Consider the following 57,007-nt stretch of genomic DNA (forward strand, 5'->3'; position numbering starts at 1 on the left):
GTAATTGGGGCGGGGAGTGCCGAATCGAGAATGGCATTCAGAAAATGGATGAGTAGGGCGCGATTGGATTCTGAACCAAGCAGGGCTTTGAATACGCAGTCGATCTTGGGGTCGATAGGATGGTGCATAATGATGATTGAATATGATTGATGAATGCGGTTTTAGTCTTGCTGATTATGCAATTGAACTTTGAGACGTGCGAGTTCGGCTAAGGCCGCCGCTTCACGTTGCTATGCAATACTGATGATCCGGCAGCGGATGCTAATACGCCAACGCTGGATCAAGCACAGGGTTTAGATCAAATCGTGTCTTGAATCAGATGGCGTGTCGTTATAGCGTGCAATAGCAACCGTGACGCTTTTCCCGTCGGCACCGCGATAACGCTGTTTCGGAACAAGTAGCGCACCGCCATTGCTAGCGCAGAGCGCGGCGGCTTCGGCAACACTAGGGGTGCCAATAGCAGCAACGATGCGGGCTGAGGGATGTGGAACGACGATACGGTCAAGGGCGTGAACCGAATAACCGCGCACTGGCCAGCCACGTTGCATGGCGAGTTCGAGCAAGGCAGATTCTGAACTGACTTTGTTGATATGGCTGACGAGACCGCGCACGCGGATGGCTCCGAGTGGATTTAGCGCAGTGTCGATGGCGTGCGCGAGGGTCGCTAACGTCACGCCATGCTGACAGCCGATGCCGATGATGATTTCAGTGGCGCATAACGGTTCGTTTAAATCTATGCTCCACATCAACCCAATCTAGCCAACACCCGCCCCAGCGTCTCCGCATAACGGCGCAGTTCATCTTCAGTCCGCATCTCGGTTGCGCACACCAACAATGCTGGCGCAAGTTCGGGATAATCCGGCCCCAAATCGAAGCCGCCTAAAATATCCTCAGCGGCCAGCAAGCGCAGCACATCCGCTGTCGGTGTCGGCAGCCGCAACGCTAACTCGTGGAATACCGGACGCTCAAACAGCGGTTCAACACCCGGAAGCGCACTCAGCAGTGCGCCGAGTTGTCGTGTGTTGGCATGACAGCTCGCCGCGACCCGCTCCAAACCTTCCGCGCCCAGTAGCGCCAGATGAATCGTCGCCGCCGTGACCATCAGCCCTTGATTGGTGCAAATATTCGAGGTCGCCTTGCCACGCCGAATATGCTGCTCGCGGGCCTGTAGCGTGAGCGTAAACCCGGGTTTACCGTCCAGATCGAGCGTCCGCCCGACGATGCGCCCAGGAAGCTGGCGCACCAGTTCCTGTTTGCAGCAGAGGAAACCGGCATAGGGGCCACCAGAGGACAGCGGCATACCGAGTGGCTGGGCTTCACCACAGGCAATATCAGCACCTCGCGTCCCCCACTCACCGGGCGGGGTCAGCAGCGCCAGCGCGAGCGGATTGACCACCGCAATTGCCAGCGCCTTGTGTGCGTGCGCCCAATCGGTCAGTTCATCGACGGTTTCTAACACCCCGAAGAAATTCGGCTGATTGATGACTACAGCAGCGTATTCCGCGCCAGCAGCAGCGGTTGCTAACTGCTCAAGCGCGGTGTGTCCGCCACGCGGATCGAAATCCACCTCGACCAGTTCCAAACCCTGTGGCGCAACCAGCGTGCGCAGGGTGCGTCGATACGCCGGATGCAGCGCACGCGGCACCAGCACGCGCGGTGATTTGGTCTGACGATTAGCCCGCACCGCCATCAGCACCGCCTCAGCCAGCGCCGATGCACCGTCATAAAGCGACGCATTGGATACAGCTAACCCAGTGAGCGCCGTCATCATCGACTGAAATTCATAGAGCAACTGGAGCGTGCCTTGACTGGCTTCGGCCTGATAGGGCGTGTAGGCGCTATAAAACTCGCCTCGGGTCGCAAGCTGCCAGACGGCAGCCGGAATATGATGCTCATAAGCTCCCGCGCCGATAAAACACAGCGGCTGGCCATCAGCGCGGGCGCGGGCGTGCATCAGGCGCGTGATCTCTAGCTCCGAGAGCGCCTCGGGAATGGCCGCCAGCGCCGAATCAGCGACGCGCAGTTCGGGCGGAATCTCATCGAAGAGCGCGTCGATGGACGCAACGCCGATGGTGGCGAGCATCGCGCTGATGTCATCTGAGGTGTGGGGAATGAACGGCATACAGATTCAATCGCTGGAAGTGAGCGGCGCGGCGGGCGGGTGCGGGCGTGACGCGATGATTAAATTAAGACTCGTCGGCAACAAGCTGCGCGTAAGCCGTCGCGTCGAGCAGGGTCGCCAGTGCTGCCGGATCACTTGGGGAGAGGCGGAAGATCCAGCCGTCAGCATAGGGGCTGGTGTTGATCGCGTCTGGTGTATCAGCCAGCGTCGCATTGCCAGCGATGATCTCGCCAGCGAGCGGCGCGTAGATATCCGAGGCGGCCTTGACCGATTCGACCACAGCGCAGGCGTCCTCGGCGGCGACGCTGCGCCCGCTTTCGGGCACTTCGACGAACACGATGTCACCGAGCGCCGCTTGCGCGTGGTCAGTGATGCCGACGGTAACGGTGCCGTCGCCGTTATCGCGTACCCATTCATGCGTTGCGGTGTATTTTAGATCAGCGGGTAGGGTGCTCATAATCGTTATTCCAAATTCTAATGAAGCTTCAAACAGTTAGCGCAATCGCGTGTGTTATAGAGTGAAACAGGATTAACAGGATGATGCCGGATGAACAGGATTGTTTTTTAAATCATCAATTATTAAAAATCCTGTTAATTTTGAATAATCCTGTTAATCCTGTCTAAAAATCAAACACGGCTTACAGTTCAACCAAAATCCGGCCCTGACGCACAAACGGTGGCTTGACGATCCGTGCCGCGACCGGCTTGCCGCGCATCTCAACCTCGCACGTCTCGCCCAGCCCCGGAGCAACTCGCGCCAGCGCAATCGAGCGTTGCAGCGTCGGGGCAAAGCCGCCGGAGGTGATCTCGCCGACTTCACGCCCATTGCTCAACACGGTCTGATGCGCACGGAGTACGCCGCGTCCGGTCAGCAGCAGCCCGACAAACTCGCGTCGTTCTGGACTGGTGCGCAACTCTTCGAGCGCAGTGCGACCGATAAAATCACGATCAGCCGGTTCCCACGCCACCGTCCAAGCTAAACCCGATTCGAGCGGCCCGACATCTTCGCCCATATCCTGACCATAGAGATTCATCCCCGCTTCCAGCCGCAGCGTATCGCGAGCGCCCAAGCCGCACGGCCGCACGCCAGCATCCAGCAGCACCGACCACAGATCGACCACATGATCGGCGGGCAACAGCATCTCAAAGCCATCCTCGCCGGTATAGCCAGTGCGGGCGATGAACCAGCCGCCGCATTCAACCGCATGAAAGGGCGCAAGTTCGAGCGCCGACTCCGCCATTTCACGCGGCAAACAGGTCGCCGTCAGCTCGCGGGCCTGTGGCCCCTGAATCGCCAACATCGCCAGATCAGTACGGCGACGAATCGTGACATCAAAACTGCCGCGCCACCGCTGCGTTTCCAGCCAAGTGAGATCTTTATCTGCCGTACCCGCATTGACCACGAGGCGATAATGCCCCGACGGGCCGCGCAAATAGACAATCAGATCATCGACCACACCGCCGGAATCATTGAGCAGACACGAATAAAGCGCCTGACCGACTGTTTTGAGCTTGGCGACATCATTCGCAAGCAGACGGCGCAAAAAGGCCTGCGCGTCCGGCCCTTCGACATCGACCGGACACATGTGCGAGACATCGAACACCCCCGCGTGCTCGCGCACCGTGTCATGTTCTTCAAGCTGGGAGCCGTAATGCAACGGCATATCCCAGCCGCCAAAGGGCATGAATCGCGCTCCAAGACGGGCGTGCTCGGCATAGAGTGGAGTTTGAGCAATTCGCATAAAAACGCTTCAAATGTCTATCAAAAAGTCGGAAAGCGCGGTGTGTGTGCGCCGCATGTGCCCGAAAGCTTATCCGTGATCGGCAGTCGGAAACCAGAGCGGATCGAGAATCTGCTCCGCTGACCAGGGACAGGTTTCGGGAAAATCAGCCAAGCCGGTTTCTTGTGCAGCGTGCGCAGTCGCATCATCCCACACCCCTAGCCACCACTGCGGTTCAGTCAGTCGCGGACGTAAGCTTGGCGTTTCTTCCAGACGCCGCAGAATGCCTCGGCGCTGATTGCGAATGGTGATCTCCCAACTTGCCCCGCGCCGCTCGGGTTGCTGCGCCCATTTAATAAGATGCGCCAGCAACAGCGCCATCCGATTGGCCAGCTCGCGCTGCTCGCTTTTGCCCACGTCCTCGATCTCCTCGGCGAGATGTTCAAGATCTAACTGATCGAAGCGCCGCTCGCGTAGCCAGCGTGCCTGCTGATTCGCCCAGGCGATGATGTCCTGCTCATAGTGCGCACCAGATGGCATCGCGCATCAACTCTCGCTATGCTCGCTATCGGCACGCCGCCGAAATCGCGTGCCACCGCAGTCAGCGCAGGGCGGGATGCGTCCAGCTTTCACAAAATGAGTCTCAGCCCCGCATTGATCGCAGACCAGCGTACCCGGGCCGGTGATCTCGCCAGCTTGATAGAGACTCATCTGGCGTGCTGTTTCTGCCCACTGCGCCAGTTGTAAGCTGGTTTGATCGGCGACCAGCTTGAACATATCAAGCATCCGCTTTTCCATCAGCTCCAGATCGAAGCGCCACCAGTCGCGGATATCCTGTCCGGTGTCGGCGATATATTTGGCCGCGTCCTCGATGTCGCGCTTGACATAATCGGACACCTTCTCGGCCTCTTCGCGTGTCAACTCGCCAAGTTCGACCATGCGCTCGCGGGTTGTGTCCACGATCTCGCGGAACAGCGGCGCGGATTCCTGCTGCGCTTTTTCAATCGCCTCATGGGTCTGTTTCAGCATCCGCTCGTAGGCTTCGACCAGTTTGTCGGTCGTGTCGTGCTTGGGGTCTTCACTCATGGCGTGCAGCTCCGTTGGATACAATGGGGACGGAGAAGGTGATGCCGTTGACAGCATCGCGTCGTACTGGGGAATTGTGCCCGATTAGGACGACTGAGCGATAGATGTTGCGTGATCGAAAAGTTGGTGGGGCTGCGTAACATTTCGGCATTTCTTAACTTTCTCTGACGGATATTCAGGTAGCTGCCGATTTATACGTCGGTACGTTCTGTTGCTCGCTTGAGCGCGTGATGCCATACTCTTGATTCCGTTCGATAACCAAGAACGGAACGCTCTTTAATCAGTTCAGGTATGCGGTTGTCAGCACGAGTTGCTGACGTAAAACTTGAAACGCACTCAAGAGTTTTGCGCTCGTGAACGCCTGTTTGCGAGCTTTGGGAGATACCCCCTCGCCTGGAAACAGGCGTGCATGTGTTGCCAATCGTTAACGATTGGTAGCATAAATGTATCGGTTCGATGATCAATGCCCAAGCTCCCCACTAAAACCGTCGCTGGCCGCACCTATCTGCACATCGATGCTCTGCCGCTGCTGGACGCCGCCACCGCCGCTCGCGTGCAACAGGCCGAGCGGCTGGCCGGTATCGAACGCCGGACGCACTTTAATCTGGTGCGCCTTGATGACGCTGGCGCGGCGATTGCGCTGCTCAATTATCCCGACTTCGCTGACGATCCCTTTCCGGCACTGCGTGAAAGCTGGCTCGTCGATCTGGAGGCCGGCACTCTGAGCTATCGTACCTATGCCGATTCGCTCAATCCGCCGATTCTCCATCGCAAAGAGCTGTTTTTAGCGCCTGAGCATCCGCGCCGCGCTGAATATAGCGCCCTGACCAGCGCGTGCGAGGCGGTGGGTCTGTTCGATGACCCGCGCCGCATCGGGTATCGCCGTCAGTGGTTGGCGCTGATCCGCGAGCGCGGCTATCAGCTCGATGGTCACGCACTGCTACCGCTGGGCAATGACGATGCGCCCGATCCTGATACGCCAAGCGCAGTGACCGACGCGCCGTTCCAACCCGGCTGGCAGGCGGCGCGACATCTGACCGCGCTGACCCGCTACGGCTTCTCAGCGCCGATTCAATCGCTCGCCCGTCACGGCTTCTTGGATGGACGCTATCGGCTGTTCGATTATGGCTGTGGGCGCGGCGATGATGTGCGCGGCTTGCTCGAAAATGGACTCGATGCCGCTGGCTGGGATCCCTATCACGCTCCAGATCGACCGATTCAGAGCGCCGATATTGTCAATCTTGGGTTTGTCATCAATGTCATCGAGGATTTTGACGAACGGCTGGAAGCTCTAACTCGCGCTTGGTCGCTCGCGGAACGGCTGTTAGTGGTTTCGGTGATGCTGGCCAATCAGAACGACCCACGCGGCACCCGCTTTCGGGATGGCGTGCTGACCCAGCGCGGCACCTTTCAAAAGTATTTCACGCCGTCGGAAATCAAGGCGTTTCTCAATCAGGCGCTCGACGCCGAGGCGATTCCGGTCGCGCCCGGTGTGCTTTATGTGTTTCGGGATCAGGACGCCGAACAGCGGTTTTTGCTCGACCGCTATCGCCGCCGCCGTGCGCCGTTGCGCAGCCCGACCCCGCGTCCGCGTGTCTCCAGCGCCAGCACCCGCGAGCCGCGCCCAGCACGCGACCGCGCTGCCGAGCGTGAGGCACAGTGGCGCGAACCGCTCGAACAATTATGGGCACTCTGGCTGAGTTTGGGCCGCCCGCCCGAAGCGGCTGAACTCGCCGCCGAACTGCGGCTGGCGCTCACCGAAGGCTTTGGTTCACTGGCCAAAGCGCAGCGTTTTCTGCGCTCGCGCCGCGATCCGGCGGAACTGGAACAGGCCGCGCAAGCGCGGCGTGACGATCTGCTGGTGTATTTGGCGCTGCAACAGTTCGAGCGCCGCCGCCCGTATCGGCATCTGGAACCTGGGCTGCAACAGGACATCAAGCACTTTTTTGGCGACTATGCTACGGCCTGCGCTGAGGCTGCCGCCGGGCTGTTTCGCATCGCCGATAGTGGCGCAATCGAAGCGGCCTGCCGCACGGCGGCTGAACAGGGGCTGGGCTGGCTCGATGCGGGCCGCTCGCTACAGTTGCACGCGAGTCTGGTTGAGCGGCTGCCGCCACTGTTGCGGCTCTATGTCGGTGCCGCTGCCGTGCTCTATGGCGATTGTCAACATGCCGATCTGGTCAAAATTCACATCGCTTCGGGCAAGGTCAGCTTGATGCGCTATGACGATTTTGACGGTCAGGCGCTGCCGCGTCTGCTGGAGCGGGTCAAAATCCGACTGCGCGATCTCGACAGCGATTATTTTGCCTATGGCGCGGACTATGAACCGCCCTTTCTGTATAACAAATCACGCTATCTCAACGAAGAGTTTGCGCACTATCCCGAGCAACTAGCCTTCGATCAGGCGCTTGCCGATCTCCGATTATTTGACCAGAACAGCTATGGCCCGCCGCCAGCGCGGTTGCTGGAACTGCTGGCCGAGCGGCGCTGGATGATCGACGGATTTGAGCTGGTGCGACCGCGCACGCTGCCCGCGCTCGATGCGCCCTGCGGCCGGTTTTTGACGTTCCGGCAGTTGATCGAATGTGGGGAAACGCAAGCGCGGACTGGTTTGGCTAATCTGCCGCGCCAGCCTGAGAGCTATGACGCACTGCTGGAACTGGCGGAACGGGTGCTCGATCCGGTGATCGAGTATTTTGGCGCAATCCGCCTGAGCTATGGTTTTTGCTCGCCGGAGCTGGCGCGGCAGATTCCGGGGCGTATTGATCCGAAACGCGATCAACATGCCGCCCATGAGCGCAATCGGTTGGGGCATTTGCTTTGCGAGCGGCTAGGCGCGGCGGTGGATTTTAGCGTTGAGGATGAGAGCATGTTCGAGGTGGCGCAGTGGATTGTCGCCAATACGCCCTTTGATCGGCTCTATTTTTATGGTGACGATCAGCCGCTGCATGTCAGCTATGGCCCGAACCAAGCGCGACAGATTGTGCTAATGCGCATTGGCGCGAGCGGGCGACTGGTGCCGCGGGTGATGGCGGAAGCGGTGTTTTTGGCGGCGTCTGCTGACAATGTGCTCACTGTCTAATCCCGAAGCTAATCCTGAATATAAAAATGCCGCCAGCCGATCCCACTGACGCGGATCAACTGTTCAAAAAACAGCGGTGTCGGCACCGCTTCGCCCGGAAAGACTTCTTCAATCTGTACAAAGATCCGCCCGAATCCGCCGTGCTGTTTCCAATCCCAGCTCCAGGGCGGGCGCGTTTCGCCACAGGCCGGACAGCGTACCCCAGCGTGCGGATGCGTCGCCCACTGTGCGATACGCTCGCGCCAATCGGCGAGCGGTGCGCGACAGCCGGCACAGCGCGGTGCGCGGGTGTTGCGGCCAATCTGTAACCGTGGATGATCGCTGACTGCTGGCAGACGAATATGCGAAAAGCGTTTGCCTGTGGGCGATTCTTCAAGCTGCACCGCACAACCGGCAAAGGTCAGCAGGCTCAAAAAACCGATGCCGGTACTAAAAGCGCGTTCATCAGGCGCGGTCGGCAGTTGCTCAGGCGCGATGGGATGGCCGAGAAAATCCGAGGTTATCAGCCCTTCGATCAGGACATCTAAATCTGGCACACGATGCGGGTCAACGGGCGTCAAAATCAGCCGTCCGGTATGGAGCGCGGCAGCGGGTGAGTTAGTGGCTTTCATACATCACCGTCTTAAAATCGAAGTTGAGATCGGGGCTGGGCCACTGGAGATAATGTCCTTGAATCCAATCTGGGCGACAGATCCAGACGCGGTGCAGATCGTCCGGCCCATCCACACCAGGCACAATGCTGGCAATCCCCTGCTCGCGTAGCGTCTGAATCGCCTGCCCAAGCACAGATGGATCGCTTGCCTGCCCGAGACGCAGCGTGAGTTTTGCCAGACGAATCCCGAGTGCTGCAAGCTGATGCGCTTCGTCGGCTTGACCGCTGACATTGGCGGCACAGATGCGAAAACCGAGCGTCGTCAACCGCTGCACCAGTGGTCGTGCTTCGGCGTGGTGACGTTGCAGCTCGATGCTTGGCAGTTGCAGTACAGTGCGAGTGGCAAAGGCGCTCACCAGTGCCGCGTGTCTGTTGAGCCACTCAAACCAATCGGGCGCGGTCAGGGTCGCGAGATGCTGATGCACCAGCAAGCGCGGCGCGGCAATCTCAGCGGCTTCCTGTTCCAGCATTGCCTGCCAGGTGCGCTCTAGCATCCAGCGATCTAGCGGCGATATGAGTGCGGCGCGGCTGGCCACGGTGAGAAAATGTGATGGGGAGAGTTCTTCGCCATCAGCGGTGCGCAAGCGAATTTGCGCTTCATAACAGCCTTCGCCCTGCGAATCGACCGGCAAAATCGGCTGAAAGACCGCCCGCAAGCCATCCTGTTGCAGCGCGGTTTGAATCAAGCGTTTGGTGACGGCCTCGCTAATCACCGCCGCTCCCGGCTCAATCAGCGGCGACCAGCTATGCACGCGATCTCCGCCCGCTTTGCTGGCGCTGTGTACGGCTTGTTCGGCCCGCGACAGCAGCGACGGGAGATCCTCCGGCGGTGGATCGCAGCGCGTGACGCCGATACTCAGCGTCACCGAAGCGGCCGGCGCAGTCTGAGCGGTCTGCGGGACGGTGACAATGTGCAGATGCTCATGCAGTTGATTGGCCAGTAGCTGCAATGCTTCGGGATTCGACCGCCGCGCTAACACCGCGTAGCGGGTGTCGCCGAGTCGGGTGGCGGCTTCGTTGATATTGAGATGTTGCCCGATGTTCTGTTCCAGTTCGCGCAGCAGCACCTCTAGCCCGCCATCACCAAGCCGCTCACGATGGGCGGCGCTTGCGTCGAGATCGAGCAGAATCAAGCCCAGTTTGTCGCTCTCGGCTGGCCACTGGAGCAGCAGCCGTTCCAGATAACTGATAAACACGTCGCGAGGCAAAAAGCCATGTGCATTGTCGCGGCGATGAGCGAGATGGAGCCGATCTTGAAACCAGCGCGAGCGACGCAAGCGCGGCTCAATCGCCGCTAACAGTGCCTCACGTCCGGCGGATTTTGGAACAAAGCCATCGCCGCCGGTGCGGAGTGCCCACAACTGTTGCAGTGGCTCGATGGCATCACTGAGAAACAGGATCGGCAGTGCGGCAAATTCTGGATCATCGCGTAAGATCGCCACCAATTCAAAGCCAGAAACCTGCGTAAACTGGGTATCGAGCAACAGCAGATTCGGCTTGAATGCCGTGAGCCGTACCAACAGCTTCATCGGATCATAGACGACGAGAATTTTTAAGCCAACGCTGGCCAACAGGTGCGCCAATTGGCGTCCGGCGCTCGGATCTTCGACCAACACCAGCACGTTGTAGTGCGTGATTTCCAGCACCCCGCACAGCGCCAGTACCCGCTGTGCCAACCGTCGTGCCGAAACCGGCTGCGACAGATAGCTCACCAGCCCGGCGCGTCGCGCCGCTAACCGATTGCTCAACAGCTTCTCGCCGCGTTCCGCGGTGGCGGCCAGTCCAATCAAACTCGGGCGGCGGCGCGTGGTGGTGAGGATCCGTTCACACACGGATTTGAGATGATCCGTCGCGGCGATCAAAGCCAGATCGAGCACGATGACCTCGGGCGCGACTACGGTGGTGCGCTCAATGAGCTGCTCGACCGTCTCGCAGGCATCGAGTTGCAGCGCGTGCGCCGCCAAGAGCGGGCGCAACGCCGTGATAAGCGCCGCTTGCGTGCTCAACAGATAGACAAAACCAGTGGGGGGCGTGTGATTCATTACAGCTCAATGTTGAAAGGCACAGGCGCACCGAGCGCGGCATGTTGAAATTGTAAAGAGATTGGCGCTTCTATTGAAATCGCCACGCCCTTTGGTTAGTTTTCCCCGACACAATTTGCCGCTGGCGGTGTCTGTGGGTGCCAATCATTCACGGACTGAGATCACACCCTTTGAACCTGATCCGGATCATGCCGGCGCAGGAAAGTCGGCGCGAGCGGTGATCGTTTTGATCTGGGCCGCGTGCGTTCGCGCACAGTGCCACGCTCCCCTGCCGGTTCTGCTGCTGCGCTGGTTCTGGCATTTATTTGGTTCGGCCAGCGATCCCAACGCCACCTCTACCCCTGACGCCTGAGCGCGTCGCCCATGCCAGCAGCCGCTGCCGAGGAATTTTGATGAGCGCCATTCCCCACGATTTCGTCCGCAAAACCGCCCAGTTATCTGAGGAGGTAACGCGGCCGTTTCCGAACTCGCGCAAAGTGTATGTCAGCGGCTCGCGGCCCGATCTGCGGGTGCCGATGCGCGAAGTCTCGCTGACGCCGACCCAGACTAATCAGGGCAGCGAAGAGAATCCACCGATTCCGGTCTATGACACCTCGGGGCCGTACACCGATCCGGCGGCGCAGATCGACCTGCTGGCCGGACTGCCCGATATTCGTTCTGGCTGGATTGCCGAGCGTGCCGATACCGACTTGCTCGACGGCCCGACCTCAGCTTTTGGTCGCGCCCGCCAACAGGATCCGGCGCTGGCGCATCTGCGCTTTGAACATCTGCGCATCCCGCGCCGCGCTAAGCCCGGGCGCACCGTGACCCAGATGCACTATGCGCGGCGGGGGATCATTACGCCCGAAATGGAATATGTCGCCATTCGTGAAAATCTGCGGCTTGATGCGCTGCGGGCCGATCCACGCTATCGCAAACTCTTGCGTCAGCATCGCGGGCACAACTTCGGCGCGACCCTGCCCGAATTGATTACGCCGGAATTTGTCCGCGATGAACTTGCACGCGGCCGGGCCATTATTCCCGCCAATATCAATCATCCAGAATTAGAACCGATGATTATTGGGCGCAATTTCCGCGTCAAGATTAACACCAATATCGGCAATTCGGCGCTCACCTCATCGATTGCTGAAGAAGTCGAAAAAATGGTCTGGTCAGCACGCTGGGGCGGCGATACGCTGATGGATTTATCAACCGGCAAACATATTCACGAAACCCGCGAATGGATTTTGCGCAATGCGCCGATGCCGATTGGTACCGTGCCGATTTATCAGGCACTGGAAAAAGTCGATGGCCGCCCGGAAGAACTCACTTGGGAATTGATGCGCGATACGCTGATTGAACAAGCCGAACAGGGCGTCGATTATTTCACCATTCATGCCGGAGTGTTATTGCGCTATGTGCCGCTGACGGCGGAACGGCTCACCGGAATTGTCTCACGCGGCGGCTCGATTTTAGCCAAATGGTGTTTAGCCCATCATCAAGAAAATTTCCTTTATACGCATTTTGAGGAGATTTGCGAGATTATGCAAGCCTATGATGTCGCCTTTAGTCTTGGCGATGGCTTGCGTCCGGGTTCATTAGCCGATGCCAATGATGCAGCGCAATTTGCGGAATTAACAACACTGGGCGAATTAACACAGATTGCTTGGAAGCATGATGTACAAGTCATGATTGAAGGCCCCGGACATGTGCCATTACAATTAGTGCAAGAGAATGTCACCAAAGAACTTACCGATTGTTATGAAGCGCCCTTTTATACCCTCGGCCCGATTGTCACCGATATTGCGCCGGCTTACGATCATATTACGTCCGGCATGGGTGCAGCGAATATCGGCTGGTATGGTACCGCGATGCTGTGCTATGTCACACCGAAAGAACATCTCGGCTTGCCGAATAAAGAAGATGTCCGCGCAGGCATTATTACCTATAAAATCGCCGCTCATGCAGCGGATTTAGCGAAGGGCTTACCGGGCGCACAGCTTCAAGATAATGCGTTATCTAAAGCACGATTTGAATTTCGCTGGGACGATCAATTCAATCTGTCGCTTGATCCCGAACGTGCCCGCGAGTATCACGATGTTACCTTGCCGCATCAATCGCACAAGGTTGCGCATTTTTGTTCGATGTGTGGCCCGCATTTCTGCTCAATGAAAATCACCCAAGATGTCCGCGAAGCAGCGGCAGTCGAGGCTGGATTGCGCGAAAAAGCCCGTGAATTTCGTGACGAGGGCGCCGCGATTTATAAAGCCGTTTAATCAATCCAGCCAATCCAGCGCACAGACGAGCGCCTATTCAGATGAGCATTGCAACGAACGATTTATATCCGATTACCGAACCCTTCGCCGTGCATGAAGTAACGGTCGATCATGGTCATCGGCTCTATGTCGAAGAATGCGGTCAACCGGATGGATTCCCTGCAATCTTTTTGCATGGTGGGCCGGGCGCTGGATGCGAACCAACGCAACGCGGGTTTTTTGATCCCGACCGCTATCGCGCCATCTTTTTCGATCAACGCGGCTGTGGGCGCTCAACACCACATGCGTCGCTGGTAGCAAATACAACCTGGGATTTAATCGCGGATTTAGAAGTGATCCGCCACCAGCTTGGCATTGAACGCTGGCTGGTATTTGGCGGATCGTGGGGATCGACACTGGCGCTGGCCTATGCTGAAACCTATCCCGAACGGGTCACAGCATTAGTCGTGCGCGGAATTTTTCTCTGTCGTCCTGAAGAACTTCACTGGTTTTATCAGGAAGGCACGAATTGGGTTTTTCCCGATCTCTGGACGGAATTTATCACGCCAATTCCCGAATCGGAACGCGGCGATTTACTCACCGCGTATCACAGGCGCTTAATTGGCGAAAATAGCGCCGCGCAATTAGAGGCGGCTCGCGCTTGGTCAATTTGGGAAGGGCGCACCGCAACACTGCTGGCCAATCCGCGTGTGCAAGCACATTTTTCTGATTCGCATGTGGCGCTGAGTTTGGCACGAATTGAGAGCCATTATTTCGTCAATCAAGCTTTTTTAGCGCCAAATCAATTACTCCGTGATGCGTCACGCTTGGCCAATATTCCGGGCGTGATTATTCAGGGACGCTATGATTTGATTTGTCCAATGCGCTCGGCTTGGGATCTACATCAAGCTTGGCCGACAGCGGAATTACAGATTATTCCTGATGCTGGGCATTCGGCATTTGAACCTGGGATTCGGCGGGCATTAGTCGCGGCGACAGATCGCTTTGCGCAGGAGTTCACCCACAAATGATCGGGCTGCTACAACGGGTGAATGCAGCGCAAGTCATGGTTGCGGGCGAGACAATCGGGGCGATTGAGCGGGGTTTACTGGTGCTCATTGGCGTACAGCGTGGCGATAACACCGCTCGCGCTGAGCGATTATTAGAACGGCTGCTGGGTTATCGCGTTTTTCCCGACGCCCAAGATCGAATGAATTTAAGTCTGCGTGATATTGGTGGCGGTCTGCTATTAGTGCCGCAATTCACGCTCGCCGCAAATACAACACAGGGTACCCGCGCCAGCTTTACTTCGGCTGCGCCACCTGATGAAGGACGACGGCTATTCGATCATTTAATTGAGCTGGCGCGGATTGCGCATCCATTTGTTGCAACTGGACAATTTGGCGCGGATATGCAGGTGAGTTTAATCAATGATGGGCCGGTGACATTTTGGTTGGAGACTTAATTTAACATATCCGCTATCAAACACTTGGAGCTGTTCAATTCGCTGCTTGATCTGCTCGTTGTTTAGTAATGATAGCGGCACTGTGCAATGATGATGTGATCGCTTTGATAAGTATAAACCAAGCGATGTTCATCATCAATTCGCCGACTCCAAAAACCTGACCATTCATATTTTAGTGGTTCAGGCTTACCGATTCCATCAAAGGGATTGCGTTCAATATCTTTAATCAACGCATTGATTCGCTTCAAGATCCGTTTATCTTCTTGTTGCCAGTATAGATAATCCTGCCATGCTTGAGGATGCCAGCTAATCATCAATCAAATCCCGCGATTCGAAGATGCCGTCTTTAATATCCTGAATCGCACGGTCGAGACGCGCTTTATTGTGCTCGGATTGCTGAAGATAAGCTGTTTCAAGATAGGCGCTATGATGATCGAGATGCTCTTCGAGCATTTCAAGTGCGAATTGCTCGGGCGTCTGCGCGACTAAGCTGGCCATAACAGCAATTTTTTGCTGTAACGATTCAGGAATTTCTAGGGTAAGCATCGTTGACATCAGCCGGTGACAGTTTGGTTGGAGACTTGACCTACGCCGCAGACAAATAGCGCAAACTTGAACTTTCAGCGTTTTTCAGCGTTTTCAGCGGCCAAAAAAGAGACGCTACCAAACAAGCCGCTGCCTGAGTGCGCATAGCCGACGTTGCGGTATACTCGCACGCTCACATTGACGCTGTACAGATTGAGGTTGGCTATGCGCTGCTGGGCGAACACGCTCTTTACCGTCATCATCGTCGGGTTAGGAACGCTCGCCATGCTGGGCGCGTGCGGTCAAAAAGGCGACCTCTATCTGCCCGAATCGGCACCGACTTCTCGCGCCAGCGATGTTCCGACTGTACCGCCGTCCGCCGCGCCGAATGCTGCGCAACCCTAAAAATTCAACCCTTCACAACGCCCCGACACACGCCGCATGGATCACTTCATCGACCGCTCTGGCCTCCTCCATGCTGAGGACGTGCCGCTGACCGAGATCGCTGCCCGCTTCGGCACGCCCTGTTATGTCTATTCACGCGCCACGCTCGAACGGCATTGGCACGCCTTTGATCGCGCCTTCCGCGATCATCCGCATCTGATTTGCTTCTCGGTCAAATCCAATTCCAATCTAGCAGTGTTGAATGTGCTGGCGCGGCTAGGCTCGGGCTTTGACATCGTGTCGGTCGGCGAGTTAGAGCGCGTGCTGGCCGCTGGCGGCGATCCGACAACAATCGTGTTTTCGGGAGTCGGCAAACGACGTGATGAAATCCGGCGGGCGCTCGAAGTCGGCATTCGCTGTTTTAATGTTGAATCTGAAGCCGAGCTAACCCGCCTTGACCAGCTCGCGGCGGAAGTCGGCGTGATCGCGCCGGTGTCACTGCGCGTCAATCCTGATGTCGATCCGCAGACGCATCACTATATTTCCACCGGGCTGAAAGAAAATAAATTCGGCATTGCGATTCAACAGGCTGAATCCGTATACGCCCTCGCCGCCGCGATGCCGCATCTCAAAGTCGTCGGCATTGATTGTCATATCGGCTCACAATTGACCGATCTTGCACCCTTTATCGACGCCCTCGGGCGCGTGCTTGATCTGGCGGATCGGCTGTGCGCCTCGGGGATTGCCATTGAGCATCTCGATCTCGGCGGCGGACTGGGCATTCGCTATCGTGACGAGCATCCGCCCGAACCGGCGGCCTATGCGGCGGCCCTGAGCCATGCGTTAGCCAATCGCCCCTACACGGTGATCTTGGAACCCGGACGCGCCATCGTCGGCAATGCCGGCGTGCTGCTGACGCAGGTGGAATATCTCAAACACGGGCCGCACAAGCATTTCGCGATTCTCGATGCAGCGATGAATGATTTGCTCCGCCCGGCGCTCTATCAAGCTGGACATGAAATTGTGCGCGTCGTCGCCGACACCGACGCCGATCCGAGCCGCTACGATCTGGTCGGCCCAGTGTGTGAAACCGGCGATTTTCTCGCCAAAGATCGCACGTTGGCGCTCGAAACCGGCGATTTGCTCGCCATTCGCGGCGCGGGAGCCTATGGCTTCACCATGAGTTCCAATTACAACAGCCGCCCGCGTGCCGCTGAAGTCATGGTCGATGGCGACCGCGCCTATCTGGTGCGCGAACGCGAACCGCTCACGGCGCTCTATGCCGGTGAACAGCTACTTCCGCTCGACGAAGCACACCCGACGGCATGAAACGGCGTCCCGAACCAGCGGAATTGATGGACGGCGTTGAACAAGCGCAGGCCTATGCGGCTGCCGATTTCAACGCCTCAAATACGCTGTTTATGGAGCTATTACGGCGACTGGTGCGCGGCCCGCTCACTGGAGCACTGGCGCTCGATCTCGGCTGTGGCCCGGCGGATATTGTCATACGCTTGTTGCGTGCTTATCCGAGCATAACCTGTGATGCGCTCGACGGCTCGCGGCCAATGCTCGATCTAGCCCAACAGGCGCTGAATGCACTGCCCGATCTCGCGGCGCGGGCGCGGCTGCTGCATGACGTGATCCCGTCGGCGCAGTTACCGCGTCAACATTATGATCTAGTGCTGTCAAACAGCCTGCTGCATCATCTGCCCGATCCGGCGGTGCTGTGGCAAACCGTGCGTGAAACGGCCAAACCCGGTGCGCCAGTGCTCATTATGGATCTGATGCGTCCGGCCTCAGCGGGCTGGGTTGAAGCATTGGTTGAGACCTACGCCGGACGCGAATCGGAGATGTTACGCCGCGATTTTCGCCACTCGCTTTATGCCGCCTTTGAACCGGCTGAAGTCAGCGCCCAGCTTGCTGCGGCTGGTCTGGACAGCTTAGAGGTTGCGGTTGTCAGCGACCGACATCTTGCCGTGATGGGGTATCTGCCCGCGTGAAACTGCGCTTCACCAAAATGCAGGGCTTAGGCAACGATTTTGTTGTTTTCGACGGCGTGCGCCAACAGATCGAAGTGGATGCCGCCTTGGTGCAACGGCTCGCCGACCGCCGGTTTGGGATCGGCTGCGATCAAATTTTGCTGGTCGAACCGCCGCGTTCACCTGATACCGATTTTTACTACCGCATTTTTAACGCCGATGGCTCCGAAGTCGAGCAATGCGGCAACGGTGCCCGCTGTTTTGCGCGATTCGTGCGCGATCAAGGCTTAAGCGACCGCACGGTTATTCCGGTCGGCACCGCCGCTGGCGCGATTCGGCTCTATCTGGAAGCCGATGGACAGGTGCGCGTTGACATGGGCGCACCCGTGTTCACCCCGTCGCGGCTGCCGTTCGCCGCCGATGCTGAAACGCCCGACGCAACCTATCCGCTTGATATTGCAGGTAAAATTTATCAAATCGGCGCAGTATCGATGGGCAATCCGCACGCCGTGCTGCTCGTCGATGATGTTAGCACCGCGCCGGTTGCAACCCTCGGCCCGTTGCTCGAACAGCATCCGCGCTTTTCGCGGCGCGTGAATGTCGGTTTTATGCAGATTGTCACGCCCGCAGCCATCCGTTTGCGCGTCTACGAACGCGGCGCGGGCGAAACGCTGGCCTGTGGTACCGGAGCGTGTGCGGCAGTGGTCAGCGGACGCCAACGCGGACTGCTTGCCGAACGGGTGCAGGTCACGCTGCCCGGCGGCACGCTGCGCATCGACTGGGCGGGGCAGGGCCAATCCGTGTGGATGACCGGGCCGGCGGTGCGGGTATTCGACGGCGAAATCGAGCATTAACGGAGGCGCGTGCGATGCGTTATCTCGATGAACTCAGCACGGACGAAGCACTAGAGCAAGAACGCCAGATTGCCGCATATCTCATCGCGCATCCGGATTTTCTCGCGCATCATCCCGAAGTTTTAACCGCGATTGATGTGCCGCATGGTATTCAGGGCGCGGTCTCACTCATTGAATATCAAGTCCGCGTATTACGCCGTCAATTAGCGATTGAGCGCAATCGGTTAACGCATTTAATTGCCCGCGCCCGCGAATACGAAGCCCTCTCCGCACGGCTGCATCGGCTGATTTTGCAACTTATGGTCGTTGATGATCCCGAACATCTCTGCCGCCTGCTGCGCGAAACACTCTTGCGTGAATTTCGCGCTGAAGCCCTCGCCTTCAAATTATTTGCATTAGCGGATATTGAGCGTGTCCCGCATGATCCACTGGTCAATGCCTTTGCTGATTTTATTGACCGACGCAATGCACTCTGCGGCCCACTGAGTCCAGAACGGGCGGCGCGGTTATTTGGCGCTGAAAGTATCGGTTTAATTCACTCTGCCGCGATTCTGCCGCTCAATGCTGACCGTCAATCCGGCATTATTGCCATTGGCAGCGCCGATGCCACCCGTTTTAGTCCTGATATGGGCACCGATTTTCTCAATCGACTCAGCGAACTGATTAGCCAAAAACTGCACGTCATTCATTTTACCGGCTGCTCACAATCATCATCTGCCTGATTCAATCGCTGCCCCCGCACTCAAGCGGTCCGCTTATTATGCTTCTGTCACCAAAATACCGCTTTTTATTCGTGCATATTGCCAAAACCGGCGGCACCAGCGTGCGAGCGGCGCTCGAAGGCTTGCGCTGGCGCGATCCCTGGTATTACCCAATGTTTCTCTGTAGCCGCTTTAGTCATTTAAGTGGCCATCGGCTTGCCACCAAATTACCGCGTCATGCCAAAATTGTCGCCGCAAAAGAATTATTACCTAAAGACTATTTTGATAGCTTGTTCAAATTCGCTTTTGTACGTAATCCCTGGGATTTACAAGTCAGTTCCTTTCATCATATTCGACGCGAACGCCCACAGTATCTCGGCGGCCATGACAATTTTGCCGATTTTCTACGCTGGAAGCTCAACCCCGAACGCCCCTATCAATATCACCTTGACACCTCAATTACACTCCAGACCGAGTATTTAATTGATCTCAGCGGTCAAGTGGTTGTGGATTTTATCGGACGCTATGAACAGCTTCAGGATGATTTTGCCACCATCTGCACGCGCATTGGTATTCAAACTCCGCGCTTACCGCATGCCCGCCAAGCCACTGATCGCCAGCGCGATTATCGTGGCTATTATTCCGACGACACCGCCGAATTAGTCGCGCAGTATTTTGCGCGGGATATTCAGATGTTGGGGTATCGGTTTGAGGGGTGATCGTATAGAAACTATCTATCGCACCGGCTCTTGATTTCGCACTGAATCATCCGCATCTCGTTATTTCATCCGTGCGTCAATCTGAACTCTACGTGGTTTAGACGGCGCATCTTTCGCATTACCGCATGAGGACAGTCATTGTGAGCGATTCGTCCAATACATTTGATATTGATTTAGCAAGCGGCATCGCTGCTTTTGAATCCAAGCAATTCTCACGCGCTGTCGGTTTACTCGGGCCGTTAGCGGAGCGAGGCGTCATTGATGCGCAATATCGCATGGCGATTATGGCGCAAAATGGCCTCGGAATGCTTCCAAATCCGCTACTGGCTTATAGCTATATGAAAAGCGCAGCAAAGGCAGGTTTTGGGCTGGCGCAGCATGGATTAGCTTTTATGTATATGGAAGGCGAGTGTACGGATAAAAATCCAACAAAAGCAGTGGAATGGTTTAAGCGTGCTGCTGAACAAGGGCTAATTGGATCATTAACAACGCTGGCTATGCTGTATGAGCAAGGCCGGGGTGTGACGCAGGATTTAGATGAAGCGAAGCGTCTTTATAAATTGGCGGGATTCGATGAGGTGTCTAGCTCAGGTTGAGAGTGACCTAATCAATAGGATTAGAACGCTATTCTGGTTGCTAAACGCCTAGAATTGAGTTTTTCCTAATCTGACGCATCGGGACATTATCAATATGTCTGCAAAATCTTGGTACTTGAAACAACCGTGTTTTCGGACACTTTCTGTAATACAAACCACACTCATCGCGCTAACAATGAGTGGCTGTGCAACCAATCTCGATCCGAGCGAAGGTGGCTTTATCAATGGCATCGTTGGATTAGCGGGCGGCGGTTATCAGCGCCGCATCGAAGCCAGTGAGCGCGTGTATCGCGATGAAGTACAGCAGCAGGAGCGACTCAGCCGCGAAGCACAAACGCTGGAGCAAGAACGAGCCGCCGTGCGCTCGGAACTCAATCAGGCGACGGATCGCCTGCGGGCACTGGAGCAGCGGATTCAGCAGCAGCGCACACGTATCGCTGCACAACGCGCTGCGAATCGTCGCCAACAGGAGCAGCAGCTCGCACGCGCTCAAACCAAGCTGAGTCAAGCCAAAACCAGCCTCGGCTCGATCAAGGTTGAAAACGCAGATGATCGCTCGCTTGAAACGACCAAAGCGCAGGTGCGTTTGCTGGAGAGTCAGTTAGCTGAAATCGACGAATTGGCAACCATCAGCCGCGCTGGTCTCTGACGGTCGCGTCGTCGTATCAATGGGGCGCTAGAGCGTGGCGAGCGTCTCTTCAATCCACCGCTCAACTTCGGCGTTGATCTCGGTCGCTTTGCGGCCTTGCGTGGCAATGGTCGGGCCGATCACCAGATCAATTGTGCCCGGACGCTTGAGTAGGCGTTGTCGCCCCCAAAACACGCCCGCGTTATGGGTCATCGGCACGATGGGATAGCCGCTGCGCTCGGCGAGTAGCGCCCCGCCGATGTTATAGCTGCCCTGCGTGCCGGGTGCGACGCGGGTGCCCTCGGGAAAAATCACCACCCAATGCCCGCGTTCTAATTGCGCACCGCCTTCGCGCATGAGGCGAGTGATTTCGCGCCGTCCCGCCGCTCGATCAATAGGAATGGGGCTGAGTCGCTGAAGTGCGTGACCAAAAATCGGGATGCGGAGCAATTCCTGTTTGAGTACCCAGGATTGCTCAATCGGTAATAACGCTCGGAGCGCGAGAATTTCCCAAGCTGATTGATGTTTGCAGAGCACAATGGCGTTTTTGCGCTGTAAATGCTCGCGGCCATGAATGCGATACTCTAATCCGCAGAGCAATTTAAGCGCAGTGAGATTAAATTGTGCCCAAGAACGCGCTAAACGCGGGCCGCGTTGTCCACTATCACCTGACCCAAATGCCAAGATCAGCAGTGAATAGCTCACACTTGATCCAATTAGGATCAATTGAAACAGCAATGAACGCAAAACGATCATAACAACATCACGATCCGCTCAATGAATCAAGAAGCGCCGTCGTCGCGGCAGATAAATCGGGATAAATCGGCAGGGTTTCTAAATCAATGCCGATTTCAGGGGCCGTGCGTAATTGCGCTAATGTGCGCTGACCGTTGCCAGACAGCACCAGCCAGGGTTGAGCGCCAGCAGCGAGCGCCGCTTGTAAATCGCGGCGTGAATCGCCAATAACGGGTACGTCGGTTAAATTCATGCCGAAGTGTTCGGCAATTTCCAGCAGCAAGCCCGGGCGCGGTTTACGACAGGCGCAGCCATCATCTGGGCCATGCGGACAGAGCGCAATCCAATCAATCCGTCCGCCTGCCGCTGTGACGCGCTCGCGCAAATGCTGATGAATGGCGTCCAGCGTTGCGCGATTAAATAAACCGCGTGCTAATCCAGATTGATTGGTTGCAATCGCAATTCGATATCCCGCCTGTGACAGTCGTGCGATTGCTTCAAGACTGCCCGCAATCGGTCGCCACTCCTCCGGCGCTTTAATATAGGCGTCGGAGTCGTGGTTAATCACGCCGTCGCGGTCGAGAATAATCAGCCGTTGGGTCATTGCAGCCGCGAAATATCGGCGACCCGCAAAAATAATGCTGATAATGCGCGTAAAAGTTGCAGCCGATTCCGCCGAAGCGCCGCATCATCCGCCATCACCATCACTTCATTAAAAAACGCATCAACATCTTCGCGCAATTCAGCCAATGTTTCTAACATGGCGACATAATCGCGTGATTGGGCTAATGGCGCAATGCGGGCGCTTAATTCCTCAATCCGCTCGGCTAATCGCTGTTCGGCGACCTCGACTAAGACTGCCGGATTGAATGGCGCGTCAGTTAAATCAGCGGCATCAGCTTTGAGCAAAATATTGCGAATGCGTTTATTGGCAGCAGCCAGCGTATCCGCAGCCGGTAAGCGGCGGAATTGAGTCACGGCGGCAATGCGCCGATCCAAATCCCAAGGATTAGTCACGCCGGTGTGAATCACGGCTTCGACCGTATCAACAGCAACCACGCGCTCACTGTAATAGCCGTGCAACCGCTCCAGCATGTAGCTCAATACCGTCTCGACTGTCTCGGCGGCTAATAAACCCGCCGGAAATCCCGCAGCGGCGCGGGTGAGTAGATCGCGCAAATCCAGATCGAGCGGGGTTTCGATCAACAGCCGCAGCACGGCAATCGAAGCGCGGCGCAGGGCGTAGGGATCTTTGGTGCCGGTCGGACGCAGACCGATGCCAAAGATGCCAACCAGGGTGTCGAGTCGGTCAGCGAGCGCCAGCGCCCGACCACAGGGGCTGGTCGGCAGATCATCACCGGCAAAGCGCGGGCGGTATTGATCCTCCATCGCGGCGCTGACACCGGGATCTTCGCCCGCCCGCTCGGCGTAATAGCGCCCCATGATGCCCTGCAATCCGGGAAACTCGAACACCATCGCGGTCATTAGGTCACATTTTGACAGCGCGGCGGCCCGTTCAACCAGCGCCGGAGCGATGCCGAGCAATGGGGCCAGCTCGCGGCCTAAGCGAGCGACGCGGGCACATTTGGCCGCTTGGGTGCCAAGTTTGTCTTGAAACACAACGGTTTCCAGTCGCGGCGCAAACTCAGCCAGCGGCTGCTTGAGATCCTGTGACCAGAAAAATGCCGCATCAGCAAAACGTGGCCGAATCACGCGCTCATTGCCAGCGCGTACCTGATCGGGGTCGTGGCTGGCAATATTCGCCACCACGATAAACCGCGCCTGCAATGCTCCGTTTGCGTCCTCGACGGGAAAATATTTCTGATTGCGCTGCATGGTTTCGATCAGCACTTCGGGCGGGATGTCGAGAAACCGCGCATCGAATGTACACAGCAACGCCTGCGGCCATTCAACCAGTGCCGTGACCTCATCGAGCAATGCCGGATCAATGCGGGCGCGTAGTCCGTTGGCCTGTGCTAAGGCGGTGACCTGTTCGCGGATGCGCTCGCGGCGCTGCTCAAACGACGGCTCGACCTGACCCTGTTCGCGCAAGATGGCGGCATAATCCGCTGCGTGCTGGATCACAATGGGGTCAGGATGATGAAAGCGATGACCACGAGTAGCGGCCCCAGCAGTCACGCCCAGCACGCTGCCGGCAATCGGCTCCGCGCCCAGCAGCAGGCACACCCACTGCACCGGCCGTACAAATTCCTCACTGCGATCTCCCCAGCGCATCCGTTTGGGGATCGGCAGCGCGGCAAGCGCGGCTTCGGTCAGCTCGGGGACTAAGTGCGCCGTTTCACGGCCGGGCGTGACGCTGCGATACACCAGCCAACTGCCTTTATCGGTCTCTTCGCGCCCGAGTGCCGCGACCTCGACGCCACAGGAACGCGCAAAGCCGAGCAGGGCTTTGGTCGGCTGACCTGCGGCATCGAACGCGGCGGACACGGCTGGCCCACGCCGTAGCGTTTCTTGATCGGGCTGGCGCGTCTGGATGCCATGAATCAAGAGGGCCAGACGCCGAGGCGCGGCGAAGCTATCCAGCGTCTCGAATCCGATCCCATTGGTTTTGAGCTGTTCACGTAATCCGTCCGCAAACGCCCGCGCCAGCACTGGCAGCGCCAGCGGTGGGAGTTCTTCGGTGCCAAGTTCGATGAGTAAATCGGTTGTGGACATACTTAACCCTCTGCTCCCGCGCCAGCGTGCAGCAGCGGGAAGCCGAGCGCCTCGCGCTTGTCGTAATACGCCTGCGCGACCGCCCGCGATAGGGTACGCACGCGCAAGATAAACCGCTGGCGCTCGGTGACTGAAATCGCGCCGCGTGCGTCGAGTAAATTAAAGGTATGCGAGGCTTTGAGCACCTGTTCATAAGCGGGCAGCGGCAGACCGCGCTCGATCAGCTCCGCGCTAATGCGCTCATGCGTGTCGAATTGGGCAAAGAGCGCAGCAGGATCGGCCAGCTCGAAGTTATAGGCCGATTGCTCGACTTCGTTCTGATGGTAAACATCGCCATAGGTAACGACGCCCGCCGGTGAGCGGCTCCACACCAGATCGTAGACGCTCTCGACCTCTTGGAGATACATCGCAATGCGCTCCAGACCATAGGTGATTTCGCCGGTCACCGGGCGGCAATCGAGGCCACCGACCTGCTGGAAATAGGTAAACTGGGTGACTTCCATGCCGTTGAGCCACACTTCCCAGCCCAGTCCCCAGGCACCGAGCGTCGGCGATTCCCAGTTATCTTCAACGAAACGAATATCATGCACCAGCGGATCGAGACCCAACCGCCGCAGTGAGTTCAGATACAGCTCTTGAATATTGAGCGGCGAAGGCTTGAGCATGACTTGAAATTGATAGTAATGCTGGAGCCGATTGGGATTTTCGCCATAGCGGCCATCGGTCGGACGACGCGACGGTTGAACATAGGCGCTGCGCCAGGGTTCGGGGCCAATCGAGCGCAAAAAGGTTGACGGATGGAAGGTACCCGCGCCCACTTCCATATCAAACGGCTGGACGACGACGCACCCGAGATCGGCCCAATAACGCTCAAGCGTAAAGATAAGACCCTGGAAGGTCGAGAGATCCTCGGATTCGCGGCTCAAAATGGACTCCTCATGCGGGCGGTGTTCGGCAAAGTCGCACAGTATATATCGGGCGGTCGGTTGCGTGATGGCTGCGATGCGCGTACCGACAGCCTCTAACCACACCGACCAAATCTCAAGAACCAACGCCGTCTTCCGATTATTATTCACCCTCCGGTTTTCCTACCAACACAGCAGTAGCGCCCCAATCCTCGCACGGGGCTGCGGAGGACTTTTATGCACATCCAGAACGACCGTATCATCGCCTTCGTCATGGCCGGTGGCCAAGGCTCACGGCTCCAGCCACTGACAACCGGGCGCTCAAAACCCTCGGTGCCATTTGGCTCGCGCTATCGGATCGTCGATTTCGTGCTCAGTAATCTAGTCAACTCGCAGATCCAGACGATCTATCTGCTGGTGCAATACAAGTCACAGTCGCTCATTGAGCATGTGCGCAAGGCTTGGACGATCTCGCCGCTGCTGCAAAATCAGTTCGTCACCGTTGTGCCGCCGCAAATGATGTCGGGGGAAAACTGGTTTCAGGGCACCGCCGATGCGGTCAATCAAAACATCAATCTGATCGAAGAGCATCGCCCGAACTTGGTCGCCGTGTTCGGGGCCGATCATATCTATCGTATGGATATCCGGCAGATGGTGGAGTTTCATCACCGGCGACAGGCTGATGTCACCATTGCCGCACTGCCCGTGCCCTTAGCGGAAGCCTCCAGCTTTGGCGTGATCGTGGCGGATGAAAGCGGACGGATTCAGGCATTTGAGGAAAAGCCAACCCATCCGACCTCAATGCCCAAGCAGCCGGATATGGCCTTTGCGTCAATGGGCAACTACATTTTTAGCGCCGATGTGTTGTTGCAGGCGCTGCATGAGACGCAGCAGGCCGGTGAAACCGATTTCGGGCAGCATGTGCTCCCGCGTCTGCTCCGCACCCATAACCTCTACGCTTACGATTTTGCCACCAACGTCATCCCCGGCGTTCAGCCCTACGAGACGCCGGTTTATTGGCGCGATGTGGGCAATCTCGATGCCTATTTTGATGCCCATTGCGATGTACTAGGCGCAGAACCGGCGTTTGATGTCTTTAATCCCGAATGGCCGATTTATTCCAGCAGCTATCAGGGGCCAGTGGCGCGGGTGCTCGGCGGGCAGATCGAAAATACCCTGCTCGGTGCGGCGACGATGGTTCACACGGGCGCACGGATTCAAAATTCGATCATCCGGCGCGAGGCGGTGATCGAAGAAGATGTGGTGTTGGAAGATTGCATCATCATGGACTATGTGCGCGTCAGTCGTGGCGCACGGCTCCGGCGCGTGATTGTGGATCGGCACAATATCATCGAGCCAGGCGATGAAATCGGCTTTGACCGGGCGCGAGATGCCGAACGCTTCCATGTCAGTCCGGGCGGAATCACGGTCGTGCATCAAGGACAGGTCGGCTATTTTGCCCGCGATATTCGCGGCTCGGGACGGCGCGGCTATTCTGAATAACTCAGCCGCTTCACACGGCGACACGTTCCGCTGCGCGATTCGCTTCAGGACAGCCGACGCGACGCTGCGGGACGGATCATCTTGGCGTGATCGACGAGCAGCAATTGACAGGAATGACAGCGCCAGCTCATGTTGCTGGCTGGTCGCCAGTCGAGACTGATGGTGTTAGGCAGCGCCTGACCGAGATGGGCAAAGGTGCTGGGTGGGCGTTGGTTGCGTTCTGTCCAGATTGCGCCTTTGCCCAAAAGCAGCCAGCCCGGCTGCATCGGCTGACCGCACGCCGGACAACAGTAATCCCGATCTGTCCAAAGATCGGGAGTCGCCGCGACGCACTGCGTCTGGCGTTGCAGATGGCGCACCAGCCACCACAACGCCAGTAAGGCACTGAGCGCCAGCCCAGCGGCGATGATAAATCCGCTCTGCGTGCTCACTGTGCTTCAGCCTCCATAAATCTCAACCGCTGTTCCATTCGGCGTCTGCTCAAACAGATCGAGCAGCGCCCGGCTGTGCAAACGAATGCAGCCATGCGAGCGCGGCAAGCCGAGCGGCTCCGAATCGGGACAGCCATGAATGTAAATAAAGCGGCGCAGCGTATCGACCGCGCCGCCGCGATTACGCCCCGGCTCACAGCCGGTGAGCCATAAAATCCGCGTCAAAATCCAATCGCGTTCGGGATACGCAGCGGCCAGCGCCGCCGAATAAATTTCACCGGTCGGGCGGCGTCCGCGAAACACGGTGCCGATAGGACAGCCGTCCCCGATGCGCAGGCGCACGCGATGGTGTCCGCGTGGTGTGCAGCCGCTGCCGATGTGTTCACCAGCCCCGTTTGCGCCGGTCGAAACCGGATAGCGACCGAGCACGACTGCGCCGTTGACGAGCGTCAACGCTTGGGTGTCGAGATCAATCAGCAGGCGCCGCTCGGTCAGGGTAGCCATTTGAGCAGCGTTTGATAGAGGTCATGCGGATCGATAGGCTTGGCCACGCGGTCATTCATGCCAGCGTCATAACAGGCTTGAATATCCTCGCCCAGATCGCTCGCGGTCATCGACAGAATCGGCACAGTGGCATAGCCGGGCAGTTGGCGAATCGCCGTCGCGGCTTCCAGTCCGTCCATTTCGGGCATCCGGCTATCCATCAAAATCAGGTCATAGCGTTGAGCGCGGCTCTGAGCAAGCGCGAGCGCCTCACGTCCGGTGTCAGCGACATCGACGCGCAAGCCCGCACCCTCCACCAGCAGCGCCAGCGCGACTTCTTGATTGATCGGCTCATCTTCCACCAACAGCACGTAGCGCCCCGGATGGCGGTCACGCAACTGCTGCTCTAACGCCGTGAGCGCATCAGACGGCGGCGCGACCGCGAGCGCGGCCGTCTCGGCAGCGGCGGTCAGCCGGATCACTTGCAGCACGCGCTCGACTAATTGCTCATGGTCGATGGGTTTGGTCAACGTCTCGATCATGCCGGCCTGCCGACATTTCTCCAGTTCCTCATGCAGCGCGTGTGCGGTCTGGCCGATAATCGGCAGGGTTGGAGCCAGCACCTGCAAGCGGCGCGTGGCTTCCAGCCCATCCATTTCGGGCATCTGCACATCCATTAGCACCAGATCAAAGGGCACAACGGCTTGCGTAACAGCGGCCACCGCCTCGCGTCCAGTGCTCACCAGCGTCAGTTGTACGCCTTCACGGTTGAGCATGTCGCTGATGACTAACTGATTGATTTCGTTATCTTCCGCAACCAAGATGCGCAGACCGGCGAGCCGCTGCTGAGGTGAGGTGGGCGGGATGTCGGCGATTTCAGTGGTGCGCAAGGCGGTGGCCGCAACCGGCTGACATGGCAGCCACAACTTAAAACAGGTGCCCTGACCAAGCGCACTGGTGACCTGAATCTCCCCGCCCATCAACCGCGCCAGCCCGTAACTGATCGACAGCCCTAAGCCGGTGCCGCCGTATTTGCGCGTGGTGCTGGCATCAGCCTGCTCAAAAGGCGTAAACAATCGCCCAAGCTGTTCCGGCGTCATGCCGATGCCGGTATCTGTGACGCGATAACAGAGGCGACTGGTGTCGGGATTGGGCGCGACATCGAGCGTAATCGTGCCCTGTTCGGTGAATTTGACGGCATTGAACAGCAAATTGAGCAAAATTTGCGTCAAGCGTGTCGGATCGCCGAGACAGGCAGCCGGCAACGCGGGAGCAAGCTGCGCGGTCAAATGCACGCCTTTTTCGGCGGCGCGTTCGGCCATCAGTGCCAGACAATCAAGCGCCAACTGACGCGGCGCAAAGGGCACGGATTCGATGGTGAGTTTGCCGGCCTCGATCTTGGAAAAATCCAAAATATCGTTAATCACGCCCAGCAGTAGCCGCCCAGAATGGAGAATGCGGGCAAAATACGCCTGCGCTTTGCCGCTGCTATCACGATAGCCGATCTGCGCCAGCCCCAGCACGCCATTGAGTGGCGTGCGGATTTCGTGGCTCATATTGGCCAAAAACAGACTTTTGGCATGATTGGCGGCATCGGCTTCATCTTTGGCGGCGGCCAGTTCAGCGGTGCGCTGGGTGACCAATTCTTCGAGATGATGTTGATGTTGCGCCAGCTCATCGGCCAGACGACGCTGTTCGGTACTGTCACGATCCGCGCCGCGATAGCCGATCAACTCGCCGTATTCGGAAAAAATCGGCGTGCCGCTGCTGATAATCACCCGCCGACCGCCATCGCGGTGCAGGCAAATATTTTCCAAATCGCGGAACTGTGCCGCGTGCGTCACGATGTCGCGGAAGACATCGCTAATCCGCGCCGCTTCCTCGGGCGGCATAAACTCAAACACGGTGCGCCCCAGCATCGCGGCTGGTGGATAGCCGAGAATCCGTTCAGCTTGCTCGGAAACATAGGTGTAGCGTCCGGTGATATCGACTTCCCAGACCCAATCACTGAGCATCATCGCCAGATCGCGGAACCGCTGTTCACTGTGGCGCAACACGCGCTCACTTTGGCGCAACCGATAAAAAAACAGCGCGATAAAACCCAGTCCTACGAGGGTTAAGGCGATGGAGACCAGCGCACTGGTACGCCAAAACCGAAACTGTTCGGTAATCGAACGCCCAACCAGCACGTAAAACGGAAAGTCGCTGATGGTGTGATAGGCAAAAACCCGCCCGACCCCATCGCTCAGCCCGATATAGCGCACCACGCCGCGTTCGGCACCGCTGAGAATCTGTTGATAGGGCGGTGTGTCGAGCGCCGGTGAGTTGAGCTTGTCAGCGATCACCGGCCAGCGCACCACTAGGGTGCTGTCGTCGCGGCGACGCACGCTAATCATGCCCTGTTTGCCGACGCGAATATGCGCAAAGCTTTGTTCCAGATATTCCAGATTGATGACCGCAACAATCAGCGCCTGTAGTTGATTGGCGTCATCGACAACGGCGCGATAGCCAACAAGCACCCGTTGCGCGGTGAGTTTACTAATGAGTGTCGGCGAAAAACGCAGTGCTGTACTCGGCGCGGCGAGACTGGTGCGAAAATAGTCGCGATCAGTGATGCGCGTGCCGACAACTGTTCGATCATTGGCCAGCCGCAGTACGCCCTGCCGATCAAACACAAAATATCCGGCACCTTCGGGAAAGTTACGCGCCAGCGCGGTCAATTCCGCTTCAATGCGCCGCGTGCGCGGATGGTTCGGGGCATATAAGTCAGCGGAGGTGAGGTCGAGCAACTGGTCGTGAAAGCGTTCGGCAATCAGCGCCGTCGAGGTATCGATGCGCCGCCACATCGAATCGAGCTGATTGGCGATCACCTGCGCTTCATTGATGCAAGCGTCCTGAATCGAGCGTTCGGTCTGACGATGGGTGTAAATCAAAAAATACAGCAGCAGACTGCTGACCAGCACGCTCATCAGCAAAAAATAGAGCGCGTAGATCCAGCCGCGCCCGGTCGCATCCGCTGCGGGGGGAGTTGTGGTCATCTGGGCAGGGCTGGTTGGCGGCGATAGCATCAGGATGCGAAGAGCGGCGGTGATGCGTTTAGATCGCGTAACGTGTTCAGACGTTTGATTGAAACCGAATCAGCTCGCGAATCCGTCCAGGATCGGGCAGACCGCGCACCACCAGTTCGGGCGCATCGCCGGTTGTATACAGGCTGACATCACCGGCATTGAGCAGCCGCTGTAACAGCGTTTGTTGCACGCGCACCGTGCGCACGGAGTTGATGTTAATTTCCGTGTATTGTTTATTGAGCAGGCCATGCGTCCAGAGGATTTCATCGCCGCTGATGCGTAAATGATCGGTCAAACCCGCAATCCACCAACCGAGCAGTTGCAGCAGCGCCAGCCCACTGACGCCGAGGCTAATCCAGTGTAGAAGCTGCATATCAATGCGTGTCCAAATAAACGGCGGCAGCAGCACCGTCATCTGTTCGCCAACTTGTTCGCCAAATGCCGCAACCAGCCCACCGCCGAGTATCAGCAACAGGTTAAATAGGGTTCCGAACGGGTGCGAGCGCAGCAGCGAGGGGTGCGCGTCATAGCGGATGTCAGGCATGGGGCGTCCTCAAGTCGGAAGGCGGTGTGTGTGCGATGGCATAATCTGCTGGCACAATTCACATTATTTACGAAATTACCCTAATTTAGCCACTGTCACGCATCCAATCACGGATATTTACGCTGTCGGAGCAGCACCCGCATCGTATACAGTCGGCGCGAGCGGTCGCCAATTGCGTGTTTGTGGATTTATGATGCTGGATTCAAGCAATGACGTTGCACTCACCGCCGCACGCATACACTAAACCGAGGATGGAACAATGCCTGACAGTTTGAATTTGATCCAAAAACGCCGTTTACACCTACAGGCAGCGGTGGGCGAGCTGGGAGCGCGGGTGGTTGCGGCGCTGCATCAGTCGGTTACGTGTCTCAAAACCCAAGAACGCGAACTGGCCGAACGCATCATCGACGGCGATCTGCTGATTAACCAACAGCGCCGCTCGCTGGAGCAAGAATGTCTGGTCACGTTGGCGGCCTATAAGCCAGCGGGCGAGGATTTACGCGCCGTCGGTGCCTGCATGGAATTGGCTTCAGAGCTGGAGCGCATCGGCGATTATGCTGCCGATGTTGCCCGCATTCTGGTGCGCGATGTCGAGGGGACGTTGCCCGCCGAGCCGGTCGCGGCCATTGTCGAGCTGGCGCTTGAAGCCATCGGAATGCTCGAACAGACGCTGGCGGCTTTTATGGCTAACAGCAATGAGGCAACCTTACGCGCCGCCGTTGCTAATGAATCCGCAGTTGACCGCGAAGAAGATGCCTTTATCGCGCAGGTGCTCGAACGGATGCGCGCCGATGCGGCCTTTGCTGCCACTGGCACCTATTTACTGTGGATTGTGCATAACTATGAGCGCGTCGCCGACCGCGCCACCAATGTCGCCGAGCGCGCGATCTATGTCGTTTCTGGACATACGCCGGATTTGGATTAAGCCGATTCAGCCGAGTTAAGCTGTTCCCGCATTCATTTTCTAGGCCGCCACTATGAAATATGTTGAGGTCATGATTGGCGCGGGGAGCGCCGAAACGGTACGCACGGCAGCCGAGCGTGTTAAGGCACTCGATGTCCGGTTCGGGCCAGTCGGGCCGGATGGTCTCATCGTCATTCGCTTACTGGTACGCGATAACCAAGTGCAACGCTTGCTCGATCTGCTTCAGGGCTTGCTCGGTGCGCAACCGTCGGCGCGGATTGTCGTCCTCGCGGTTGAAGCCAGCATTCCGCCGCCCGATGAAGCGGCGCGTCAACATGAGGACTCCGCGCCAGCGGCCCGCGAGGCGCTCTACGAAAATATGGATAAAAACTCGCGGCTGGGCGTGAATTATCTGATTTTGGTCATGCTCTCAACCGTGGTCGCGGCCATCGGTTTGATTGAGGACAATGTTGCTGTCGTCATCGGCGCGATGGTGATTGCGCCATTGCTGGGGCCGAATTTGGCGCTCAGTTTGGGCACGGCGCTCGGTGATGTGCCACTGATGCGGCGTTCGGTCAAAACCGTCTTGATCGGCATTGCGTTGGCGATTGTGCTCACGGTTGTGCTCGGCTGGTTGTGGCCGACGGAATTAACCAGCCGCGAAGTGCTTTCACGCACCGATGCGGGCTTAGATTCGGTGGTGCTGGCGCTGGCCTCGGGTGCAGCGGCGGCATTGTCGGTGACGACCGGACTGTCAAGCGTGCTGGTTGGCGTGATGGTGGCGGTGGCGTTGCTGCCGCCAGCGGCGACGGTGGGCTTGATGCTCGGTCAAGGTCATCCCGAATTGGCGCTTGGGGCGCTGCTGCTGTTGGCGATCAATGTGGTCAGCGTCAATCTGGCCAGCAAGATCGTGTTTTTTTTCAAAGGCATCCGCCCGCGCAAGTGGCTAGAGAAAGAAACAGCGAAACGTGCGATGGTGATTTATGTGTTGGTGTGGATTTTGACGCTGGCGGTGCTGACGCTGATTGTGCTGGAGCGCCGCTATCGGCTACTGCCGATTTAATTCATCATCAAAAGCGGCGAGCAGACCGCGCAACAGTGCTAGTGGTGTGGGCGGACAGCCGCTGATCTTCACATCGACCGGAATCACCTGTTCCACCGCACCACAGCTGGCATAAGAGACGCCGAACTCACCGCCCGAACAGGCGCAGTCACCGACGGCGATGACGAATTTCAGCGCCGGCGTTGCCCGCCAAGTGCGCCGCAGGGCGGTTTCCATGTGACGCGAAACCACCCCCGTAACCAGCAGCGCGTCCGCATGACGCGGCGAGGCAACAAACTGCACGCCGAACCGCTCAAGATCGTAATACGGATTGTTAAGTGCGTGGATTTCCAGTTCACAGGCATTGCAGGAACCAGCATCGACCTGCCGGATCGCGAGACTGCGCCCAAAACGGGCGTCGATGCGGCGGCGCAGTTGCAGGCCGAGTTGTTCTAGTTCGGCGTCCGATTCCGTGTCCGGCGGCTGGGGCGCGGCTTCGGTTATGACGCCGATGCGCAGGGCTTGGCGAAGGATGCGAAACATGCTGGATGATCTCGGTGCGGGTGAGGCTGCGTAACAGCAGCGTTTCGTCTGGAACGTCGAGAATCAGTTGACTCATGCTTTTAGTTCCCACGCTTAAGCGGCGGCTGCGCCCAAAACGCCTCAAGTGCCCCCACAGTCGCGGCCAGCTTCTCCCAATGTTGACTCATGCTTTTAGTTCCCACGCTTAAGCGGCGGCTGCGCCCAAAACGCCTCAAGTGCCCCCACAGTCGCGGCCAGCTTCTCCCAATGTGGCAGCCCTCGGTGTGGCGCCAGCGTTTCGCGGTGCCAGGTATCGTGACGGGCGATAAAGCTCGGCAGCCGTTCAAAACGGATGTACGGGTCTTGATCGGCGATGACCAGCACCGGATGCGCTGTCAGCCGGTCGTAGAGCAGATCAATCGCATCAGGTGTAAACAACCGCATCGCCAAAAAATGCAGTGGCGCATACTGTGCGCCGGGCTGATGCGCAGTCTGCCACGCATAATCGATCAAGGCTTCCGGCACCGGCCCGACAAATGAGCGCGTGAGAAAATGGCGGATACTGCGCCGCGAGGCCACCAGACTATAGAGCCAGCGCCCGATCTTCGGCCAGTCGAGCAACGCGGCGACCGGGCTGGAACTGGGCAGCGGCTCGGCCCCAAAACCAGTCGGCGAGATCAGCGTCAGCGAGGCCAGATACTCGGGCACCGAGAGCGCAGCTTGCGCGGCAAACTCGGCGCTCAAAGACAACGCGATCACATCCGCCGCTGCGCCAACAATCTGAGTGAGAAAATCAGCAATCGCCTGTGCATAGAGTGCGGGCGTGTAACCGGTAGCGCGGCGTTCCGAGTGCCCAAAGCCGGGTAGATCCAGACTGTAGACCGGACGTGACAGACGATAATGCTCAAACAGCGGGCGCATCTCGAAACTGCTCGACGCGGCGTTAATGCTGTGAATGAGCACCAGCGGACGGCCTAATTGCGCTAATTCAGCATAATAGGCTAGTTGCCAACCATCGCGGCTGGTGAACACGGAATGCGGTGCGGCGATGGCGTCAGGGAGTTGGGGTGAGCGAGCGGCGTGCGGATTCATGGCGTTGAATACCTAATCAGTTGCGGGCTGGCGGCTGACAGCTCGGACAATAAAAACTCGACCGCTGCCCGATGCGCTGGGATTGGATCGACTGACCGCAGCGGGGACAGGGTTCAGCGGTGCGCCCATACACTTGAAGCTGTTGCGCGAAATAACCGGGCTGGCCAGCTTCGTTGACGAAATCACGGAGTGTTGTGCCGCCCTGCGCAATCGCGGCGGCGAGTAACGCGCGGATCGTAGCGGCCAGCGTCTCGCATTCGGTGACTGTGAGCGATGCACAGGTACGCGCCGGATGCAGCCCGACCTGAAACAGGGCTTCATTGGCGTAAATATTGCCCACGCCGACGACAACCCGTTGATCCATGATGAATGCTTTGATGGCTACGCGACGGGTACGACTGCGGCGGTAGAGTAACTCGCCGCTGAAGTCTGGGCCGAGCGGTTCGGGGCCGAGATCCTTGAGCAGCGGATGCGTCCTGAGTGCCTGTTCAGGCGTGTGTGTAATCCAGATAAAGGTTCCGAAACGGCGCGGATCGTGAAAGCGTAGGCAGCCGCCATCGTCGAGCAGTAGATCGAGATGATCGTGCGGGCGCGGTGGACTGGCCGCCGTGACCATGCGCAGACTGCCCGACATCCCCAGATGCACTAGCAGACTGCCGCGTTCTAGTCCGATGAGCAGATATTTGCTCCGCCGTTGCAGCGAACAAATCAACTGTCCGGCGACCTGTTCCGGCATGTCGGGCGTTATCACCTGACGTAAACGCGGCTGGCGCACGATCCAGCGCCGGATGCGCCGACCGTCAAGATGCGGCTGGATACCGCGTAAGGTGGTTTCAACTTCGGGTAGTTCGGGCATGGCTATTGTGTTTTCTGGTCACGAAGCTCCAGTTTTTCGCTTTTTTGCCGCTGAAAGCGCGGAAATACGCAGAAAATTTTTGGTTTTCAGACATGGCTACTGCGTCGGATCAGGCGCGAACGGATCTTGCCCAAAACCACTCGGCGCGAGCTTGTCAGGTTCGCCAGGCAGTTGGATTGGCGATGGTGCGGCGTCTTGCTCGGCATCCATGTCGGCATCGGTTACTGGAATTTCGCGCCCATCCGGTGTCAAGCGCACTACCGGCGGGTCATCGGTCATGCGCACATCAGTCGGCGATCCCGGTGCCGTAAACGGATCGGCTGCATCACCGGAAGCCGCCGGCAGCGGTTCAGTCGGTGCATCCAGTGGCGCAGTTGGCTCCGGCGGCGTCGGGTCGCTTAAATTTGGATCGAGTGTCAGTTCAGGCGGCTCCGTCAACACATAGAGCAGCCGCTGATCGAGCCGCGCCCAGCGTCGCCGATCTTCCGAGACTAAAAAGCGCAGTGTGACCCCATCGTTGGCTTTGAGCGCGACCGGCGCACCGCTCGGCGTGGTCATCAGCACTTCGACGCGCTCGGCATGTAGTCGCGCTAAATCGTTCAGCGTTTCCGGCGTGAGCGGAATGCCGCCTAGTCGTCCAAATGCCGGGCTGAAATCGCGTGGCAGCAGTTGCCGCGAAACAAAATCAATCGGCGGCGCAATTAGCCGATGTTGAAATCGATCTTGAATCAGATGCACTAGCCCATCGCTGGCAACATAGCGCCCGTGACCGATGGGGTCAGTATTGCCGAAGTGGAGTTCGTGCGCATCTAAGCGCAGTCGAACTTTGGGCGGCGAGAGACCGAGTTCGCGCAGATCGACTGTTTGCGCCGGAAAACTGCGCTCGACCGGCGCGTCGAGCAGCCCAAGTAATTGACTGACATGATGATTATCGGCATCGACTTGCAGCGGCGTTTCTAGTCGCCAGCCAATCGCTGTTTGCGTCAGGGTGATCGTCGGCTCACCATCGCGCAGAATCTCGACGCGATACAAGTCCGCTGCCGTCATGTCCGTGAGGGTCGGAATCACCTGTGCTTGCTGTAATTCGGCGCGAATCAGTAGCCCCAAGCTAAGTAACAGGGTGAGTAGTGCCCCATTGATCAGCCAACGTCCCATCATTCCGCTACCCTCCAACGCCACCAGCGTATCCCCAGCCCGAGTAAGAGGAATGCCCCCGGCAGCAGTACCAGCGTACCCGCGCTGAGTAAGGGGCGTTGGGTGTCATTCAGCTCCAGCGGTGCGGCGGCGGTCAGCAATGGGGGCAGAGTCGGCAAGTCTTCGCCGCTGCTTAACCAGCGCACCAGCGCCAGCCCCAGCGCCCGATTGCCCGCCAGATCGAGCTGGGCATTGGTGAGAAAATCGCCATCACCGACCACGATGACCCGCTGTTCGGGTGCGGCATTCGGCAGGGTGCGCGTGAGCGCCAACACCACCGGCAGCGGCCCGCTGCGCTCGCCGATGACTTCATCTTGGGTGAGCGGTGCAGCAAGCGCGCCGGTTTCGTTCCAGCTTGTCGCACTGCTGTTGAGATAGGTGGCCAGCATCCAGCCGGGCGCAACCTCAGTGGCAAATGCCAGTGCGCCCGGCAACACGGCGGTGGCGCTGAGATCGGCGGTCAGGGGATGCACCGGATAGCTGTCAAGCAGCGCCACCGCTGCGGTCTCCAATCCGCGTTCCAGTGCGGTCGGTTCGGCGACCTGACCGGGCAGCGGCGTTAAGCCGAGATACGCCGACAGCGGTTCTAAGCCCACCGGCGGCCCGGGATCGAGCAGCCATAACAGATGCCCGCCGCGATCCAGAAACGCGATCAATGCCTCGCTTTCACCCGGAAATAGCGGCAAACGCGGTTGACTGAGGATGACTAAGCGCGTGTTTTCAGGCACGGCGTTGACGGTCGCTAAATCCAGCGGGCGGGCGATCAAGCCAAGTTCGCGCAGTTCCGCGCCCAGTCGCCCGAAATCATCGGGGCGGTCGCCGTCAATCGCCCGCTCGCCGTGTCCTTCCAGCACCGCAACCCAGGCTTGACGCGGCCGCGCCAGCCGCGCAATCGCCGCTGAAATCGCCCGTTCACTGACCTCGGCAAGCGTTTCGCGGCGGCCACGATATTCGAGCAAAATCTGCCCCTGCAACGACACCTCAGCCTCACGCGCCTGTTCGGGAAAGCGGCGCGGATCCCGATAGCGAATGTCTAAATCGGCTAGTGCTTGGCTATAGCGTTCCAGCAGTTGCCCGATCATCCGCGCCAGCGGTGAGGCGGGATCGGCAAACACGGTTAGACGCAATGGCGCATCGAGTCGCTGCACAATGGCGCGACTTTCAGGCGTGAGTTGATGACTAGCCGTGTGCGTCCAATCCCAATGCACATCATGGCGAGCGATCAGCCAGCCAGCGGCGATAACGCAGCCGAGTAGCAAGAACACAAATAGCGCATCGGTCAGAACGCGCCCGATGCGACGCACAACAGCCGGAACAGTCTGATTCACAGGCATTAATCCAACTGACGATTGGCAAGATGACGATGGGTGAGTGCTAAAAACAGGCCGATAAATCCGAGGAAATAGCCGAGATCACTCAGGCGCACCATGCCAAGCAAAAAGCGAAACAGGTGTTCATTCCACGCCAACCAGCCAAACAGCGAGAGATCCTGCGCCGTCAGCGTCTCGGCCTGCCCGATGATCGAAAACAGCAGCAGCACGCCGAATGCCAGCAACACCGCCGCGCCCGGCTGCTCAGTGAGGCTAGAGGCTTGCAGTCCAATCGCGCCAAAAAACAGCGCCGCTAACCACAGTCCCAGCGTTGCCGCTGCAATCTGCCCCAGATCAAGCGGCGTGATGCCGGTTAATAGGGCCAAATTCGCCGCTGGCAGTAAACAGACCGGCGTCAACAGCACCGCTAACCCGATGAGCTTTCCGAGTACGATTTCGCCGACGCGCACCGGCGCACCGGCCAGCCGTTCATAGCTGCCGTCGCGCAGTTCGGCACTAAGCATCCGCATCGCCAACAGCGGCGCGGCCAGCATGGTCAGCACCGCCGCCAGCCCGAAGAGATTGACGCACAGTTCTTGCGTCAGTGAGACCAGTCTCTCACTGGCTTCGAGTCCGCTGAAGCGTTCGATGACGTGCAGAAAAATCCAAGCTAAAACAATTTGCCCCGATCCCAGCAACACCCACAGCAGCGGCGTGACCAGTCCGGTGCGGATTTCGCGGGCCGCGATGGTGCCGATCATCCGTGTTGCTCCTCCGCGCCGATCAGATCAAAAAAGGTGCGCTCTAAATCACTGCGCTCAGGGGCTAATTCACACAAATCCAGTTCCGCCAACAACAGCGCCCGCGCCAAATCCGCCGAGTTCGTGCCCTCGCACAGTTCAATTTGAAAGCGATTTGACCCCAATGCCTGCGCCTCCGCCACCGGAGCCAGTAGCTTGAGCGCCTCCACCGCAAGCGGTTCGCCCAACTGCACGCGCCAGCGATTGGTCGGGCGGCTGGTCTGGATCGCCGCATCGAGCCGCACGCGACCTTGATGCAGAATCATCACCCGATCACACACGGCTTGCACTTCGGGGAGCAGATGACTGGACAAAATAATGCCGGCATCCTGCGCCAGCTCGCGGATCAAGCCGCGTAACTCGCGCATCTGCACCGGATCGAGACCTTCGGTCGGCTCATCGAGAATCAGCACCGCCGGGCGATGCAGGATCGCTTGCGCCAAGCCGAGCCGCTGCCGATAACCCCGCGAGAGGGTGGCAATCAATCGCCGCCCATGCTCGTCCAAACCGCAGCGTTGTTTGGCGGTGGCCACCGCTTCCGCAATAGCGCGACGCGGCAGCCGCTGCAAGCGGGCGCAGTAGGTGAGATATTCATCAACACGCAATTCGGGATACAGCGGCGGGCGTTCGGGGAGATAACCGAGGTGACGCTTGGCGGCAAGCGGCTGGCGCACGAGATCAATGCCGAGGATTTCAATGCGCCCGGCAGTCGGGGCCAGCAGTCCACTTAACAGCCGGAGACAGGTGGTTTTGCCCGCACCATTTGCGCCCAGCAATCCCAGCACCTGTCCGCGCTCCAAACACAGTTCGACATCGGAGAGCGCCGAATGCTGGCCAAACTGACGACTGAGCGCGGTGGCGCGAACGAGTGTGTCCATTGTGGCGGGAAGCGTGGCAATCCGGGTTGATTGTTAATCGGGCGTAATTGAAAGACGCGCTTAACCAAACTGCTGGAAGCTGAACGCTGGAGGCTGGAAGCGCTCGCGATGGTAACGAACATCCAGTCCTTAACACAATGCTGGCCGCGCTGTTGAACGGCTTGAGCCGATTGCATCAACGCATCAGCAGCGCGTGCAGCAGTAATCCCAGTCCCAGCGCCAACCCACAGGCGACCAAGATCAGCCACAAGCCGCGCTCCAAATCGGCGGCGCTGAGATCGGCGGGCCACTCGGGATCGCCCATATAGGTTGCGGTCACAAGCTGACCATGCCGCCACACTGGGCCGATCAAGCGCACCCGTAGTGCCCCAGCGCAGGCCGCCTCGCTCCACCCCGAATTTGGACTCGGCAAGAGCGCGTGATACCGCCAAGCCGCCCGCACCGCGAGCCACGGATGCTCACCGCGTAGCGTCGCGGCCAGCGCCAGCAGCGGTACGGATAATCGCGCTGGAAGCCAGTGAATCAGATCATCACTGCGTGCGCCCGCCCAGCCAAATTGCGCATAGCGTGAATTGTTATAGCCGACCATCGAATCGAGCGTCGAAATCGCCTTGACGATAATCAGCCCAGGCAATCCGAACAGACAGAGCGCCCACAGCGGCGTCAGCACGCCATCGGTCAGATTTTCGGAGAGACTTTCGAGCGTCGCCCGCACTAGCCCATCGCGTTGCAGCGGCTCCGTATCGCGCCCGACCAACAGTGACAACCGCCGCCGCGCCGCCGGTAGATCATCCAGCTCGCGGCATAGACGCCAGCCCTGTTCTAGCAGTTCACGGGTACAGAGCAGGCTGTAGGCGATGAACAGATCCCAAATGAACGCCAGCGCCGGATGCAGCGCCATCAGTACCAATCGCACCGCGAACCAGCCGCCCACAGCTGCGCCGACGATCAGCAACCAATGCACTACCCCGCCCCAGCGTCCGTTCAGGCCGCGAGCGAATAGCAGCCGCTCACACAACAGACTCCAATGACCGATGAGCCGGATCGGATGCAGCCGATACACCGGATCGCCGAAGAGCGCATCGAGCAGACAAGCGCCGAGAATTAACACCAACGGGTCGTTCATGTGAAATCAGATCCTGAAAATTGTTTTTTATAAACCGCAAAGGACGCAAAGAGCTATCAAATAGTGGTAAATTTGTTAACAAAATCTATTAAATTATACCGTTTTATTAACATGAAAAGCACTTGACAGACTTAAGTAACTGGTACATGTTTCCACATGCTCGATAACCAAGAGCATCGGTCTTTAACACGTTTGAGTATCGGGTTTCCAGCACGACTGGCTGCTGGTGTAAAACTCAAAGCATCCATTAGATCGTTTTGCGTCTGTGCATGGTACAGACTTTGCCGGATGGGGCCATGTGTGACCAAACACGTGCGCGTTAACAGGTGTTAACGAAAATCCATCAGTGCCACCCCATTCAGCCCGCTGCCGTGCTCGCGTTGTTGCTGTGGCTGGATCGGATCACGTTTGCGCCGGATAGAAGCTCCATGCCATTGATTCCCGTTGTCCTCTGGACGGATGCCCTGGTTTTCTTGCTGCTGGCCGTAATCGCGCTGTTTGCGGTGTGGGCTGCCCGTCATGCGCATCTCCGCGCACCCTGGCTGCGTGTGCTGCACTCGCGGGTCGGGATCGCAACGCTAATTGTATTATTAGCCTACGGGAGCATCGGGCTGTTAGATAGCGTCCATCTGCGCTTAAAACTCGATCAACCCGACGCTGCCGGCGACATCCGCTACGCGCCCGAAGTGCTCAGTCTCCTCGATCTCATCCTGAGCGACCTGCGCACCCAGCAGGAAAAAACCTACTCCGCGCCCTTTGCGACCCATCTCCACACCAAAGACGCACTTAATCAACCTGACGGCACAGTGCTGCGCACGTATCCACGTCTGCAATACGGCGGGGCGCATCTGGTCGATCCTGAGCGCGACCGCTGGGACGACATCACCCATCGCGCACTCACAGGTCTGACCAAGGGCGCGATCCTGTGGGCGCTGCTGGTGGTCGCGCTCATACTGTGGCAAGCGGTGCGCCAGCAACAATCCGTCAGCGCCGTGCTCGGCTGTATCCTGCGCGGACGCACGCGCTTACCTTGGCGCACCGCGTTGAGCACCCTGTTGCTGCTGTTGCTGCTGGTCGGCGGCATCAGTGAATTGGCGCTCACATACCATGTGCTCGGCACGGATAAGGTTGGCGAAAATGTGCTCTATCAGGCGCTCAAAAGCATCCGCACCGGGCTGCTGATCGGCACGCTAACCACGCTCATCATGCTTCCGGCGGCGATTTTGCTCGGCATCATGGCTGGTTATTTTCGCGGCTGGGTCGATGATGTTATTCAATATCTCTATACCACGCTCAATTCCATCCCCGGCGTGCTGCTGATTGCCGCAACCATTCTGATGCTTCAGGTGTACATGAGCAATCATGCCGATGCCTTCGCCAGTCTGGTCGAACGCGCCGATCTGCGACTGCTGTGTTTGTGTTTGATTTTGGGTGTGACTAGTTGGACGGGGCTGTGTCGGCTGCTACGCGGCGAGGCCTTAAAACTGCGCGAGATCGATTATGTGCAAGCCGCGCACGCGCTCGGCGTCGGACATTTCACCATCATCACCCGCCATATTCTGCCCAATGTGATGCACATTGTGCTGATTACGCTGGCGCTCGATTTTAGCGGGCTGGTGTTGGCGGAAGCTGTGCTGTCTTACGTCAATATCGGCGTCGATCCGACCATGCACTCTTGGGGCAACATGATTAACAGTGCGCGGCTCGAACTGGCCCGTGATCCGGTCGTCTGGTGGTCGCTGGCAGCGGCCTTTGTGTTTATGTTTACGCTGGTACTGGCGGCGAATCTGTTTGCCGATGTGGTGCGGGATGCGTTTGATCCGAGGCTAAACCGTGTCTGAGTCATTGCCCGAACCGCTGCCAGAATCGCAGGCCGAACCGCTGTTACAGATCACCGAGCTGACGACCATTTTGGGCAATCCCGCCCAGCCGCTGCGCGTGGTCGATGGGCTGACGCTAACGCTTGACCGTGGCGAAACGGTCGCGCTCTTGGGTGAATCCGGTTGTGGCAAATCGTTGACGGCGTTGTCATTGATGCGGCTGCTGCCCGATTCGGGGCGGATTGTCGCCGGATCGGTGCGACTCGCTGGCACCGAACTGCTGACCCTGACTGAGGCCGAGATGCGTCAGGTGCGCGGCGGTCAACTGGCGATGATTTTTCAAGAGCCGCAGACGGCGCTCAATCCGGTGCTGACCGTCGGCACCCAGATCGGCGAGGCGGTGCGGCTGTATCAGGGCGCTGCATCGGAGGCGGTACGGTCGCGGGTGCTCACGCTGTTGCGGGCGGTCGGCATCCCCGCGCCGGTACAGCGGCTAACCGAATATCCGCATCAGCTTTCCGGCGGCATGAAACAGCGCATCATGATGGCGATGGCGCTGGCCGGTGATCCGCAGGTGCTGATTGCTGATGAGCCAACCACGGCGCTCGATGTGACGATTCAGGCGCAGGTGTTGCGCTTGCTCAAAAGCGTGCAGGCTAAATCGGGATTGGCCATGCTGCTGATTACCCATGATTTGGGCGTGGTCGCTGAGACCGCCGAGCGGCTGGCGGTGATGTATGCCGGGCAGTTGGTCGAAACCGCGCCAGTGGCCGCGTTTTTTGCCCAGCCATTGCATCCGTACAGCCGCAGTCTGCTGGCCAGTCTCCCTGATGCCAACCAGCGCAGCGGACGCTTACTGGTGATTCCTGGGCGCGTGCCACCGCTCGATGCGCAGTTGAGCGGCTGTCGTTTTGTCGAACGCTGCCCGAATGCCGAGCCGCGCTGTCATCAAGAGCATCCCGCATGGCGCACGCTGGCTGATGGGCGCGGCGTGCGCTGTCATCGCGTAGACGAACTAAGCATTCACCCTGCGCCGCCGCTTGTCGTAGCGTCAGCAAACACGACAGTCGATTCCGCCCCCACGCCCGCGCCTGCTGCGATCACGCCCGAAACGCCCACACCCGCCGCCGAGGTGCAGGTACCGCTGCTGACCATGCGCGGCTTACAAGTGCATTTCCCGATTTATCGCGGCCTGTTGCGGCGTATTGTCGGCCACGTTCGCGCTGTTGATGGCATCTCGCTCGATCTCTACGCCGGACGCACGTTGGCGCTGGTCGGTGAATCGGGGTGCGGCAAAACCACAGTCGGCAAAGGCTTGCTGCAACTCGTGCCCCCGACCGGCGGCTCGGTACGCTATCGCGGGCAAGAACTCATCGGCCTGAGTCATCGCCGCCTGCGTGCGTTTCGCAAAGATTTGCAGATTGTGTTTCAAGATCCCTTCGCCTCGATGAATCCGCGCATGGTTGTCGGCGACATCATCGGCGAAGGCTTGCACGCCCTGCGTATTCTCCCGAAACGTGCCGACCGTCTGCGCCGCGTGGCGGAATTGCTGGAACTGGTCGGACTCGATCCCGAAGCGATCAACCGTTATCCACACGAATTTTCTGGCGGTCAGCGGCAACGGCTGTGCATTGCGCGGGCGCTGGCGCTCGATCCACGTATCATCGTTTGCGATGAACCGACCAGTGCGCTGGATGTGTCGGTTCAAGCGCAAATTCTCAATTTACTCAAGGATTTACAAGAACAGCTTGGATTAGCGTATCTGTTTATCACCCACGATCTGTCGGTTGTGCCCTATCTGGCGCACAAGGTCGCGGTGATGTATCTGGGGCGGGTAGTCGAGCATGGGCCGGTGGATGAAGTGCTGGATGATCCGCGTCATCCTTACACGAAGGCGCTACTCTCAGCGGTGCCGGTGATTGATCCGACGCGACGGCGGCAGGTCATTCAGCTCGATGGCGATATGCCCTCGCCGCGTCAGCCGCCGTCGGGGTGTCATTTTCATCCGCGCTGCCCCGAGGTCATGGCGATCTGTCGCCATCATTATCCGGTCGAAACACGACTGGGCACTAAGCGGCGTGTGTGCTGTCATGCGGTGGCGGCGGGATTGACGGATTGAATGCTTGCAGATGTCGGGTGTCAAGTCCTTGAAGATTGTAAACGCTCGTTTCAAGAATCAAAATGTGATAAAACCCGTTGCGTTTTATCGTTAGCCCGTTAGCCGTTGTCCAGTGCGTCGCTTTTTCAACATCTACGAACGAATTGGAGTTATAAACTATGCGTGATACAACACGGCGCTCATTACTTCGCTCTAGGTTATTTGCTGCAACTGTGCCCGTTCTGTTTCTAACAACGCCAGCGGTTTTTGCTGCGTCCGAATGCAAAGGACTCGATCAGGCGACCTGTGCGGCGCGTGAAGAGTGCCGCTGGATGGACGGTTACACGCGCAAGGATGGTATTCAGGTTTCCAGTCATTGCCGCATGGGTAAGCCACGCAGTAAAGATGCAGCCGCGACACCGACAGCCGCTCAAGCATCTGCACCGACGACCTCAGCGCCTGCCGCCAAATCTGCTCCGGCAGCGACGACTCCAGCCGCGAAAGCGCCAGCCAGCACGACCCCAGCCACCCCTAAAGCGCCTTAAGCTTGCCCGTTCACGGTACCTGATTAAGCTGTCCAGGTACCACATATCCGCACGTACTCACCCGCCCGCTGCCCGCATTCGCCGCCAAACGGCTGAAAAAACCGCTCCCGTCGGCGCGATCCGCCCTACAATAGTCCGTTTCATCCCTTTTCACGGCGTTCGTCTCACCATGTCCGAGTCCGCAAGCTTCGAAGATTTACTCAACGAGTTCGACCAGACCCACCCGCAAGCCCAAAAAGGCGAACCTGCCGTCGGTGATCCGGTCAGCGGCACCCTGATTGCTATTGGCGAGGAATTTGCCTTCGTTGACTTGGGGGCGAAGTCGGAAGGGCGCTTGGATCTGGCCGCGCTCCGCGACGCGGAAGGCCAGCTTCAATACGCCATCGGCGATACGGTCACGACCCATGTCACCGGCAAAGACGACGAGAGCGGGATGCTCTTACTCGGCAGTCAGCACGGCCACAAATATCACGGTCTCGACGAACTCGAACGCGCTTACCGTCAAGGGCTGCCAGTACAGGGGCAGGTTACGGGCGCAGTCAAGGGCGGATGCGAAGTGCAGGTTGCGGGCGTGCGTGCCTTCTGTCCGGCGTCGCAAATCGACATCCGTTTTATCGAAGATCTGTCCGAATTTGTCGGCCAGCGGCTCGATTTCCGCATCACCAAGTTTGAGGGCGGACGGCGGCCTAATCTAGTTGTTTCACGTCGCGCACTGCTGGAAGAAGAACAGCGCATCAAGGCCGATGCCCTGCGTGCGGAACTGAAAGAGGGCGCGGTGTTGACGGGAACCGTTACCTCACTCAAAGAGTATGGCGCGTTCGTCGATCTTGGTGGCTTAGAAGGCATGATTCATATCAGCCAACTGGCGTTCGGTCATATCAAGCACCCAAAAGAAGTCTTACAGGTCGGGCAACAGGTCGAAGTCAGCGTGTTGCGTCTGGAACCGGCGACCGAGGCCAAAAAACGCGACAAGATCGCGCTCTCGATCCGCGCCCTGAGCCGCGATCCCTGGCTTGATGCGATTGAGCAATTTCCAGCCGGAACCCGCGTTCAAGGGCGGGTGGTGCGCTTGCAGCCGTTCGGCGCCTTTGTCGAGCTGGCACAGGGCGTCGATGGGCTGGTACACATCAGCGAACTGGGAGCCGGTCGGCGCATCCAGCATCCCAGCGAAGTGCTCAAAGACGGCGATGAGGTGACGGCGACTGTGCTCGGCGTTGATCTGGAACGGCGGCGGATCAGTCTGTCACTGGTCGAAAACCGCGAAGTCGATCCAGCCGCTCCGGTCGTTGTCGCGGCCAAAAAACCCGCGCCTAACAAACCGGCAGAAAAGAGCATCGGCAGTTTTGGCGCACTGCTGCAAGCAAGCCTCAATAAAGGGCGCTGAGGCGCGGTCGGCGCAGTTCGGCATGGCGTCCGTCGCACCGCCGCTGGCGCTCTATATCCATTTGCCCTGGTGTGTACGCAAATGTCCGTATTGTGATTTCAACTCGCATCCGGTCGGCGGCGGGCGCACTGTCCCGCCATTTGCGGCCTATGTCGAGCGGCTGCTGGGCGATCTGGACTGCGAACAGCGCGAACTGGCGGCGCAGCGGCCCATCAGTTCAATTTTTATCGGTGGCGGCACGCCGAGTCTCTTTCCCGGCGCGACCATCCGCCGCCTGCTCGATGGCATCCGCGCCCGCGTCCCGCTCAGTCCTGATGCGGAAATCACCCTCGAAGCTAACCCGGGCACAATCGCTGCGGCGCATTGTGCGGACTATCGAGCGGCGGGCGTCAATCGGCTCTCCATTGGTGTGCAAAGTCTCGCTGCTGACGCCCTGCGTCGGCTCGGACGTATCCACACGCCGGATGATGCGCGAACAGCGGTACAGATCGCCCGCGCTCAGGGATTCGAGAATCTCAATCTGGATCTGATGTTTGGCCTGCCCGAACAGACGCCGCAACAGGCGCAGACCGATCTTGACGCGGTGCTGGCGCTCGAACCGGAACATCTTTCTTACTATCAACTCACGCTCGAACCCGACACCGCCTTTGGTGCGCGACCGCCGGCACTGCCGGACGCGGATACGGTCGCCGAGATCGGTTGGATGGGAGCGGACGCACTGGAACGCGCTGGCTATGGGCGCTATGAAGTTTCAGCCTATGCGCAAGCGGGCCGTGAATGTCGGCACAATCTCAATTATTGGCAATTCGGCGATTATTTCGGCATTGGCGCGGGCGCACACGGCAAGCTGCGTGCCGCAGATGGGCGCACTTGGCGCACCGTCAAACCGACTGATCCAAATACCTATTTACACAGCGCCGCGCACCAAGCAAGCGGTCAGCGTACCGTGCTCAATGACGGGGATTTAATTCTTGAATTTGCGCTCAACGCACTGCGACTGACGGCTGGATTTAATCCAGCATTATTCACGGCTACGACCGGATTGCCCATATCGCGCATTGCCCCGCAACTCCAAGCAGCGGCAGCCGATGGCTTATTGGAAATTGGCGAAGGATGGATTCAACCGACACTACGCGGACGCGATTTTCTGGATGATCTAGTAGCGCGATTTATAGCCGAATAACTGAAAGCTGAAAGCATCCCAGTCAACGATGCAATTGATTCATCGCCTGCTGAAACTGCCCGGCGATTAAATCCGGCAAGCGTAATTCAGCCGCTGCCAGTGCATCACGAATCCGGCTTTCATCATCACGCGCCGGACGCCCCAATACATAATTGGTCACCAGTGCGCGATCTCCCGGGTGCGCAATGCCGATGCGCAATCGCCAAAAATCGCGGGATCCCAATGCTGCAATACTATCGCGCAAGCCATTATGTCCGGCATGGCCGCCGCCTTGCTTGATTCGGGTCACACCGACTGGCAAATCTAGTTCATCATGCGCAATTAAAATCCGTTCGGGCGGAATCGAAAAATAACGCGCCACCGCAACGACCGCTTGACCACTGCGATTCATATAGGTAGCAGGTTTTAATAAGCGCACCTCTTGACCGGCTAGGCGCACCCGCGCTAATTCCCCGAAAAATTTTGCTTCAGCACGAAAAGACACTTGCTGGGCGTGTGCAATTGCGTCAACCCACCAAAAACCGACATTATGGCGCGTCGCTTCATATTGCGTACCGGGATTGCCCAGCCCGACAATTAATTCAATCCCAGTCGCTGACATGGTTATTAAATGATCGAATAAGCACGATGCCGACTCTCAACAATTATCTAGCGTCAATGAATAACAGCGCGAGAGTCGGCGGCAAAACCAGCGATTAAGCGGCAGCCTCTTCGCCCTCATCAGCGCCGGTGCGAGCGCCGTGAATCACCACCACCGGCTCATCTGGATCGGGCGCATGAGCTAGTGCAACGCCTGCTGGCAGCGCGAGTTCGGAGAGATGCACCACTGAACCAATTTCCATCTCGATCATATCGACCGCGATAAATTCGGGTAAATCTTGCGGCAAACAGACAATTTCGATTTCGGTAATCGAATGCGACACCAAGCCGCCAAGCTTAACGCCCTTGCTCTTCTCTTCATTGACGAAGTGCAGCGGCACAATCATCTTGATCTTTTCATCTTTTGACACGCGCATAAAATCAACGTGCAAAATAAACGGTTTGGCCGGATGACGCTGCATATCTTTCAGCACCACCGTTGTCGTGGTCTCGCCGATTTTCAGATCGAGCACATGCGAATAAAACGCTTCATACTCCAAATGCTTCAGCAATTCATTATGCGACACCGAGATCATTTCCGGATCTTGATGTGCGCCATAGACGATAGCCGGAACCAATCCCGTGCGGCGCAGGCGGCGGCTCGCACCCTTCCCAGACGCCGTGCGGGGCTGTGCAATGACTTCAAAACTCACGCTCATGGGCGTTCTCCAGTTGATTTGGATCGTAAAAACACATGCGCCGGAATCCCGCGACCAGGATCCCGGCGCTCTTGATGACCAACTGTTCTAAAAAAAACAGTTGATAATTTCTGGCAGTGCGCTTTAGGCGTTGAGAGAGGAATTAGACAGGATGAACAGGATGATTCAAAATTAACAGGATACGAATAATCGTTTTTTATAAATTCTGTTAATCCTGAATCATCCTGTTAATCCTGTCTATAATCATGGCACTCAAACGCACTGCATTTGGAATCAGCACCTAATCGACAAACAGCGAACTCACCGACTCTTCATTTGACACGCGGCGCATGGTTTCGGCTAATAATTCACCGATGCTTAACTGCCGAATTTTGCCGCACGCACGAGCGGCGGTGCTCAATGGAATCGTATTGGTGACCACTAATTCATCAAGCACGGAATTGCTGATATTTTCAACTGCCGGGCCAGACAGTACCGGATGCGTGCAATAAGCCAGTACTTTATTTGCGCCATGATTTTTTAGCGCCTCAGCCGCCCGACAGAGCGTGCCGGCGGTATCGACTAAATCATCAACCAGCACACAAGAACGGCCTTCCACGTCGCCGATAATATTCATCACCTGCGCTTCATTGGCACGCGGGCGGCGCTTGTCGATGATCGCTAAATCGGCATCATCGAGCCGCTTGGCCAGCGCCCGCGCCCGCACCACGCCGCCGACATCGGGCGAGACGACCATCAGATCATCATGCTTTTGCCGCCAGATGTCGCCGAGCAGAATCGGCGAGGCGTAGACGTTATCGACCGGAATATCAAAAAAGCCCTGAATCTGATCGGCGTGCAGATCGACGGTCAGCACCCGATCTGCGCCCGATTTGCTAATCATCTTAGCGACGAGACGCGCTGTGATCGGCACTCGCGCCGAACGCGGGCGGCGATCCTGACGCGCATAGCCAAAATAGGGCACGACCGCCGTGATGCGCTTGGCCGATGCCCAGCGCAGCGCGTCGATCATGACCAGCAGTTCCATCAGGTTATCGTTGGTCGGGGCGCAGGTTGGCTGGACAACAAACACATCCCGACCGCGCACATTTTCCTGAATCTCGGCCATCACTTCGCCGTCGCTGAACTGGCCGACGACTGCTTTGCCGAGTGGGAGACTGAGATGAGCGACGATTTCAGCCGACAGCGCCGGATTGGCGTTCCCAGAGAAAACCATGAGTTGGCTTGCAGGCACGGGTGAATTCCTGTCTGCGCGAAGGTGAGAGAAAAAACGGAAAGTGGCTGGGGTGCCAGGATTCGAACCTGGGAATGCCGGGATCAAAACCCGGTGCCTTACCGCTTGGCGACACCCCAATGTTGGGTACAGACGCGAACAGATGGGTGATGCGGTGCGTTTAATGCTGGCTGAGATGCTGCTCCATTTAACTTGAGCGAACTTGCTCAATGGATTTATCTGCACTTGGTTGACGCGGCGAACCGCCCAACTCAAGCCCTTGACGCTCAGTGGCGCCGGATTCCCTCAATCGATCAAGCTCTCCAGAGGTTTCATCCCCGTGCGGTAAAGCGCCAAACCGAAGCCTGGCCACTTGCAATGTCCTCTATCAGCTCGTCGTTAAACCGCTGTTAGCGGTCTCAAGCAATGCTCATCCTGAGCATCTATCAACACGTTTGAGCAAAAATCAGCGATCAGCTAGCGGCTCCAGCAGCGGCGAACGGTTGCGACCTTTGGCAACAAAACCGTGCAGCGCAGCGGGTAGGTTGCCTAACGCTTCATGGGCGCGGGCTGCATCATCAAACACAGCGAATACACACGCTCCAGTACCGGTTAACCGACCACCACCCCAAGCAGAGAGCCAATCGAGTGCCGATGTGACTTCGGGATACTCGCGTCGGACGACCGGTAAACAGTCGTTCGTGACATCCCCGCTTAGAAAGTCCGCTAGTGTGATGGGTGGTGAGTCGCGTGTCAAGTCTGGATGCTGAAAAATCGTGCGCGTGGCGACCGAGCAGGGCGGAATCAGCACCAGATACCAGGGTTCAGGCAGCGTGACCGGTTCGAGACGCTCACCGACGCCTTCGCCCCAAGCCGCATGACCGTGTACGAACACCGGCACATCGGCACCGAGCGGCAGCGCGAGTGCAGCGAGCGCGTCAGTGTCCAGTCCAGTGCCCCAGAGTTGATTAAGCGCCACCAGCGTGGTTGCGGCATCGGAACTGCCGCCGCCTAAGCCGCCGCCCATCGGCAGATGCTTTTCACAGTGAATATCGACGCCGAGCGGACAGCCAGTGGCGCGTTGCAGCGCCCGTGCTGCACGGACGGTGAGATCGTCGTCCTCGGGCACACCGTCGAGCGCGGCACAGCGGCGCACGATTCCATCTGGGCGCACGTCGAACCAGAGCCAATCACCGTGATCGATGAATTGAAACACCGTCTGCAATTCGTGATAGCCATCAGGACGCCGCCCGACAACGCGCAGCATCAGGTTAAGCTTGGCCGGAGCGGGCCAAGCGTCAGCACGCGGGCGGGTGATCGCAGAGTGTGGAGCTGTGGTATCGGTCATGGGCCGTCAATCGATTGAATGGACAGGATTAACAGGATGATGCAGGATTGACAGGATTTTATGAACAGAATGTCATTTTTAATCAATCCTGTTCATCTTGAATTATCCTGTTAATCCTGTCTAATTTTATGCTGTCTATTTAAAGCCTAATTCGCCGTCGCACCTGCGCCGCTCGAAAGCTGATGCCGCCCGACGATCTCGCGCAGATAGGCATGTTCTGGATCAGCCGCCAGTGCTTTATCCCACACCACCCAGGCTTCCGTCCGCCGTCCCAGCGCCCAGAGCACTTCGCCCAGATGCGCGGCGATTTCGCCATCTTCGAGCAGCGCATTGGCCTGCTGGAGATAGTCCAGCGCCTGTTCTAAATGGCCGAGACGGTAATGCACCCAACCGAGACTGTCGAGAATCGCCGGTTCCTCGGGCTTGAGCGCATGAGCGCGTTCAATCAGCGCCAGCGCCTCAGTCAGACGAGTGGTTTGATCGGCAAGCGTGTAGCCGAGGGCATTGAGCGCATCGGCGTGTTCGGGATCGACGGCGATAATCTGGCGCAGATCGCGTTCGCCTTGTTCTAACTGACCGTGCTTCATCGCGTGCAAACCGCGTGCATAGAGCAGCGAATCATCATCAGGAAAGGCGCTCAGGGCTTCATCATAGATGGCGCGGGCGACAGTAAACTGCCCGACATCATCGAGAATTTCCGCTTCGACCAAAAACAGCGACAGCGCATTGTCCGGCGACTGATCGCGCATCCGCTGCAAAATCTCGCGGGCTTGCGCCACCTCGCCGCGTCGCGCTTGCAGCACGGCCATACGAATCCGCGCATCATCATGACGATCGTCTGTAACTTTGGTGTACCAATCGAGTGCCGTGCTGACATCCTCAGCGCGTTCGGCGGTCTGTCCAAGATAAAACGCCGCTTCATCTTGCCGCTGTCCGGTCGCGTACAGCCGCCCAAAATGCAGCCGTGCTCCAGCTAAATCCTCCAGTTGCAGCGCGAGAATCCCGACGGCAAATAACACATCCGGTTCCTGTGGATGCTCGCGCAACACGCGCTCAAACACCTCGCGAGCGGTCGAAAATTCACGTTCATCGACCAAAAGTTGACCGTAGAGCATCTGCAACAGGCGGTCGCTCGGATTGGCCGCAATGAAAGATTCCAACAGCGCCCGCGCTTCGCGGCGCTTGTCATCGGTTAATAGCAAGCGCACCAAAAAGATTTGCGGTTCATTCCAGTGCGGTCGCAATTCCAGCGCCCGCCGTGCCGCCTGCTCGGCGACGGCTGACTGTGAGGTACTTGCGGCCAGTAGCGCCAGCGTCTGTTGTGCGTCGGCGCTCTCAGGAAAACGTGCGACCAGCGCCTGCATCAGCGTCAGCCGGGTTTCGGCATCGGGCAAGCGGGCTAAGATCGCGCTGACTTTGGCAAAGGCCAGCTCACCGCCCGCGCCCGATAGCTCGATCAGGCGCTGTAAATGAATCAGCGCCCCTTCTTGATCGTCCGCTTTAAAACGCAGAAATGCGGCGATTTGATGCACGTCCGGCACATTCGGCGCAAGCGTCAGCCAGAGCGCAATCGCTTCCCCAGCCGCCGCGTCATCCTCGGCGCTCACCGCTGCCCGCACCGCTAATTCCGCCAGTTCTGGTGCGCGGGTCAGTTCAGCAGCTTGCAGATAATGGGTAACAGCCTCGCGCATTGCCCCACGCCGCCCAGCGACCTCAGCGACCAGAATGTGATACATCTGGTCAGCCGTCAGGCCAGCGACCGGCGCAGTTGCCGGCGCTGGCGCGACCACCGGCGGATGAGCCGTCGGGGTCGGCGTCTCGGTCAGCGCCAAAACGCCGCTGACAGGACAGCACAGCAGCCAACCCAGCAGAACGGGAGCAGACGACAAGCGCGGAGCGGGCATCTTTAAATAGTCCCAAAAAGTGAGGGGAGCACCAGCAGGCCGATGAACGGTCGCCAATTTCTGACTCAAGTATAGCGAAGTGCGTGGCACAGATTGAAGCCAGCGGTCTAAGAACATTTAGACCAAAAAATTGGTAACATGACGCCGCATTCGGCATAACCGGCGTGTTGGTTCGATCACGCCCCGTCATGCCTACGGCAGGCACTGTCTGGCGGACGCCATCGGCGCTCATGTCGCCACACCTCCCCAACCTCAGACCGATACGAACCCAACTCTATATGAAGCTGCTTGTCCTCGGACTCAATCACAAGACCGCTCCGGTCGATATCCGTGAGCGACTGGCCTTTGGTCCGGACATCATCGCCGGCGCATTGCGCGACCTGATTGGCTGCGATGGCGTCCTCGAAGGGGTGATCCTCTCGACCTGTAACCGCACCGAACTCTATTGCGCCGTCAAAGATGGCGCAGAGGAGACATTGCGCCGCTGGTTGAGCGGCTTTCACGGCATCGAGCATGAACGGGTTGATCCCTTTCTCTACGCACATGCTGACCGCCATGCCGTCGTGCATTTGTTGCGCGTAGCCAGTGGCTTAGATTCGCTGGTGCTCGGCGAGCCGCAGATTCTCGGCCAAGTTAAAACCGCTTATCAGACCGCCAGCGATTGCACCGCCACCGGCAAGCTATTGGGACGGCTGTTCCAACATGCTTTTTCGGTGGCCAAAACGGTGCGCACCGAAACCGCGATTGGTTCTAGTCCGGTATCGGTCGCCTTTGCTGCCGTCAATCTGGCGCGGCAGATTTTCTCCGATCTGTCTAAGCAAACCGCGCTCTTGATCGGTGCCGGTGAGACCATCGAACTGGCTGCGCGGCATCTGCATCACAACGGCGTCGGACGCATCATCGTCGCCAATCGTACTGTTGAGCGGGCGCACGATCTGGCCGCGCAGTTTGAAGGCTTTGCGATTTCGCTCACCGAAATCGCCAACCATCTGCCCGAAGCCGACATCGTGATTGCCTCCACCGCCAGCCCACTGCCAGTGCTCGGCAAGGGGACGGTGGAACGGGCGCTCAAAAAGCGCAAGCATCGCCCGATTTTCATGGTCGATATTGCGGTGCCGCGTGACATTGAGCCGGAAGTCGGTGAACTCAGTGACGTGTATCTTTACACGGTTGACGATCTGCAAGGCGTGATCGACGAAAGTCTGCGCTCACGTCAGGCCGCTGCGGTACAAGCCGAAGAGATCATCGACTTTCATTCCGGCGAGTTCATGGCGTGGCTGCGCTCGCTCGATGCGGCTGGGCTGATTCAGGATTATCGCCAACGCTCCGAAGAACTGCGCGATGAAGTGCTGGCCCGCGCTCTGCGTCAGCTTGAAGCCGGCAAAGCACCAGCCGAGGTGCTCAATTTCCTCGCGCATACCCTTACCAATAAGCTGCTGCACGCGCCCAGTTCGCGCCTGCGCCAAGCGGCCCGCGATGGTGATGCGGTGATTCTGGAAGCGGCTAACGAGTTGTTCCAGCTCGCGCCGGAGCGGTCGCAGTCGAGCGCCGAATGACCCCATCGATTCGCGCCAAGCTGGAACGGATCGCCGAGCGATTCAGTGAAGTGATGGCGTTACTGGCCGAGCCGGACACCCAGTCGAATCAGACGCGGTTCCGCGATCTCAGCCGCGAATACGCCCAGCTTCAGCCGCTGATGGCCTGTTACGAGCGTTATCAGGACGCCGAACGCGATCTGGCGACCGCTGAAGAGCTGTTGACCGATCCCGAGATGGCGGCGCTGGCGCGGGATGAACTCGCCGCCACGCGCCGCCGTCTCGATGCGCTCGAACCGGAATTGCAGACGCTGCTCATCCCGCCCGATCCCAACGATCAATGCAATGTGTTTCTGGAAGTCCGCGCTGGCACCGGCGGCGCCGAAGCGGCGCTCTTTGCCGCTGATTTGATGCGCATGTATATGCGCTATGCCGAATTACTCGGCTGGCGCACCGAGCAAGTGTCGGCAAGCGAGGGCGAATTAGGCGGTTATAAAGAAGTCGTGATTCGCATTAACGGGCAGGGTGTGTATTCGCGGCTGAAATTCGAGCCGGGCGCACATCGCGTCCAGCGCGTGCCAGAGACTGAATCTCAGGGCCGTATTCACACCTCGGCCTGTACTGTTGCCGTGCTGCCGGAAGTGGAATCGATTAACGCCATTGACATCAATCCGAATGATTTACGGATTGACACCTATCGCTCATCCGGTGCCGGTGGTCAGCATGTCAATAAAACTGATTCGGCGATTCGGATTACCCATTTACCGAGCGGCATTGTCGTTGAATGTCAGGAAGAGCGTTCACAGCACAAAAACCGTGCGAAAGCAATGGCCTTGCTTCATGCCAAGTTATTAGCCGGTGCGCGTGAAAGTCAAGCCAGCGAGCAATCGGAATCGCGCAAATTGCAAGTTGGCAGTGGGGATCGCTCTGAGCGGATTCGCACCTATAACTTTCCGCAAAATCGCCTCACTGATCATCGCATCAATTTGACGCTCTATAAGCTCGATGAAGTGATGACCGGCCAGCTCGATCAAGTTATTGAACCGCTGTTGAGCGAATATCGCGCCGAGCAGTTGGCGGCGATGATGGAGAGTTAAGGCCATCATCAATTAGACAGGATTAACAAGATTTTTCAAAATTAACAGGATACAAACAATAATTAAATCCTGTCTATCCTGTGAAATCCTGTTAATCCTGTCTAATTAAATCGTTGCCTAAACTATCAAGCAGCAGGAAAATAAGTTTTATCGAGCAAGTGTTCGATTGAATATGGACAATCCGGCGGAAAAGTCGAGCGCGGCAAACCGGTTTCATCGCTGGCCAATTCCAGCGCATCGCTATACGCTTGGGCAACAGCTTCATTCAGAATAGATTTTAGCCCCGGTGATTTGCGCAACAAAATTGCTAAACGCTGGCGCTGCTCCATGATCGTTGAGCGCCAGCTCCGCCCTTCAAATTCGCGCCACCGCTCCGCCAAGTTGTGATAGTGATACTCCCACTTCAGTAAATGTGCGAGCAAAATGAGCAAGCGGCTTTCTAATTCGCGGCGGTCGCTTTTGCCCATATCGCTTAACTCTTCTAATAAATGCTCAATATCCAATTCTTCAAAACGCCGCGCACGCAACAATTCAGCGTTGCGTTGCGCCCAAGTGCTGTAATCCGTGTCATACAGCGTGGCGAGATTTGTCATCGGAAACCTCTCGATGGCTGGGTGAGTGATTCAAAAATTCGGGCCGTTTATCTATTACGTGCCCGTTTGCTGACGATAGGCGCGTAAACGGATGCGCACCGATGCGCTATTACAGCGTGCGGTCATGGCA

The 57,007-nt window shown here is 58.0% G+C and carries 56 protein-coding genes, 1 tRNA gene and 1 riboswitch (1 of these 58 cut by a window edge); of the genes, 23 read left to right on the top strand and 34 right to left on the bottom strand.

Features of this window, described 5'->3' with window-relative positions; genetic code table 11:
- The 7 genes from BLW10_RS13720 to BLW10_RS05950 all read right to left on the bottom strand — a co-directional run.
- Positions 1-128 (bottom strand): PD-(D/E)XK nuclease family transposase (locus BLW10_RS13720; protein WP_177168998.1); only part of this gene is annotated, 128 nt, incomplete at its 3' end.
- Between the two features lie 165 nt (positions 129-293).
- Positions 294-746, bottom strand: coding sequence for a cobalamin biosynthesis protein (locus tag BLW10_RS05925; protein ID WP_091333038.1), 453 nt, complete (start codon positions 744-746; stop codon positions 294-296).
- The gene (gene gcvPA, locus BLW10_RS05930; protein WP_091333040.1) at positions 746-2,122 is read right to left on the bottom strand and encodes an aminomethyl-transferring glycine dehydrogenase subunit GcvPA; all 1,377 of its coding nucleotides are present in this window, start codon (positions 2,120-2,122) and stop codon (positions 746-748) included. Before gcvPA ends, BLW10_RS05925 begins: the two co-directional genes overlap by 1 nt.
- A 64-nt stretch (positions 2,123-2,186) precedes the next feature.
- Positions 2,187-2,579 (bottom strand): glycine cleavage system protein GcvH, encoded by a 393-nt coding sequence (gene gcvH / locus BLW10_RS05935; RefSeq protein ID WP_091333042.1) that lies wholly within the window; start codon positions 2,577-2,579, stop codon positions 2,187-2,189.
- Positions 2,580-2,760: 181 nt separating this feature from the next.
- A complete protein-coding gene (gene gcvT, locus BLW10_RS05940; RefSeq protein ID WP_091333045.1) occupies positions 2,761-3,864 on the bottom strand; it encodes a glycine cleavage system aminomethyltransferase GcvT in 1,104 nt (367 codons plus the stop codon).
- Positions 3,865-3,933: 69 nt separating this feature from the next.
- Complete coding sequence (locus BLW10_RS05945; RefSeq protein WP_091333047.1) at positions 3,934-4,383, bottom strand: DUF29 domain-containing protein; 450 nt, start codon at positions 4,381-4,383, stop codon at positions 3,934-3,936.
- A gap of 6 nt (positions 4,384-4,389) precedes the next feature.
- Positions 4,390-4,929: a zinc ribbon-containing protein gene (locus BLW10_RS05950; protein ID WP_091333049.1), complete on the bottom strand. Its 540-nt coding sequence runs from the start codon at positions 4,927-4,929 to the stop codon at positions 4,390-4,392.
- A 463-nt stretch (positions 4,930-5,392) separates the two neighbouring features.
- On the opposite strand from BLW10_RS05950, the gene BLW10_RS05955 reads away from it, so the two are divergent.
- Positions 5,393-8,011: a DNA phosphorothioation-associated putative methyltransferase gene (locus BLW10_RS05955; protein WP_091333051.1), complete on the top strand. Its 2,619-nt coding sequence runs from the start codon at positions 5,393-5,395 to the stop codon at positions 8,009-8,011.
- 8 nt (positions 8,012-8,019) lie between these two features.
- On the opposite strand, the gene BLW10_RS05960 is transcribed toward BLW10_RS05955, so the two are convergent.
- Both BLW10_RS05960 and BLW10_RS05965 read right to left on the bottom strand, forming a co-directional pair.
- Positions 8,020-8,622, bottom strand: coding sequence for a hypothetical protein (locus BLW10_RS05960; protein ID WP_091333052.1), 603 nt, complete (start codon positions 8,620-8,622; stop codon positions 8,020-8,022).
- The gene (locus tag BLW10_RS05965; protein ID WP_091333054.1) at positions 8,609-10,705 is read right to left on the bottom strand and encodes a GGDEF/EAL domain-containing response regulator; all 2,097 of its coding nucleotides are present in this window, start codon (positions 10,703-10,705) and stop codon (positions 8,609-8,611) included. Before BLW10_RS05965 ends, BLW10_RS05960 begins: the two co-directional genes overlap by 14 nt.
- Before the next feature lie 113 nt (positions 10,706-10,818).
- Positions 10,819-10,925: riboswitch (TPP riboswitch) on the top strand.
- A 172-nt stretch (positions 10,926-11,097) separates the two neighbouring features.
- Here BLW10_RS05965 and thiC point away from each other — a divergent pair.
- From thiC to dtd, 3 genes are read left to right on the top strand one after another with little or no spacing between them, the layout of a single operon-like run.
- Positions 11,098-12,960 (top strand): phosphomethylpyrimidine synthase ThiC, encoded by a 1,863-nt coding sequence (gene thiC / locus BLW10_RS05970; protein WP_091333056.1) that lies wholly within the window; start codon positions 11,098-11,100, stop codon positions 12,958-12,960.
- A 41-nt stretch (positions 12,961-13,001) separates the two neighbouring features.
- A complete protein-coding gene (pip, locus tag BLW10_RS05975) occupies positions 13,002-13,970 on the top strand; it encodes a prolyl aminopeptidase (protein ID WP_091333057.1) in 969 nt (322 codons plus the stop codon).
- Positions 13,967-14,404 (top strand): D-aminoacyl-tRNA deacylase, encoded by a 438-nt coding sequence (dtd, locus tag BLW10_RS05980; protein ID WP_091333059.1) that lies wholly within the window; start codon positions 13,967-13,969, stop codon positions 14,402-14,404. The genes pip and dtd overlap by 4 nt, the downstream gene beginning before the upstream one ends.
- Before the next feature lie 62 nt (positions 14,405-14,466).
- Here the strand turns inward: dtd and BLW10_RS05985 are convergent, their stop codons facing one another.
- The gene (locus tag BLW10_RS05985) at positions 14,467-14,718 is read right to left on the bottom strand and encodes a Txe/YoeB family addiction module toxin (RefSeq protein WP_091333060.1); all 252 of its coding nucleotides are present in this window, start codon (positions 14,716-14,718) and stop codon (positions 14,467-14,469) included.
- A complete protein-coding gene (locus BLW10_RS05990; RefSeq protein ID WP_245709124.1) occupies positions 14,711-14,959 on the bottom strand; it encodes a hypothetical protein in 249 nt (82 codons plus the stop codon). The genes BLW10_RS05985 and BLW10_RS05990 overlap by 8 nt, the downstream gene beginning before the upstream one ends.
- 195 nt (positions 14,960-15,154) lie before the next feature.
- On the opposite strand from BLW10_RS05990, the gene lptM reads away from it, so the two are divergent.
- The 8 genes from lptM (at position 15,155) to BLW10_RS06030 (ending at position 20,811) form a co-directional block, all read left to right on the top strand.
- Positions 15,155-15,334, top strand: a complete 180-nt coding sequence (lptM, locus tag BLW10_RS05995) for an LPS translocon maturation chaperone LptM (RefSeq protein WP_091333063.1) — start codon at positions 15,155-15,157, stop codon at positions 15,332-15,334.
- 36 nt (positions 15,335-15,370) lie between these two features.
- Complete coding sequence (gene lysA, locus BLW10_RS06000) at positions 15,371-16,642, top strand: diaminopimelate decarboxylase (RefSeq protein ID WP_091333065.1); 1,272 nt, start codon at positions 15,371-15,373, stop codon at positions 16,640-16,642.
- Complete coding sequence (locus tag BLW10_RS06005) at positions 16,639-17,313, top strand: class I SAM-dependent methyltransferase (protein WP_091333066.1); 675 nt, start codon at positions 16,639-16,641, stop codon at positions 17,311-17,313. The genes lysA and BLW10_RS06005 overlap by 4 nt, the downstream gene beginning before the upstream one ends.
- Complete coding sequence (gene dapF / locus BLW10_RS06010) at positions 17,310-18,146, top strand: diaminopimelate epimerase (protein ID WP_091333067.1); 837 nt, start codon at positions 17,310-17,312, stop codon at positions 18,144-18,146. Before BLW10_RS06005 ends, dapF begins: the two co-directional genes overlap by 4 nt.
- Positions 18,147-18,160: 14 nt before the next feature.
- A complete protein-coding gene (locus BLW10_RS06015) occupies positions 18,161-18,868 on the top strand; it encodes a DUF484 family protein (protein WP_091333069.1) in 708 nt (235 codons plus the stop codon).
- Positions 18,869-18,906: 38 nt separating this feature from the next.
- On the top strand, positions 18,907-19,566 hold the full coding sequence (locus BLW10_RS06020) for a sulfotransferase family 2 domain-containing protein (protein WP_091333070.1): 660 nt from the start codon (positions 18,907-18,909) through the stop codon (positions 19,564-19,566).
- Between the two features lie 140 nt (positions 19,567-19,706).
- Entirely contained in the window at positions 19,707-20,162 is a 456-nt protein-coding gene (locus BLW10_RS06025; RefSeq protein WP_091333165.1) for a tetratricopeptide repeat protein, read from the top strand.
- Positions 20,163-20,337: 175 nt separating this feature from the next.
- Positions 20,338-20,811, top strand: coding sequence for a hypothetical protein (locus tag BLW10_RS06030; protein WP_091333072.1), 474 nt, complete (start codon positions 20,338-20,340; stop codon positions 20,809-20,811).
- A gap of 27 nt (positions 20,812-20,838) precedes the next feature.
- Here the strand turns inward: BLW10_RS06030 and BLW10_RS06035 are convergent, their stop codons facing one another.
- Genes BLW10_RS06035 through glyQ form a run of 4 tightly spaced genes read right to left on the bottom strand, consistent with a single transcriptional unit; the run spans position 20,839 to position 25,127 of the window.
- Positions 20,839-21,495, bottom strand: coding sequence for a lysophospholipid acyltransferase family protein (locus BLW10_RS06035; RefSeq protein ID WP_342707511.1), 657 nt, complete (start codon positions 21,493-21,495; stop codon positions 20,839-20,841).
- A 58-nt stretch (positions 21,496-21,553) separates the two neighbouring features.
- Entirely contained in the window at positions 21,554-22,129 is a 576-nt protein-coding gene (gmhB, locus tag BLW10_RS06040; protein ID WP_091333096.1) for a D-glycero-beta-D-manno-heptose 1,7-bisphosphate 7-phosphatase, read from the bottom strand.
- Positions 22,126-24,201, bottom strand: coding sequence for a glycine--tRNA ligase subunit beta (gene glyS / locus BLW10_RS06045; RefSeq protein ID WP_091333098.1), 2,076 nt, complete (start codon positions 24,199-24,201; stop codon positions 22,126-22,128). The genes gmhB and glyS overlap by 4 nt, the downstream gene beginning before the upstream one ends.
- 2 nt (positions 24,202-24,203) lie before the next feature.
- Positions 24,204-25,127, bottom strand: coding sequence for a glycine--tRNA ligase subunit alpha (gene glyQ, locus BLW10_RS06050; RefSeq protein WP_091333167.1), 924 nt, complete (start codon positions 25,125-25,127; stop codon positions 24,204-24,206).
- Positions 25,128-25,349: 222 nt separating this feature from the next.
- Here glyQ and BLW10_RS06055 point away from each other — a divergent pair, with 222 nt between their 5' ends.
- The gene (locus BLW10_RS06055) at positions 25,350-26,609 is read left to right on the top strand and encodes a glucose-1-phosphate adenylyltransferase (RefSeq protein WP_091333168.1); all 1,260 of its coding nucleotides are present in this window, start codon (positions 25,350-25,352) and stop codon (positions 26,607-26,609) included.
- A 44-nt stretch (positions 26,610-26,653) separates the two neighbouring features.
- On the opposite strand, the gene BLW10_RS06060 is transcribed toward BLW10_RS06055, so the two are convergent.
- The 4 genes from BLW10_RS06060 to BLW10_RS06075 form a co-directional block, all read right to left on the bottom strand.
- Entirely contained in the window at positions 26,654-27,040 is a 387-nt protein-coding gene (locus BLW10_RS06060; protein ID WP_091333100.1) for a PF20097 family protein, read from the bottom strand.
- A 6-nt stretch (positions 27,041-27,046) separates the two neighbouring features.
- On the bottom strand, positions 27,047-27,544 hold the full coding sequence (locus tag BLW10_RS06065) for a L,D-transpeptidase (protein WP_177168999.1): 498 nt from the start codon (positions 27,542-27,544) through the stop codon (positions 27,047-27,049).
- Entirely contained in the window at positions 27,532-30,561 is a 3,030-nt protein-coding gene (locus BLW10_RS06070; RefSeq protein ID WP_177169000.1) for a response regulator, read from the bottom strand. Before BLW10_RS06070 ends, BLW10_RS06065 begins: the two co-directional genes overlap by 13 nt.
- Before the next feature lie 76 nt (positions 30,562-30,637).
- The gene (locus tag BLW10_RS06075; RefSeq protein ID WP_091333104.1) at positions 30,638-31,135 is read right to left on the bottom strand and encodes a PH domain-containing protein; all 498 of its coding nucleotides are present in this window, start codon (positions 31,133-31,135) and stop codon (positions 30,638-30,640) included.
- Positions 31,136-31,394: 259 nt separating this feature from the next.
- Between BLW10_RS06075 and phoU the strand changes: the two genes are divergently transcribed.
- Together phoU and BLW10_RS06085 are read left to right on the top strand one after the other, a co-directional pair.
- Complete coding sequence (gene phoU / locus BLW10_RS06080) at positions 31,395-32,060, top strand: phosphate signaling complex protein PhoU (protein ID WP_091333105.1); 666 nt, start codon at positions 31,395-31,397, stop codon at positions 32,058-32,060.
- A 52-nt stretch (positions 32,061-32,112) separates the two neighbouring features.
- Positions 32,113-33,102, top strand: a complete 990-nt coding sequence (locus tag BLW10_RS06085; RefSeq protein WP_091333107.1) for a TIGR00341 family protein — start codon at positions 32,113-32,115, stop codon at positions 33,100-33,102.
- Here BLW10_RS06085 and BLW10_RS06090 read toward each other — a convergent pair.
- The 8 genes from BLW10_RS06090 to cbiB form a co-directional block, all read right to left on the bottom strand.
- Positions 33,088-33,624: an NADH-quinone oxidoreductase subunit B family protein gene (locus BLW10_RS06090; RefSeq protein WP_091333109.1), complete on the bottom strand. Its 537-nt coding sequence runs from the start codon at positions 33,622-33,624 to the stop codon at positions 33,088-33,090. The genes BLW10_RS06085 and BLW10_RS06090 overlap by 15 nt on opposite strands.
- Positions 33,625-33,795: 171 nt before the next feature.
- Positions 33,796-34,695, bottom strand: coding sequence for an alpha/beta fold hydrolase (locus BLW10_RS06095; RefSeq protein ID WP_091333111.1), 900 nt, complete (start codon positions 34,693-34,695; stop codon positions 33,796-33,798).
- 16 nt (positions 34,696-34,711) lie between these two features.
- Positions 34,712-35,551 (bottom strand): bifunctional DNA-formamidopyrimidine glycosylase/DNA-(apurinic or apyrimidinic site) lyase, encoded by an 840-nt coding sequence (mutM, locus tag BLW10_RS06100; RefSeq protein WP_091333112.1) that lies wholly within the window; start codon positions 35,549-35,551, stop codon positions 34,712-34,714.
- 96 nt (positions 35,552-35,647) lie between these two features.
- The gene (locus tag BLW10_RS06105) at positions 35,648-36,706 is read right to left on the bottom strand and encodes a DUF4340 domain-containing protein (protein WP_091333114.1); all 1,059 of its coding nucleotides are present in this window, start codon (positions 36,704-36,706) and stop codon (positions 35,648-35,650) included.
- Positions 36,706-38,073: a GldG family protein gene (locus tag BLW10_RS06110; RefSeq protein WP_425425885.1), complete on the bottom strand. Its 1,368-nt coding sequence runs from the start codon at positions 38,071-38,073 to the stop codon at positions 36,706-36,708. The genes BLW10_RS06105 and BLW10_RS06110 overlap by 1 nt, the downstream gene beginning before the upstream one ends.
- Positions 38,074-38,078: 5 nt before the next feature.
- Entirely contained in the window at positions 38,079-38,816 is a 738-nt protein-coding gene (locus BLW10_RS06115; protein ID WP_091333118.1) for an ABC transporter permease, read from the bottom strand.
- Positions 38,813-39,733, bottom strand: a complete 921-nt coding sequence (locus tag BLW10_RS06120) for an ABC transporter ATP-binding protein (RefSeq protein WP_091333120.1) — start codon at positions 39,731-39,733, stop codon at positions 38,813-38,815. Before BLW10_RS06120 ends, BLW10_RS06115 begins: the two co-directional genes overlap by 4 nt.
- Before the next feature lie 175 nt (positions 39,734-39,908).
- Positions 39,909-40,859 (bottom strand): adenosylcobinamide-phosphate synthase CbiB, encoded by a 951-nt coding sequence (gene cbiB / locus BLW10_RS06125; RefSeq protein WP_091333122.1) that lies wholly within the window; start codon positions 40,857-40,859, stop codon positions 39,909-39,911.
- A 428-nt stretch (positions 40,860-41,287) separates the two neighbouring features.
- Between cbiB and BLW10_RS06130 the strand changes: the two genes are divergently transcribed.
- The 5 genes from BLW10_RS06130 (at position 41,288) to hemW (ending at position 47,889) form a co-directional block, all read left to right on the top strand.
- Positions 41,288-42,700 carry an ABC transporter permease gene (locus BLW10_RS06130; RefSeq protein WP_091333124.1) on the top strand — a complete coding sequence of 471 codons (1,413 nt, stop codon included), beginning with the start codon at positions 41,288-41,290 and terminating at the stop codon, positions 42,698-42,700.
- Positions 42,693-44,798 carry an ABC transporter ATP-binding protein gene (locus BLW10_RS06135; RefSeq protein WP_245709126.1) on the top strand — a complete coding sequence of 702 codons (2,106 nt, stop codon included), beginning with the start codon at positions 42,693-42,695 and terminating at the stop codon, positions 44,796-44,798. The genes BLW10_RS06130 and BLW10_RS06135 overlap by 8 nt, the downstream gene beginning before the upstream one ends.
- A gap of 158 nt (positions 44,799-44,956) precedes the next feature.
- A complete protein-coding gene (locus tag BLW10_RS06140) occupies positions 44,957-45,322 on the top strand; it encodes a hypothetical protein (protein ID WP_143117026.1) in 366 nt (121 codons plus the stop codon).
- A 169-nt stretch (positions 45,323-45,491) separates the two neighbouring features.
- Positions 45,492-46,706 (top strand): 30S ribosomal protein S1, encoded by a 1,215-nt coding sequence (locus tag BLW10_RS06145; protein WP_091333127.1) that lies wholly within the window; start codon positions 45,492-45,494, stop codon positions 46,704-46,706.
- A gap of 22 nt (positions 46,707-46,728) precedes the next feature.
- Positions 46,729-47,889: a radical SAM family heme chaperone HemW gene (gene hemW / locus BLW10_RS06150; protein ID WP_091333129.1), complete on the top strand. Its 1,161-nt coding sequence runs from the start codon at positions 46,729-46,731 to the stop codon at positions 47,887-47,889.
- Positions 47,890-47,911: 22 nt separating this feature from the next.
- Here the strand turns inward: hemW and pth are convergent, their stop codons facing one another.
- The 6 genes from pth to BLW10_RS06180 all read right to left on the bottom strand — a co-directional run bounded on the left by pth (position 47,912) and on the right by BLW10_RS06180 (position 53,652).
- Positions 47,912-48,490 (bottom strand): aminoacyl-tRNA hydrolase, encoded by a 579-nt coding sequence (gene pth, locus BLW10_RS06155; protein ID WP_091333131.1) that lies wholly within the window; start codon positions 48,488-48,490, stop codon positions 47,912-47,914.
- Positions 48,491-48,584: 94 nt separating this feature from the next.
- Positions 48,585-49,187: a 50S ribosomal protein L25/general stress protein Ctc gene (locus BLW10_RS06160; protein WP_091333132.1), complete on the bottom strand. Its 603-nt coding sequence runs from the start codon at positions 49,185-49,187 to the stop codon at positions 48,585-48,587.
- Positions 49,188-49,467: 280 nt separating this feature from the next.
- Positions 49,468-50,421, bottom strand: coding sequence for a ribose-phosphate diphosphokinase (locus BLW10_RS06165; protein ID WP_091333134.1), 954 nt, complete (start codon positions 50,419-50,421; stop codon positions 49,468-49,470).
- Positions 50,422-50,465: 44 nt separating this feature from the next.
- Positions 50,466-50,540: transfer RNA gene (locus BLW10_RS06170), tRNA-Gln, on the bottom strand.
- 326 nt (positions 50,541-50,866) lie between these two features.
- Entirely contained in the window at positions 50,867-51,748 is an 882-nt protein-coding gene (gene ispE / locus BLW10_RS06175) for a 4-(cytidine 5'-diphospho)-2-C-methyl-D-erythritol kinase (protein ID WP_091333135.1), read from the bottom strand.
- Positions 51,749-51,894: 146 nt separating this feature from the next.
- The gene (locus BLW10_RS06180; RefSeq protein WP_091333137.1) at positions 51,895-53,652 is read right to left on the bottom strand and encodes a tetratricopeptide repeat protein; all 1,758 of its coding nucleotides are present in this window, start codon (positions 53,650-53,652) and stop codon (positions 51,895-51,897) included.
- 278 nt (positions 53,653-53,930) lie between these two features.
- Between BLW10_RS06180 and hemA the strand changes: the two genes are divergently transcribed.
- Complete coding sequence (hemA, locus tag BLW10_RS06185) at positions 53,931-55,208, top strand: glutamyl-tRNA reductase (RefSeq protein WP_091333139.1); 1,278 nt, start codon at positions 53,931-53,933, stop codon at positions 55,206-55,208.
- On the top strand, positions 55,205-56,284 hold the full coding sequence (prfA, locus tag BLW10_RS06190; RefSeq protein WP_091333140.1) for a peptide chain release factor 1: 1,080 nt from the start codon (positions 55,205-55,207) through the stop codon (positions 56,282-56,284). The genes hemA and prfA overlap by 4 nt, the downstream gene beginning before the upstream one ends.
- Positions 56,285-56,409: 125 nt before the next feature.
- Here prfA and BLW10_RS06195 read toward each other — a convergent pair whose 3' ends face one another.
- Entirely contained in the window at positions 56,410-56,877 is a 468-nt protein-coding gene (locus BLW10_RS06195; protein WP_091333142.1) for a DUF29 domain-containing protein, read from the bottom strand.
- Between the two features lie 91 nt (positions 56,878-56,968).
- Here BLW10_RS06195 and prmC point away from each other — a divergent pair, with 91 nt between their 5' ends.
- Positions 56,969-57,007, top strand: the 5' end (the start) of a protein-coding gene (prmC, locus tag BLW10_RS06200; protein ID WP_091333143.1) for a peptide chain release factor N(5)-glutamine methyltransferase. The gene runs 804 nt beyond the window's last position; only the first 39 of its 843 coding nucleotides appear in the window; its start codon is at positions 56,969-56,971; the stop codon falls past the right edge of the window.

Source organism: Allochromatium warmingii (assembly GCF_900107145.1).
Classification (GTDB): Bacteria; Pseudomonadota; Gammaproteobacteria; order Chromatiales; family Chromatiaceae; genus Thermochromatium; species Thermochromatium warmingii.

What these genes read in the sequence shown, in the direction of transcription:
- BLW10_RS05925 (WP_091333038.1), bottom strand. Translation starts at nt 746, where the DNA reads ATGTGGAGCATAGATTTAAACGAACCGTTATGCGCCACTGAAATCATC.
- gcvPA (WP_091333040.1), bottom strand. Translation starts at nt 2,122, where the DNA reads ATGCCGTTCATTCCCCACACCTCAGATGACATCAGCGCGATGCTCGCC.
- gcvH (WP_091333042.1), bottom strand. Translation starts at nt 2,579, where the DNA reads ATGAGCACCCTACCCGCTGATCTAAAATACACCGCAACGCATGAATGG.
- gcvT (WP_091333045.1), bottom strand. Translation starts at nt 3,864, where the DNA reads ATGCGAATTGCTCAAACTCCACTCTATGCCGAGCACGCCCGTCTTGGA.
- BLW10_RS05945 (WP_091333047.1), bottom strand. Translation starts at nt 4,383, where the DNA reads ATGCCATCTGGTGCGCACTATGAGCAGGACATCATCGCCTGGGCGAAT.
- BLW10_RS05950 (WP_091333049.1), bottom strand. Translation starts at nt 4,929, where the DNA reads ATGAGTGAAGACCCCAAGCACGACACGACCGACAAACTGGTCGAAGCC.
- BLW10_RS05955 (WP_091333051.1), top strand. Translation starts at nt 5,393, where the DNA reads ATGCCCAAGCTCCCCACTAAAACCGTCGCTGGCCGCACCTATCTGCAC.
- BLW10_RS05960 (WP_091333052.1), bottom strand. Translation starts at nt 8,622, where the DNA reads ATGAAAGCCACTAACTCACCCGCTGCCGCGCTCCATACCGGACGGCTG.
- BLW10_RS05965 (WP_091333054.1), bottom strand. Translation starts at nt 10,705, where the DNA reads ATGAATCACACGCCCCCCACTGGTTTTGTCTATCTGTTGAGCACGCAA.
- thiC (WP_091333056.1), top strand. Translation starts at nt 11,098, where the DNA reads ATGAGCGCCATTCCCCACGATTTCGTCCGCAAAACCGCCCAGTTATCT.
- pip (WP_091333057.1), top strand. Translation starts at nt 13,002, where the DNA reads ATGAGCATTGCAACGAACGATTTATATCCGATTACCGAACCCTTCGCC.
- dtd (WP_091333059.1), top strand. Translation starts at nt 13,967, where the DNA reads ATGATCGGGCTGCTACAACGGGTGAATGCAGCGCAAGTCATGGTTGCG.
- BLW10_RS05985 (WP_091333060.1), bottom strand. Translation starts at nt 14,718, where the DNA reads ATGATTAGCTGGCATCCTCAAGCATGGCAGGATTATCTATACTGGCAA.
- BLW10_RS05990 (WP_245709124.1), bottom strand. Translation starts at nt 14,959, where the DNA reads ATGTCAACGATGCTTACCCTAGAAATTCCTGAATCGTTACAGCAAAAA.
- lptM (WP_091333063.1), top strand. Translation starts at nt 15,155, where the DNA reads ATGCGCTGCTGGGCGAACACGCTCTTTACCGTCATCATCGTCGGGTTA.
- lysA (WP_091333065.1), top strand. Translation starts at nt 15,371, where the DNA reads ATGGATCACTTCATCGACCGCTCTGGCCTCCTCCATGCTGAGGACGTG.
- BLW10_RS06005 (WP_091333066.1), top strand. Translation starts at nt 16,639, where the DNA reads ATGAAACGGCGTCCCGAACCAGCGGAATTGATGGACGGCGTTGAACAA.
- BLW10_RS06015 (WP_091333069.1), top strand. Translation starts at nt 18,161, where the DNA reads ATGCGTTATCTCGATGAACTCAGCACGGACGAAGCACTAGAGCAAGAA.
- BLW10_RS06020 (WP_091333070.1), top strand. Translation starts at nt 18,907, where the DNA reads ATGCTTCTGTCACCAAAATACCGCTTTTTATTCGTGCATATTGCCAAA.
- BLW10_RS06030 (WP_091333072.1), top strand. Translation starts at nt 20,338, where the DNA reads ATGAGTGGCTGTGCAACCAATCTCGATCCGAGCGAAGGTGGCTTTATC.
- gmhB (WP_091333096.1), bottom strand. Translation starts at nt 22,129, where the DNA reads ATGACCCAACGGCTGATTATTCTCGACCGCGACGGCGTGATTAACCAC.
- glyS (WP_091333098.1), bottom strand. Translation starts at nt 24,201, where the DNA reads ATGTCCACAACCGATTTACTCATCGAACTTGGCACCGAAGAACTCCCA.
- BLW10_RS06065 (WP_177168999.1), bottom strand. Translation starts at nt 27,544, where the DNA reads ATGGCTACCCTGACCGAGCGGCGCCTGCTGATTGATCTCGACACCCAA.
- BLW10_RS06070 (WP_177169000.1), bottom strand. Translation starts at nt 30,561, where the DNA reads ATGACCACAACTCCCCCCGCAGCGGATGCGACCGGGCGCGGCTGGATC.
- BLW10_RS06075 (WP_091333104.1), bottom strand. Translation starts at nt 31,135, where the DNA reads ATGCCTGACATCCGCTATGACGCGCACCCCTCGCTGCTGCGCTCGCAC.
- phoU (WP_091333105.1), top strand. Translation starts at nt 31,395, where the DNA reads ATGCCTGACAGTTTGAATTTGATCCAAAAACGCCGTTTACACCTACAG.
- BLW10_RS06085 (WP_091333107.1), top strand. Translation starts at nt 32,113, where the DNA reads ATGAAATATGTTGAGGTCATGATTGGCGCGGGGAGCGCCGAAACGGTA.
- BLW10_RS06090 (WP_091333109.1), bottom strand. Translation starts at nt 33,624, where the DNA reads ATGTTTCGCATCCTTCGCCAAGCCCTGCGCATCGGCGTCATAACCGAA.
- BLW10_RS06095 (WP_091333111.1), bottom strand. Translation starts at nt 34,695, where the DNA reads ATGAATCCGCACGCCGCTCGCTCACCCCAACTCCCTGACGCCATCGCC.
- mutM (WP_091333112.1), bottom strand. Translation starts at nt 35,551, where the DNA reads ATGCCCGAACTACCCGAAGTTGAAACCACCTTACGCGGTATCCAGCCG.
- BLW10_RS06105 (WP_091333114.1), bottom strand. Translation starts at nt 36,706, where the DNA reads ATGGGACGTTGGCTGATCAATGGGGCACTACTCACCCTGTTACTTAGC.
- BLW10_RS06115 (WP_091333118.1), bottom strand. Translation starts at nt 38,816, where the DNA reads ATGATCGGCACCATCGCGGCCCGCGAAATCCGCACCGGACTGGTCACG.
- BLW10_RS06120 (WP_091333120.1), bottom strand. Translation starts at nt 39,733, where the DNA reads ATGGACACACTCGTTCGCGCCACCGCGCTCAGTCGTCAGTTTGGCCAG.
- cbiB (WP_091333122.1), bottom strand. Translation starts at nt 40,859, where the DNA reads ATGAACGACCCGTTGGTGTTAATTCTCGGCGCTTGTCTGCTCGATGCG.
- BLW10_RS06130 (WP_091333124.1), top strand. Translation starts at nt 41,288, where the DNA reads ATGCCATTGATTCCCGTTGTCCTCTGGACGGATGCCCTGGTTTTCTTG.
- BLW10_RS06140 (WP_143117026.1), top strand. Translation starts at nt 44,957, where the DNA reads ATGCGTGATACAACACGGCGCTCATTACTTCGCTCTAGGTTATTTGCT.
- BLW10_RS06145 (WP_091333127.1), top strand. Translation starts at nt 45,492, where the DNA reads ATGTCCGAGTCCGCAAGCTTCGAAGATTTACTCAACGAGTTCGACCAG.
- hemW (WP_091333129.1), top strand. Translation starts at nt 46,729, where the DNA reads ATGGCGTCCGTCGCACCGCCGCTGGCGCTCTATATCCATTTGCCCTGG.
- pth (WP_091333131.1), bottom strand. Translation starts at nt 48,490, where the DNA reads ATGTCAGCGACTGGGATTGAATTAATTGTCGGGCTGGGCAATCCCGGT.
- BLW10_RS06160 (WP_091333132.1), bottom strand. Translation starts at nt 49,187, where the DNA reads ATGAGCGTGAGTTTTGAAGTCATTGCACAGCCCCGCACGGCGTCTGGG.
- ispE (WP_091333135.1), bottom strand. Translation starts at nt 51,748, where the DNA reads ATGACCGATACCACAGCTCCACACTCTGCGATCACCCGCCCGCGTGCT.
- BLW10_RS06180 (WP_091333137.1), bottom strand. Translation starts at nt 53,652, where the DNA reads ATGCCCGCTCCGCGCTTGTCGTCTGCTCCCGTTCTGCTGGGTTGGCTG.
- hemA (WP_091333139.1), top strand. Translation starts at nt 53,931, where the DNA reads ATGAAGCTGCTTGTCCTCGGACTCAATCACAAGACCGCTCCGGTCGAT.
- prfA (WP_091333140.1), top strand. Translation starts at nt 55,205, where the DNA reads ATGACCCCATCGATTCGCGCCAAGCTGGAACGGATCGCCGAGCGATTC.
- BLW10_RS06195 (WP_091333142.1), bottom strand. Translation starts at nt 56,877, where the DNA reads ATGACAAATCTCGCCACGCTGTATGACACGGATTACAGCACTTGGGCG.